Origin of the sequence: Myroides sp. C6-3, from assembly GCF_050522425.1 — a bacterium.
Taxonomy (GTDB): Bacteria; Bacteroidota; Bacteroidia; order Flavobacteriales; family Flavobacteriaceae; genus Flavobacterium.
Genome location: NZ_JBMVQP010000025.1, coordinates 1 through 54,442, shown reverse-complemented (window position 1 = coordinate 54,442; position 54,442 = coordinate 1). Strand labels below are relative to the sequence as shown.

General features: G+C 36.5%; 51 protein-coding genes, 1 tRNA gene and 1 other RNA gene. 36 read left to right on the top strand and 17 right to left on the bottom strand.

What is annotated here, in order from left to right:
- On the top strand, positions 1-1,959 hold a 1,959-nt coding region (locus ACPDG9_RS11350), incomplete at its 5' end, for an OmpA family protein (RefSeq protein WP_430527864.1).
- A 107-nt stretch (positions 1,960-2,066) separates the two neighbouring features.
- On the opposite strand, the gene ygiD is transcribed toward ACPDG9_RS11350, so the two are convergent.
- Positions 2,067-2,900 carry a 4,5-DOPA dioxygenase extradiol gene (gene ygiD / locus ACPDG9_RS11345; RefSeq protein WP_430527863.1) on the bottom strand — a complete coding sequence of 278 codons (834 nt, stop codon included), beginning with the start codon at positions 2,898-2,900 and terminating at the stop codon, positions 2,067-2,069.
- A gap of 458 nt (positions 2,901-3,358) precedes the next feature.
- Here ygiD and ACPDG9_RS11340 point away from each other — a divergent pair, with 458 nt between their 5' ends.
- A complete protein-coding gene (locus ACPDG9_RS11340; protein ID WP_430527862.1) occupies positions 3,359-6,478 on the top strand; it encodes a SusC/RagA family TonB-linked outer membrane protein in 3,120 nt (1,039 codons plus the stop codon).
- A 4-nt stretch (positions 6,479-6,482) separates the two neighbouring features.
- Complete coding sequence (locus tag ACPDG9_RS11335) at positions 6,483-8,150, top strand: SusD/RagB family nutrient-binding outer membrane lipoprotein (RefSeq protein ID WP_430527861.1); 1,668 nt, start codon at positions 6,483-6,485, stop codon at positions 8,148-8,150.
- A 147-nt stretch (positions 8,151-8,297) separates the two neighbouring features.
- On the opposite strand, the gene ACPDG9_RS11330 is transcribed toward ACPDG9_RS11335, so the two are convergent.
- Entirely contained in the window at positions 8,298-8,909 is a 612-nt protein-coding gene (locus ACPDG9_RS11330) for a hypothetical protein (protein ID WP_430527860.1), read from the bottom strand.
- A gap of 302 nt (positions 8,910-9,211) precedes the next feature.
- Here ACPDG9_RS11330 and ACPDG9_RS11325 point away from each other — a divergent pair, with 302 nt between their 5' ends.
- The 3 genes from ACPDG9_RS11325 to ACPDG9_RS11315 all read left to right on the top strand — a co-directional run bounded on the left by ACPDG9_RS11325 (position 9,212) and on the right by ACPDG9_RS11315 (position 10,543).
- Positions 9,212-9,412 carry a hypothetical protein gene (locus ACPDG9_RS11325; protein ID WP_182648345.1) on the top strand — a complete coding sequence of 67 codons (201 nt, stop codon included), beginning with the start codon at positions 9,212-9,214 and terminating at the stop codon, positions 9,410-9,412.
- A gap of 117 nt (positions 9,413-9,529) precedes the next feature.
- Positions 9,530-9,979 carry a GNAT family N-acetyltransferase gene (locus ACPDG9_RS11320; protein WP_430527859.1) on the top strand — a complete coding sequence of 150 codons (450 nt, stop codon included), beginning with the start codon at positions 9,530-9,532 and terminating at the stop codon, positions 9,977-9,979.
- A 3-nt stretch (positions 9,980-9,982) separates the two neighbouring features.
- A complete protein-coding gene (locus ACPDG9_RS11315; RefSeq protein WP_430527858.1) occupies positions 9,983-10,543 on the top strand; it encodes a helix-turn-helix domain-containing protein in 561 nt (186 codons plus the stop codon).
- 20 nt (positions 10,544-10,563) lie between these two features.
- On the opposite strand, the gene ACPDG9_RS11310 is transcribed toward ACPDG9_RS11315, so the two are convergent.
- The 4 genes from ACPDG9_RS11310 to ACPDG9_RS11295 form a co-directional block, all read right to left on the bottom strand.
- The gene (locus tag ACPDG9_RS11310; protein WP_182648338.1) at positions 10,564-10,938 is read right to left on the bottom strand and encodes a DUF4258 domain-containing protein; all 375 of its coding nucleotides are present in this window, start codon (positions 10,936-10,938) and stop codon (positions 10,564-10,566) included.
- A 62-nt stretch (positions 10,939-11,000) separates the two neighbouring features.
- On the bottom strand, positions 11,001-12,197 hold the full coding sequence (locus ACPDG9_RS11305) for an alanine dehydrogenase (RefSeq protein ID WP_430527857.1): 1,197 nt from the start codon (positions 12,195-12,197) through the stop codon (positions 11,001-11,003).
- 10 nt (positions 12,198-12,207) lie between these two features.
- Positions 12,208-12,624: a tRNA (adenosine(37)-N6)-threonylcarbamoyltransferase complex ATPase subunit type 1 TsaE gene (gene tsaE / locus ACPDG9_RS11300; protein WP_430527856.1), complete on the bottom strand. Its 417-nt coding sequence runs from the start codon at positions 12,622-12,624 to the stop codon at positions 12,208-12,210.
- Positions 12,625-14,178, bottom strand: a complete 1,554-nt coding sequence (locus tag ACPDG9_RS11295) for a PglZ domain-containing protein (RefSeq protein ID WP_430527855.1) — start codon at positions 14,176-14,178, stop codon at positions 12,625-12,627.
- A gap of 168 nt (positions 14,179-14,346) precedes the next feature.
- Here ACPDG9_RS11295 and ACPDG9_RS11290 point away from each other — a divergent pair, with 168 nt between their 5' ends.
- The 4 genes from ACPDG9_RS11290 (at position 14,347) to ACPDG9_RS11275 (ending at position 18,330) form a co-directional block, all read left to right on the top strand.
- Entirely contained in the window at positions 14,347-15,342 is a 996-nt protein-coding gene (locus ACPDG9_RS11290; protein ID WP_430527854.1) for a glycosyltransferase, read from the top strand.
- Positions 15,343-15,351: 9 nt separating this feature from the next.
- Complete coding sequence (coaE, locus tag ACPDG9_RS11285; protein WP_430527853.1) at positions 15,352-15,951, top strand: dephospho-CoA kinase; 600 nt, start codon at positions 15,352-15,354, stop codon at positions 15,949-15,951.
- A 97-nt stretch (positions 15,952-16,048) separates the two neighbouring features.
- Complete coding sequence (locus tag ACPDG9_RS11280) at positions 16,049-17,599, top strand: sensor histidine kinase (protein ID WP_430527852.1); 1,551 nt, start codon at positions 16,049-16,051, stop codon at positions 17,597-17,599.
- Between the two features lie 11 nt (positions 17,600-17,610).
- Positions 17,611-18,330 (top strand): response regulator transcription factor, encoded by a 720-nt coding sequence (locus tag ACPDG9_RS11275; protein ID WP_002986137.1) that lies wholly within the window; start codon positions 17,611-17,613, stop codon positions 18,328-18,330.
- Between the two features lie 130 nt (positions 18,331-18,460).
- On the opposite strand, the gene ACPDG9_RS11270 is transcribed toward ACPDG9_RS11275, so the two are convergent.
- From ACPDG9_RS11270 to ACPDG9_RS11260, 3 genes are read right to left on the bottom strand one after another with little or no spacing between them, the layout of a single operon-like run.
- Positions 18,461-19,402 carry a LysR family transcriptional regulator gene (locus ACPDG9_RS11270; RefSeq protein WP_430527851.1) on the bottom strand — a complete coding sequence of 314 codons (942 nt, stop codon included), beginning with the start codon at positions 19,400-19,402 and terminating at the stop codon, positions 18,461-18,463.
- Between the two features lie 43 nt (positions 19,403-19,445).
- Complete coding sequence (locus ACPDG9_RS11265; protein ID WP_430527850.1) at positions 19,446-20,060, bottom strand: hypothetical protein; 615 nt, start codon at positions 20,058-20,060, stop codon at positions 19,446-19,448.
- Positions 20,061-20,074: 14 nt separating this feature from the next.
- Positions 20,075-20,572 carry an RNA polymerase sigma factor gene (locus tag ACPDG9_RS11260; protein ID WP_430527849.1) on the bottom strand — a complete coding sequence of 166 codons (498 nt, stop codon included), beginning with the start codon at positions 20,570-20,572 and terminating at the stop codon, positions 20,075-20,077.
- Between the two features lie 389 nt (positions 20,573-20,961).
- Here ACPDG9_RS11260 and ACPDG9_RS11255 point away from each other — a divergent pair, with 389 nt between their 5' ends.
- The 9 genes from ACPDG9_RS11255 to ACPDG9_RS11215 all read left to right on the top strand — a co-directional run bounded on the left by ACPDG9_RS11255 (position 20,962) and on the right by ACPDG9_RS11215 (position 31,229).
- Positions 20,962-21,612, top strand: coding sequence for a succinate dehydrogenase cytochrome b subunit (locus ACPDG9_RS11255; protein ID WP_430527848.1), 651 nt, complete (start codon positions 20,962-20,964; stop codon positions 21,610-21,612).
- A gap of 11 nt (positions 21,613-21,623) precedes the next feature.
- Entirely contained in the window at positions 21,624-23,543 is a 1,920-nt protein-coding gene (locus ACPDG9_RS11250) for a fumarate reductase/succinate dehydrogenase flavoprotein subunit (RefSeq protein WP_430527847.1), read from the top strand.
- Positions 23,544-23,551: 8 nt separating this feature from the next.
- Entirely contained in the window at positions 23,552-24,307 is a 756-nt protein-coding gene (locus ACPDG9_RS11245) for a succinate dehydrogenase/fumarate reductase iron-sulfur subunit (RefSeq protein ID WP_182648313.1), read from the top strand.
- Position 24,308: 1 nt separating this feature from the next.
- The gene (locus ACPDG9_RS11240) at positions 24,309-25,514 is read left to right on the top strand and encodes a porin (protein WP_430527846.1); all 1,206 of its coding nucleotides are present in this window, start codon (positions 24,309-24,311) and stop codon (positions 25,512-25,514) included.
- A 25-nt stretch (positions 25,515-25,539) separates the two neighbouring features.
- Positions 25,540-26,970 carry an anion permease gene (locus tag ACPDG9_RS11235; RefSeq protein ID WP_430527845.1) on the top strand — a complete coding sequence of 477 codons (1,431 nt, stop codon included), beginning with the start codon at positions 25,540-25,542 and terminating at the stop codon, positions 26,968-26,970.
- 66 nt (positions 26,971-27,036) lie between these two features.
- On the top strand, positions 27,037-28,341 hold the full coding sequence (locus ACPDG9_RS11230; protein WP_430527844.1) for a cryptochrome/photolyase family protein: 1,305 nt from the start codon (positions 27,037-27,039) through the stop codon (positions 28,339-28,341).
- A gap of 22 nt (positions 28,342-28,363) precedes the next feature.
- Complete coding sequence (locus tag ACPDG9_RS11225; protein ID WP_430527843.1) at positions 28,364-29,419, top strand: linear amide C-N hydrolase; 1,056 nt, start codon at positions 28,364-28,366, stop codon at positions 29,417-29,419.
- Positions 29,420-29,543: 124 nt separating this feature from the next.
- A complete protein-coding gene (locus tag ACPDG9_RS11220) occupies positions 29,544-30,524 on the top strand; it encodes a tyrosine-protein phosphatase (protein ID WP_430527842.1) in 981 nt (326 codons plus the stop codon).
- Positions 30,525-30,554: 30 nt separating this feature from the next.
- Positions 30,555-31,229: a DUF2461 domain-containing protein gene (locus ACPDG9_RS11215; protein ID WP_430527841.1), complete on the top strand. Its 675-nt coding sequence runs from the start codon at positions 30,555-30,557 to the stop codon at positions 31,227-31,229.
- A gap of 273 nt (positions 31,230-31,502) precedes the next feature.
- Here ACPDG9_RS11215 and ACPDG9_RS11210 read toward each other — a convergent pair whose 3' ends face one another.
- Positions 31,503-32,579, bottom strand: coding sequence for a glutaminyl-peptide cyclotransferase (locus tag ACPDG9_RS11210; protein WP_430527840.1), 1,077 nt, complete (start codon positions 32,577-32,579; stop codon positions 31,503-31,505).
- 88 nt (positions 32,580-32,667) lie between these two features.
- On the opposite strand from ACPDG9_RS11210, the gene ffs reads away from it, so the two are divergent.
- Positions 32,668-32,766, top strand: an RNA gene (gene ffs, locus ACPDG9_RS11205) — signal recognition particle sRNA small type.
- A 276-nt stretch (positions 32,767-33,042) separates the two neighbouring features.
- On the opposite strand, the gene ACPDG9_RS11200 is transcribed toward ffs, so the two are convergent.
- Together ACPDG9_RS11200 and dinB are read right to left on the bottom strand one after the other, a co-directional pair.
- Complete coding sequence (locus ACPDG9_RS11200; protein ID WP_430527839.1) at positions 33,043-35,985, bottom strand: DNA polymerase III subunit alpha; 2,943 nt, start codon at positions 35,983-35,985, stop codon at positions 33,043-33,045.
- Between the two features lie 2 nt (positions 35,986-35,987).
- Complete coding sequence (dinB, locus tag ACPDG9_RS11195; protein WP_430527838.1) at positions 35,988-37,145, bottom strand: DNA polymerase IV; 1,158 nt, start codon at positions 37,143-37,145, stop codon at positions 35,988-35,990.
- 83 nt (positions 37,146-37,228) lie between these two features.
- On the opposite strand from dinB, the gene ACPDG9_RS11190 reads away from it, so the two are divergent.
- The gene (locus ACPDG9_RS11190) at positions 37,229-37,996 is read left to right on the top strand and encodes an XRE family transcriptional regulator (RefSeq protein WP_430527837.1); all 768 of its coding nucleotides are present in this window, start codon (positions 37,229-37,231) and stop codon (positions 37,994-37,996) included.
- A gap of 69 nt (positions 37,997-38,065) precedes the next feature.
- Here the strand turns inward: ACPDG9_RS11190 and prfB are convergent.
- Positions 38,066-39,161, bottom strand: a protein-coding gene (prfB, locus tag ACPDG9_RS11185) for a peptide chain release factor 2 (protein ID WP_430527836.1) whose coding sequence is annotated in 2 segments (ribosomal slippage) — positions 38,066-39,097 and positions 39,099-39,161 — 1,095 coding nt in all. Because the reading frame shifts where the segments join, the coding sequence is not laid out codon by codon here.
- A 46-nt stretch (positions 39,162-39,207) separates the two neighbouring features.
- Between prfB and ACPDG9_RS11180 the strand changes: the two genes are divergently transcribed.
- The 4 genes from ACPDG9_RS11180 (at position 39,208) to ACPDG9_RS11165 (ending at position 42,170) form a co-directional block, all read left to right on the top strand.
- Positions 39,208-40,233, top strand: coding sequence for a threonine aldolase family protein (locus tag ACPDG9_RS11180; protein WP_430527835.1), 1,026 nt, complete (start codon positions 39,208-39,210; stop codon positions 40,231-40,233).
- Between the two features lie 102 nt (positions 40,234-40,335).
- The gene (locus ACPDG9_RS11175; protein ID WP_430527834.1) at positions 40,336-40,656 is read left to right on the top strand and encodes a DUF6787 family protein; all 321 of its coding nucleotides are present in this window, start codon (positions 40,336-40,338) and stop codon (positions 40,654-40,656) included.
- A 329-nt stretch (positions 40,657-40,985) separates the two neighbouring features.
- Positions 40,986-41,486: a TlpA family protein disulfide reductase gene (locus ACPDG9_RS11170; RefSeq protein WP_430527833.1), complete on the top strand. Its 501-nt coding sequence runs from the start codon at positions 40,986-40,988 to the stop codon at positions 41,484-41,486.
- Between the two features lie 12 nt (positions 41,487-41,498).
- The gene (locus ACPDG9_RS11165; protein ID WP_430527832.1) at positions 41,499-42,170 is read left to right on the top strand and encodes a thioredoxin family protein; all 672 of its coding nucleotides are present in this window, start codon (positions 41,499-41,501) and stop codon (positions 42,168-42,170) included.
- Between the two features lie 35 nt (positions 42,171-42,205).
- Here the strand turns inward: ACPDG9_RS11165 and ACPDG9_RS11160 are convergent, their stop codons facing one another.
- The 3 genes from ACPDG9_RS11160 to dnaA form a co-directional block, all read right to left on the bottom strand.
- A complete protein-coding gene (locus ACPDG9_RS11160) occupies positions 42,206-42,928 on the bottom strand; it encodes an SAM-dependent methyltransferase (RefSeq protein WP_430527831.1) in 723 nt (240 codons plus the stop codon).
- 100 nt (positions 42,929-43,028) lie between these two features.
- On the bottom strand, positions 43,029-43,487 hold the full coding sequence (locus ACPDG9_RS11155) for a low molecular weight protein-tyrosine-phosphatase (RefSeq protein WP_430527830.1): 459 nt from the start codon (positions 43,485-43,487) through the stop codon (positions 43,029-43,031).
- On the bottom strand, positions 43,487-44,926 hold the full coding sequence (dnaA, locus tag ACPDG9_RS11150; protein ID WP_182648276.1) for a chromosomal replication initiator protein DnaA: 1,440 nt from the start codon (positions 44,924-44,926) through the stop codon (positions 43,487-43,489). The genes ACPDG9_RS11155 and dnaA overlap by 1 nt, the downstream gene beginning before the upstream one ends.
- A 187-nt stretch (positions 44,927-45,113) precedes the next feature.
- On the opposite strand from dnaA, the gene ACPDG9_RS11145 reads away from it, so the two are divergent.
- The 9 genes from ACPDG9_RS11145 to ACPDG9_RS11105 all read left to right on the top strand — a co-directional run bounded on the left by ACPDG9_RS11145 (position 45,114) and on the right by ACPDG9_RS11105 (position 52,518).
- Positions 45,114-45,524, top strand: a complete 411-nt coding sequence (locus ACPDG9_RS11145) for an acyl-CoA thioesterase (RefSeq protein ID WP_430527829.1) — start codon at positions 45,114-45,116, stop codon at positions 45,522-45,524.
- A gap of 52 nt (positions 45,525-45,576) precedes the next feature.
- The gene (locus ACPDG9_RS11140; protein ID WP_430527828.1) at positions 45,577-46,308 is read left to right on the top strand and encodes a hypothetical protein; all 732 of its coding nucleotides are present in this window, start codon (positions 45,577-45,579) and stop codon (positions 46,306-46,308) included.
- A gap of 176 nt (positions 46,309-46,484) precedes the next feature.
- The gene (locus tag ACPDG9_RS11135; protein WP_430527827.1) at positions 46,485-46,748 is read left to right on the top strand and encodes a hypothetical protein; all 264 of its coding nucleotides are present in this window, start codon (positions 46,485-46,487) and stop codon (positions 46,746-46,748) included.
- Positions 46,727-47,479 (top strand): zeta toxin family protein, encoded by a 753-nt coding sequence (locus ACPDG9_RS11130; RefSeq protein ID WP_430527826.1) that lies wholly within the window; start codon positions 46,727-46,729, stop codon positions 47,477-47,479. The genes ACPDG9_RS11135 and ACPDG9_RS11130 overlap by 22 nt, the downstream gene beginning before the upstream one ends.
- Before the next feature lie 228 nt (positions 47,480-47,707).
- Positions 47,708-48,517 (top strand): hypothetical protein, encoded by an 810-nt coding sequence (locus ACPDG9_RS11125; protein WP_430527825.1) that lies wholly within the window; start codon positions 47,708-47,710, stop codon positions 48,515-48,517.
- 2 nt (positions 48,518-48,519) lie between these two features.
- Positions 48,520-49,389, top strand: coding sequence for a hypothetical protein (locus ACPDG9_RS11120; protein WP_430527824.1), 870 nt, complete (start codon positions 48,520-48,522; stop codon positions 49,387-49,389).
- Positions 49,390-49,447: 58 nt separating this feature from the next.
- Positions 49,448-50,632: an RHS repeat domain-containing protein gene (locus tag ACPDG9_RS11115; RefSeq protein ID WP_430527823.1), complete on the top strand. Its 1,185-nt coding sequence runs from the start codon at positions 49,448-49,450 to the stop codon at positions 50,630-50,632.
- Positions 50,633-50,639: 7 nt separating this feature from the next.
- Entirely contained in the window at positions 50,640-51,509 is an 870-nt protein-coding gene (locus tag ACPDG9_RS11110) for a hypothetical protein (protein ID WP_430527822.1), read from the top strand.
- A gap of 430 nt (positions 51,510-51,939) precedes the next feature.
- Positions 51,940-52,518 carry a YdeI/OmpD-associated family protein gene (locus ACPDG9_RS11105; protein ID WP_430527821.1) on the top strand — a complete coding sequence of 193 codons (579 nt, stop codon included), beginning with the start codon at positions 51,940-51,942 and terminating at the stop codon, positions 52,516-52,518.
- Positions 52,519-52,571: 53 nt separating this feature from the next.
- On the opposite strand, the gene ACPDG9_RS11100 is transcribed toward ACPDG9_RS11105, so the two are convergent.
- Positions 52,572-52,645, bottom strand: a tRNA-Met gene (locus ACPDG9_RS11100).
- A gap of 148 nt (positions 52,646-52,793) precedes the next feature.
- Between ACPDG9_RS11100 and ACPDG9_RS11095 the strand changes: the two genes are divergently transcribed.
- Positions 52,794-53,180 (top strand): START-like domain-containing protein, encoded by a 387-nt coding sequence (locus ACPDG9_RS11095; protein WP_430527820.1) that lies wholly within the window; start codon positions 52,794-52,796, stop codon positions 53,178-53,180.
- Positions 53,181-53,234: 54 nt separating this feature from the next.
- Entirely contained in the window at positions 53,235-54,080 is an 846-nt protein-coding gene (locus ACPDG9_RS11090) for an aminotransferase class IV (RefSeq protein ID WP_430527819.1), read from the top strand.
- Positions 54,081-54,442: the final 362 nt, after the last annotated feature.

Here is a 54,442-nt window from a genome sequence, read left to right as displayed (position 1 = left end):
GTAAAACAGATCATACAACTGGGTCTTTTAAGTGCAGCATTGAGCTTTAGTCTTGGAGGATACAGCCAGATAAAAAAAGAAAAACAAGGAGATAAAAACTTTGATCGCTTGGCTTATGTCGATGCCATCAAAGTATATGAACGCATCGCTGATAAAGGGTATGTCAATACGTCTATCTTACAAAACTTAGCAGATGCGTATTACTTCAACGGCAAATTAGTAGAGGCAAACAAATGGTATGCTGAACTCTTTGAGGGTTCGTATGAAGATAAAGACACGTCCAAGCTGACTTCAGAATACTACTACCGCTATGCTCAAACGCTCAAAGCAGTAGAGAACTACGACAAGTCGAAAGCGTTGATGAATCAGTTTGCAGCGATGGAAAAGGAGGATTCTCGAACGGAGTTGTACAACAAAAACCGCGATTACCTCGCGCATATCGAAAATCATTCGGATCGCTATGACATTAAGCTGTTGGATTTGAATACGGAGTATTCCGACTATGGGGGAACCATCTTAGGAGATCAGTTTATCTTTACATCTGCTCGTGCTACGGATCATCAAAGTGGCAGTCAAATCCACTCGTGGACCAACGAAAGCTACACCAGTTTATACAGCGCTGTGATTGATGAGAAGGGATTTGGTGAACCAGTGCTCTTTGCTCCAGAAATCGATTCCAAAGTCAATGATGCAACCGCTGTGTTTACGCAAGATGGAAACACCATGTTCTTTACGCGTAACAACTCTAAAACAAGTGGAAGAAGCAAACAAAATAAAGAGAAAACCTCTTTATTAAAATTATACAAGACAGTAAAGCAATCGGATGGGAAGTGGGGACTAGTAGAGGAGTTGCCTTTTAATTCAGACAATTTCAATACAGCCCATCCTGCTTTAACTCCAGATGACAAATGGTTGTACTTTGTTTCCGATCGCAAAGGGACAGTAGGTCAGTCTGATTTATTTCGCGTTGCTTTATATGAAAATGGAGGATATGGCGAAGTAGAAAATTTGGGTAAAACGATCAATACGGAAGGGCGCGAGAGCTTTCCTTTTATCTCTTCGGATAACCAACTTTACTTTTCCTCGGATGGACATCCTGGTTTAGGAGGAATGGATATTTTTGTTTCTAAACTTTATCCCAACGGTAGTTTTGGTCCTGTAGTTAATCTGGGAACCCCAATTAACAGTAGTTTGGATGATTTTGGTTTCTATTTAGACCCAAAACAAGGCAAAGGATTTGTAAGTTCAAACCGCACAGGAGGTAAAGGATCTGATGATATTTACTTTTTAGCGGAGAAACCGTGTAAACAAAGTATCGAAGGAACTGTCTATGATAAAGACACCAATGAACGCCTAGTCAATGCACGAGTTGTAATTTCGGATGCCTTGTATCAAAAATCAGATACTTTATACACCAATGATAAAGGATATTATGTAACTTCGCTTTTAGATTGTGGAAATAAATACCGCATCAAAGCTGAGAAGGAGCTTTACAATACTGTAGAAGTAGCCTTTAATATCAATCGAGAGCCAGGGGTAAAGACCGTGAATATCGGATTAGAAAAAACGGAGAAACCACTAGAGGTTAACGATGACTTATTCAAGAAATTACAGTTGCAACCGATCTACTTTGATTTTGATAAATCGAATATCCGCAGAGATGCTTCGATTGAGCTGATGAAAGTAGTGGAGGTTATGAAAGAATATCCAACGATGAAGATTGATGTTCGTTCCCATACGGACAGTAGAGGAAATGATGCTTATAATATGAGTTTATCAGATCGTCGTGTGAAATCAACAATCAAGTGGATGATTGAACAAGGGATAGATCCAAGTCGTTTAAACGGTCGAGGTTACGGAGAGAGTCAATTGCTCAACAAGTGTAGCAATGGCGTACCGTGTACTGCAGAAGAACACCAATTAAACAGACGCAGTGAGTTTATTATTTTAGAGATGTAGCCAAGCACATAAAAACAACAAAGCAATTTTTTTTCGATGATCCTGCTGTAGGATTTAAAACAAGCAGCACTAAGCCCAGAGAGCGCTCAATTTGAGCGCTCTCTTTTTTATTGATAGTACATAAAAGAAGTCATACTTAACGATCCACCTACATAAGCCTCATTGAAGAAGAACAAGTCGTCTTTAGCCTCTCTAAGGCCTAAATTATACAGCATGGGGATATAGTGCTCCGAGGTGGGGATAGCAAGTTTAATCTGGGGATGTAGTTTTTCATAAGCAATTAAATCCTTGTAATTGTAAGAGGCAATATTCTTTTGAAAAAGAGCATCAATTTCAATAGCCCAATCAAAACCATAGTCTTGCCCCATTTGTTCCCAAGAAAGCAAGCGAAGATTGTGAACTAAATTGCCACTGCCAATGATGAGTACTCCCTTTTTGCGAAGCTCGCGCAGTTGTTGCGCTAATTGATAGTGATAAGCTAAAGGTTTGTAGTAGTCGATACTCAATTGCAAGACAGGAATATCTGCTTTTGGAAATAAGTGTTTCGTAATGGACCAAGTTCCGTGATCTAACCCCCAATCATGATCTAAAAGAAGATCAAAAGGACGAGCTAACGCTTGTGTTTCTAAAGCCAAGCTAGGACTGCCAGGGGCTGGATAAACAACGTCAAATAAAGCTTGGGGAAATCCCCTAAAATCGTGTAGAGTTGCTGGAAAATCCATCGCGGTAAGATAACTGCCTTTGGTTAACCAATGAGCAGAAATAACTAGTATAGCTTTAGGTGTAGGAATCGTTTGACCTAAACTCGACCAATTCTTTGAAAAAACGCTATCCTCTATAGCGTTCATTGGCGATCCATGACCGATGAAGAGTGTTGGCATAATGTGCTCACTATACGTTAACTCTTGAGCAAAGCGATATAAATCTTGAAGTGACTGCATAACAGATAAATTTGAACACCTAAAGTTCTTTAAAATAAATAGCAAAATAGGTTAAGGAAATGAAAATTAATAGAAAAGCGAAATGAGCGCAGTACAAACGCAGAATGGATGCAAATACTTGTTTCCCTTCTGATCTTGTTTTTTGTTTTAGATTATTGATATTGAGTTTTTTAATTGGGCGTTTAGAACTTTCAAAAAAGAAATAAAAAATAAAAACTCGCCTGCGTTTATGCCTAAAAAAGAGACGTCATGATCTTAAAAATAAATTAAAATCAAAGTGTTTTTTATCTCTTTAAAAAATTTTCAATGGACAAAATATTTGATTTCTGTGACAATAATGTCTTATGGTTTGATTTGTTTAATTGTTCTTTTTTATGATAATAATTTATTTGTTTTGTTAAATTTTAATAGTAAATAATAATTTAATTTTGATTGGTAAATTATTCAATAATGTGCTAATGAATTTAAAAGTAAGGTTTATTTATTTGCTTGTGTTTTGTTTGTTTTTCCAACTTGTACAAGCGCAAGAGAAGCAACTTTCAGGAGTTGTTACGGACGAAGGTATTCCATTGCCTGGTGTTACTGTTAGTATTCAAGGAACACAGCAAGGAGTACAAACGGATTTGGATGGAACGTACACCCTTAATGTAAAACAAGGAGCAACTGTAGTGTTTTCTTTCATAGGAATGAAAGAAGTGAAGTATACGGTAGGAAATCAACGTGTATTTAACGTTCAAATGGTTCCTGTAGAGGAAATGTTACAAGAAGTAGTGGTGACTGCATTGGGGATTAAACGAGACAAGAAAAAGTTAGGCTATTCTTCTCAAGAAGTAAAAGGAGAGGAGCTAGCAGGTGCAGGACAAACCAATGCGGTGAATGCGTTATCGGGAAATGTCGCTGGTTTACAAGTAACTGCTCCATCCTCAATGGGAGGATCAGCGCGTATTGTATTGCGCGGTGTGAAATCTGTGGTAGGGAACAATCAACCGTTAATCGTTATTGATGGTGTGCCTCTTGATAATAGCAATTTTGCAGATACCGATATGCAAAGAGGCTCTGGTGGACGCGATTATGGAGATGGGTCAGCTGATATCAATCCCGATGACATAGAAACAGTAACCGTCTTAAAAGGAGGACCCGCTTCTGCTTTATATGGTAATAGAGGGGGAAATGGCGTTATTATTTACACCACAAAATCAGCTAAAAATGGACGAACCGATATTGAATTCAATTCGGGCTTAACGTTTGAATCGGTCAATATCATGCCAAAACTACAAACTAAATACGGCGGAGGAAGTTCGGAAGTTTTTAGAAAACAAGAAATCAACGGCAAAATTTACAATATTCCAGAATACATCTTAGATGAAAGTTGGGGACCTAAACTCGATGGTACACCTTATCTACCTTGGTATGCTTTTGATCCTGAGTTTGAAAGCGACTATATGAAGGAGGTACCTTGGGAAAAATCAAAACACGACGTGCGTTCGTTCTTTAAGACAGGTGTTTCGTATAATCAATCGGTTGCTATTTCTAAATCTTTCAAAGAAAGCAATGTTAGAATGGCTTTTAATAATCAAGTAACTGAAGGAATTGTCCCTAATTCTAAATTACAACGCAATAATTTTACAGTCAATGCGGCAACTCAATTAAGTGATCAGGTAAAAGTTGAAGCTAATGTTAACTACGTTCGCACCAAGGGATTTAACCGCCCAGAGATAGGGTATGGTGATAATTCTGTGGCTGAGCGCTTTTTTCAATGGGGACAGCGCCAACTTGATTTTAATAAACTGAAAGACTATAAATTAGCGAATGGAAATCAGCGATCGTGGAATCGCATTTCTTGGGATGATGGTACACCTGCTTATTCTGATAACCCCTATTGGGTAATTTATGAAAATACAGCTGAAGATGTCCGAAATAGAATATATGGAAACGCAAAAGTGACCTATAATCTTTCGGATAAGGTTTATGCTGTCGGAACCGTCTATGGCGATCGATACGCAATGGAAATCAGCGAACGCGTCGCAGTTGGCTCTAAAAGCACTTCCTCGTATAAACTGATACAGCGAAATGTATCGGAGTATAACTATGAAGGACGTATTCACTATGATGATACGTTTGGCGCTATTGGAATAAATGCTTTTGCTGGGGTAAATAGAAGTGAAAAGAGAAATAATTACCTGCAAGGAGAATCGGTAGGAGGACTGTTTTTACCTAATCTATATAATTTAGATAATAGCGTTTCACCCGCTAAAGCAAGCCACAGAAATATACATACCCGTACAAATTCCGTATTTGCTTCTGCAGGGATTAATTATGAAGAATTCTTGTTTTTAGAAGGAACAATGCGCACAGATTGGTTCTCTACGGTTAAAAAATCGGTTACTTATCCGTCTTTAACGGGAACTTTTATCTTTTCTAATGTAATCGATCAAGCGGATTGGTTGAGCTTCGGAAAAATACGACTCGGATGGGCACAGGTAGGAAATGATACGGAGGCTTATAGAACCGCAGATTACTACACCCTTAATGGTCCTTTCTTAGGGGACCCTACCTATGCATTAAATAATACAGCGAATAACCCCAACCTCAAGCCTGAATTAATGACAACAAAAGAGATTGGTTTAGAGGCAGCTTTCCTCAATAATCGCATCGGTTTTGAAGTGTCTTACTATGAAATTAAAACACAAGACCTAATTACAAGGGTACAATATGATGCAGCTACAGGATTTGCTTACCGATGGATGAATGCAGGTGATATGAAAAATAAAGGGATAGAAGCAACTGTGAATTTAACTCCAATTCGAACGGATGATTTCTCTTGGCAAATCACCTGGAATATAGCGAAAAATAAAAACACATTAACCCGATTGGCAGAAGGCGTTGAATCGGTTGAAATAGCAAGAGCTCCTTTTCGCGTAACACTACAAGGGAAGATAGGGGAAACGTACGGACAAATCTACGGAACGGATTACATGTATGACAACAATGGAAATAAAATCATAGGAGAAGATGGACTTTATAAAGCTTCAGAAGTAAAAGCCTTAGGGTCTTATTTGCCGGATTACAATATGGGAATCCGAAATAATTTTCGCTATAAAAATTTGAATATCGGATTCTTAGTTGATATCCAAAAAGGAGGGAAATACTTCTCAACAACCCATATGTATGGAATGTATTCGGGGATGTTAGAAGAAACAGCCAAAGGAGATATTCGAGAAACAGGATTGATTTTAGATGGCGTAAAAGAAGATGGAACGCAAAACGATCAACTGGTTAGTGCTGTGGATTGGGCTAAAGGTTTTAATGGTACCGTTGATGCACAAAATGTATTTGATGCAGATTATGTCAAACTAAGAGAAGTGACAATTGGATACGACCTGCCTACCAAATGGGTTGGACCTTTTAAAGGGGTAACCATTTCTTTATTTGCTCGTAATCTATTTACGTGGAATCTAGCATGGAAAGGAATGGATCCTGAAATGGCTTCTTATGGAAGTGGAAATATCCAAGCGATCGAAGGGGCTTCGTTGCCTTCAACGCGATCATACGGGATGAATGTAAAATTTAAACTCTAATCGCATGAAAAAATACATCAATCTTTATCTTTTACTTATAGGATTTATTACGCTGAGTAGTTGTGATCATGACTTGGAACAAATTAATGTAAATCCAGATCAACCCTTGGTAGTATCAACTAACGGATTGTTTAACAATACCAACAAAGAATTAATGACAAAAACCCGCGGAGGTATGCCTTCTGGTCGTATGGCTTTGCCTTGGATTCAATATTCTGCACAGCGAAACTATACCGCAGAAGATCGCTATCAGTTTAGAAATGAGGTGAATAATAGTCTGTATATCAATATCTTTTTAGCGGTAAAAGGATATAAACAAATTATTGATATTGTCGAAAATCCCGCTAATGCCTCTAAAGTAGAAACGTATGGAGACCCAGCCAATCAATTGGCCGCCGCACGTATCATGATCGCTTATGCTCAATTGCAATTGGTCGATATGTATGGTGATGTTCCCTATTATTCTTATGGAACGAAAGACAGCGATTTTCAAGCGATGACACTGGGAACGGAAGGAGAAATTTCTACGCCTAAGTTTGCTCCTCAGGAAAAGATCTACGTCGATCTAATGAAGGAATTGAAAGAGGCAGCCCAATCTATCAATATGGAAGCAAATAACTTATTTAATTCAGGAGACTTTCTTTTTCAAACTCCTTTAAAACTGAAAAAGTTCGCTAATTCCCTGCGTTTGAAAATAGCAAATCGCGTAAAAGATGTACTTCCACAAGCAAAAGATCACCTCGCTGAATTAACTGCCAATACGAATCTTCTATTGGAATCTAACGAAGATAATGTTGGACTTCAATTTCAAAATGACAGGATTAATCCTGCTCCTTTCTTTACAACCGCTTTTCTAGATAAGCGAAATGATTTTTCTCCTTCTAATACATTTGTTGAGCTGCTCAAGGGAGAAACGAAAACCTCACATCCCAATCCTTTTTCAGGGGTTGTTGATCCTCGATTGTTTAAAATGGTGGCCCCACTAAGTCAAAAACTTGTGAATGACAAAGGGGAAGAGGTAGAGGTAACACTTGCTTTTTATTACAATGCATCTAATCCAAAGCCGAGTATAGAGAAAGGGGATTACGTAGATCGAACTCCTGATTTCTATCAAGGTATGCCACTCGGAATTGCAGATGCTATCACTGGAAGTCAAGCTGATTATGCTTGTCAGTTTAGCAGTACAATCTATCAAGCGGATTATACGGAAATGCTGATGGAGTATGCTGAAGTAGCTTTTATTTTGGCCGAATTAGGAATCAATTCGCAAGAAAATTTTGTGAAGGGAATTAAAGCTTCTATGCAAAAATGGAAGGTAGCCGAAACTGAGGTCGACCAGTACCTCGCTCAAGTTAATACGGTTACCCCAGAAACAATCTTAACGCAAAAATACATTGCACTGTTTCTACAGCCTTATGAAGCATGGGCTGAATATAGAAGAACGCAATACCCAAAAACGGTCTTACTGCCAGGTCAAACACATGCATTAGTAGCACCTGGACCCCAGCAAGAAAAAGAATACACCTTTACTCCGCTAAATGGATTAAGTGATTTGCCAGCGCGAATTACATATTCAACAGATCTTAATTTAGTGAATAAAACCAATAAAGATGAAGCCGCTGCGCGAATGGGGGGGGATTTGATGAATACTAAACTCATTTGGGCTCATTAATAGAAAATTAGTAGTTGCAAAAAGGATACTCATTTTTGAGTATCCTTTTTGTATTGTACATTGAAGTAAAAGTGATTCAAATTTAGAAAAATCACATTTGATTCCTCAACCTTCTAACGGATTTTAGACTTGATTGTTATAGTAAGTTTAAAAGGAAAGTCGAATAATTCGATCCAATTGTTTTTTGTCTATAGACTCAGGTGCGGCGTTGTATAGCTCTAATTTTAAAAGGGATACAATCGAAAAAAAATCAGTAGCCAATACTTTGTAGTAAACTTCAAAGTCGCGTTCTGTCTTTTCTTCAATATGTTTAATCTTTTTACTTTCGTCCATTAAATTTCCAACACATACCAGAATTTGATTGAATGTTTCTGAAGAAGTATGCATCTGTAAAAAACCAAATTCAAAAAGCAAGTCCTGTAAGCTGTGTACTTCTCGTTCTAAAGTTTTATCGTGACTCAAGTGAAGGGTAAGTTTTTCTTTTTGCAAAATCGTGTTTAACTGCGTCAAAAAGTGAAAGAATACCTCCTGTTTCTTCTCGAAAACCATTAAATTTCGCTCTCTAGATTCTTCGCTTTTTGTCTGTCCTTGTAGCAATAGTACCGTAATGATAGCAGTAATAACAACCCCCAATAAAGTACCAAAAAATTGAGCAGGTAATGAACTCAGTTCAAAAATTTCAAAAGTAACAGCTGTAATCAGAAAAATTATCGTTAAAATGAGTACTGCTGCTCGAGATAAATTTGATTTTATCTTCATTATCAATAGATTAAATGTTAAACAAATGCATAATTCCTTGTGGGGAAAGTACGACTTATTTTGAATTTTAATGCATCTTTTTTACAGTTAACGGAGGATAAAAGATGATAATTTGAGAATTCTCAATTAGAACTGGTTTTTTTTGTACTTCGTATAATAAGTTTAAAAAAAATGCGTTTTAAAGGGGTGTTTAGCCTAAAATACTGAAGTATTAAAATAATATTAAAATATTGGTCGTAAACTTGATTTACTTAAAAAAAGGAGTATGTTTATCCTGTAGTAAGATTTTAAAATATTGAGTTATGAAAACAAGAGTAATGTTGAACTATGCGAAAACTGTTTTAGAAAGCGTTAGTTTTGACTCGAAATTATTTTATAAAGAGTTACAGAAAGCACTAGATCATTTAGTTCCTTATGATGTTGAACAATTAGGGAAATGGGTGAATAGCTTTGTACAAGAGAAACCTGAATTAAGCGATTCATTGCATTTATTAACCGTATAACGAAAAGTCATCTCTGTCGAGATGGCTTTTTTTGTACTTTCTTTTTTCAGCTGAAAGGGGAGGATATTCTATTGTTCGGTTCCTTTTTTTTATCTTTGAAAGTAAATCAAATGTAAAATGAAAATACGCCCTTATATAGAATCAGACAAAGAAGCCTTACTTCAATTGATAGAAAAGAACGTTCCTCTTTATTTCGCTACTGAAGAGATTGAAGAATATAAGCGATATTTAGAAGAAGAAATAGATCAATATTTTGTTGTTGAGGAAAATGGACAGCTCCTGGGGGCTGGTGGAATCAATGTTTTAGTCAAAGAAAAAGAAGGGCGAATTAGCTGGGATGTTATTGCTCCTGCTTCGCAAGGTAAGGGTATAGGACGTGCTTTGCTGTTGTATCGCCTGCGTATCTTGCAAAAGATTCCGGCAATTGATCATATTCGCGTTCGAACTTCACAAGTTGTATATCCTTTTTATGAAAAATACGGCTTTGTTATCAAACAAATACAAAAAGATTTTTGGGCTGAAGGACTCGATTTATACGATATGTATTACGAACCCGTAACGAGTTAGATCATGAAGTTATTTGTTAAAAACATGGTTTGCCATCGTTGTATACTTGCTGTAGAACAGATTCTTACAGCATTAAATCACACGCCTATCGCTATTAAATTAGGAGAGGTAGAGCTAGGAGAACCACTCGATGATCAAGCGCTTCAAAAACTTGCTGAAAGTTTAGAAGCGGTCGGATTTGAATTGCTAAACGATAAAGAAAAACAACTTGTTGCACAGATTAAAGCTCTTTTAGTCGCATTGCTGCAAACCGAGCAATGGACATTAGAGACTCCTCTGTCTTCCTATTTAGCAGGGGAATTAAATAGGGATTATCTCTTTTTAACCCAACTTTTTTCTCAGATTGAATCGACAACGATAGAGCAGTATTTTATTCAACTCAAGATTGAAAAAGTAAAAGAACTACTCTTATACGATGAATTGAGCCTCAAAGAAATTGCTTTTCGTTTAAACTATAGCAGTGTAGCGCATCTTAGTACCCAATTTAAAAAAATAACAGGGATGACTCCCACCGGGTTTAAACAGTTGACAACTCCCCATCGAAGACAATTAGATCAATTATAAAAAAAGCAAAGCCCTAATCATTAGGGCTTTGTTATATCTAAAAGTTTGACTTTATCCGTGTAGTTTACCATTTTAATGGTAATAGGATCATTGTTAGCATTACGTCCTTCAATGATATAGATTTTACCTTCTTCGTAAGCAACGTTACTCTTGTCAAAATCTACTTTCCCGTATTGTAAAGACTTTCGAATATCCTCTTCAACAACCCAACCTTCTTTAAATTTAAGTTCAGCATCAGGACCATATTGAACAGGCTTGCTTCTCAAATCTTTTAAAACTCTACAATTGGGTAAATAACAAAACTCTGTTTTCTTTTCTCCAAAAAAGTAAAATAAAAACATGCAGCCAATTAAAAGGCCAAACAAATAATACGCAAGTCTTTGTATAAAACTCATTTTTTTAAAATTTATACAAAAGTAGCAATATAGCGTTGTAAAACTAAATAATTAGCAAAAAATTAGAAGGCGAAAAGTCGAATGTCTTTATAGTCTAAGTTAAACCAATCAGCAACAATTTTATTTGTAATTAATCCCTTGTAAGTATAAATACCCGATTTAAGTATATTGTCTGTAAAAACGGTACCTTCTAGATTGCCATTATCGGCAAATTCCAATAAAAAAGGAGTAATGACATTGCTAATAGCCATGGAGGCTGTTTTACAGTATCTCGACGTAATATTAGGCACACCATAGTGAATAACCTCATATTTTCGCTTGGTTGGTTGCTCGTGGGTTGTTAGTTCCGAAGTTTCAAAACACCCTCCATTATCTATGGCAACATCAATGATCACTGCATCTTTTTTCATGCTTTCGACCATGGTTTGCGTAACAACAATAGGTGCTCTATTTTGACCGCGTATCGCACCAATAACAACATCACAACGCATCAAGGCTTTCAAGAGAATCTTATCTTGAATCGTAGAAGTCGAAACAGGGAAGGGCAGGTTGTTTTGTAAACGGCGGAGCTTTTGAATTGAATTGTCGAAAATTCGAACATTTGCTCCCATACTAATTGCCGTTTTTGCGGCGTATTCCGCCACAATTCCCGCACCGAGAATAACTACTTCCGTAGGAACAACACCTGTGATATTGCCCATCAATAAACCCTTGCCGTTATTAGTGGTTGTCATCAATTCCGAAGCAATTTGAATCGAGGCAATTCCCGCTATTTCACTTAAAATACTCGTCGCAGGAAAAGAACCATTTTTGTCTTGGATAAACTCAAAGCCAATGGCGGAAATTTTTTTCTTGGCTAAAGCTTTAAAGTAGGAGGGATCGAGTGTCTTTAACTGAATCGTAGACCACAGTACACTGTGTGGGGTCATGAGCTTGATCTCTTCTAACGTCGGGGGAACGACCTTGACAACAATAGGGCATCCCAATACCTTCTTTGTGTCTGTCGTAATTTCAGCACCTGCTTTGCTGTATTCTAAATCGCTATAGCTAGATGCTTCTCCAGCACCTTTTTCTATTAAAACGCGATGTCCATAAGCATGCAAAGTCTGAACTGCCTCTGGCGTAATACATATTCTTTTCTCAACTGTGAAATTCTCCTTGGGTACACCAATAAATAATTCCCCTTTACGCGGCTCTACAAGCAAACATTCTTCTTGCGGAATCAGCGTTTTTCTTGAAAAAGGATATAATTTAGCCATACGTTAAACTTTAAGCATTTGTAATCATTAAATGTCTCTCTTCTGTATCTAAGATACTAATTTTGATTGTGCTGTGTTCATCAGGAATTAAATTGGGCGTCTTTTCTGGCCATTCGATGAAACACCACTGTCCACTGTCCAAGTATTCTTCGAATCCAAAATCATAAGCCTCTTCTTCCTCTTCTAAACGATACAAATCAAAGTGATAAAGCGATTCATTTGAATTGGGAATTTGATAGGCATTGACAATAGAAAACGTCGGACTGCTCGTCATCGCAGTAAGGTTTAATTGTTTCGCCAACGCTTTGATAAAGGTCGTTTTTCCTGCTCCCATCGGGGCTTGAAATAAAACAATTTTATGGGATAACAAAGGCAAAACCTTTGCTGCTATGGTGTCTATCTCGTCAAGTTGATAAATAAATTCCATCTATTTTGGATTTAAAATTACAAAAGGCACAATCATTTCCTCAAGCGAAATACCCCCATGTTGATAGGTGTTTCTAAAATAAGATACATAATAGTTGTAGTTATTTTGATACGCTAAGAAACAATCATTTTTTGCAAAAATAAAGGAACTACTGAGATTTATAGCGGGAAGCTGAATCTTTTTTGGATCCTTAACCACGTACACATCCTTTTTTTCGAATGTTAAACTCTTTCCTGTTTTGTAGCGGAGATTTAAACTAGTATTCTTATCCCCAATCACTTTGGAAGGAGTGTTACAGTTAATTGTACCGTGATCCGTTGTTATAATTAGTTTAAATCCAGCTTGTTGTGCTTGTTGAATAACATCTAATAACGTAGAATTCTTAAACCAACTCGTAGTCAAAGAACGGTACGCTTTGTCGTTAGAAGCTAATTCTTTGATGACCTCCATTTCTGTCTTGGCGTGAGAAAGCATATCAACAAAATTATAAACGATCGTAATTAATTGATTGTGCTTAATTGCATTGAAATTGTCTACTAATTTTCGACCGTCTTTTTGCCCAACAATTTTAAAGTATTCATTGGGAATCGTTAAACGCAAACGCTGTAATTGTGCCTGTAGAAAATCATTTTCATGCAGGTTTTTCCCTCCTTCTTCGACGTCGTTTTTCCACCATTCAGGATGCATTTGCTCCATCTGTAGAGGAGTTAATCCAGAGAAAATAGCATTTCTTGCATACTGCGTGGTCGTAGGTAAGATCGAGAAAAAAGTATGCTCACTTTCTATTTTATAGTGATTGGAGACAAGCGGTTCAAAAGATCTCCATTGATCGTAACGCATATTGTCAATCACTAGAAATAGAATCTTATTGTTCTCTTTTTTGAGCTCAGGAACTACCCATTTCTTGAAGATTTCATGTGAAAAAGTTGGACGATCCACAGTTGTGTTTATCCAAGTTTCGTATTTCTTTTCAATAAATTTACCAAATAGACTATTTGCCTCGCTTTTCTGACCTTCCAAGATATTGATTAAATTCTGATCCTCAATATCTTCGAGCTTACTCTCCCAAAACAAAAGTTTTCTGTAGAGTGAAATCCAGTCCTCATAGGTGTCAATAGCCATTAAATCCATAGCTATATTGCGAAATTCTTTCTGGTAGCTTAGGGAGGATTTCTCCGATACAATACGAGAATCGTCTAAATTCTTTTTTAAACACAAAAGAATCTGATTGGGATTGACCGGCTTAATGAGATAATCCGCAATTTTTGCTCCAATCGCCTCTTCCATAATATATTCTTCCTCACTTTTGGTGATCATTACCACAGGAAGACTATTTTTTATACTCTTGATTTCGTTTAGCGTTTCTAAACCTGTTAAGCCAGGCATGTTTTCATCGAGAAAAACAATGTCATAATGCTGCTGTTGCACTAAATCGATCGCATCAGCTCCATTAGTAGCCGTTGTAACAGCGTAATTTTTTTTTTCTAAAAAGATAATATGAGGTTTTAATAAATCAATTTCATCGTCAACCCAAAGTATATTAATTGCATTCATATAATAAAAGTTCAAATATTTAAAATCAATTACAGTAGACTGTATTGCTTTTTTTAAAAAGTTTACAGTTTATAACGTAAAAAATATAAATAATGTATATAAATATAAGGAGTAAATTTTGTATTCCAATTTAGGAAGCAATATTTTTGTTGATATTTTAAGAAGATCATGTATTACTCGTTTATTATACCTGTTTACAATCGACCAGATGAAACGGATGAATTGTTGGCTAGTTTAGCAAAGCAAACGTTTCAGCAACCTTTCGAAGTCGTTATTGTAGAAGATGGATCGGCAATTGATTCTCGATTTGTCGTGGAAAGTTACCAAGACCAATTGGATATTGCGTACTATTACAAAACTAACTCAGGACCAGGTGATTCTAGAAATTACGGGATGCAAAAAGCCAAAGGAGACTACTTTATTATCTTGGATTCTGACTGTATTATACCTGAAAATTATTTGTCCCTTGTTGATCAATACTTGAAGGAGTCTTATGTCGATTGCTTTGGCGGACCGGATGAGGCGCTGTCGACTTTTACTCCCGTACAAAAGGCGATCAACTTTTCGATGACATCTTTCTTAACAACAGGTGGAATTCGAGGAGGTTCCGAGCGATTAAGCAAATTTCAACCGAGAAGTTTTAATATGGGAATTTCAAAAAAGGCTTTCTTAGCTTCGAATGGATTTGGCAAAATACATCCTGGCGAAGATCCAGATTTAACTATTCGCCTTTGGAATTTGGGATTTGATACACAACTTTTTCCCGAAGCATACGTTTATCACAAAAGACGAATTGACTGGAAGAAATTTTACATTCAAGTAAATAAATTCGGAAAGGCAAGACCCATTCTCAATCAAAGGTATCCTGAATATGTCAAAATGACGTATTGGTTCCCCAGTTTGTTTACAATAGGATTACTAGTAAGTCTTTTACTCCTATTTATAGGTTTTTATTCACTTTTTTCTGTTTATTTGTTTTATTTTTTCTTGATTTTTATGATATCTTTGTTAAAAGAGAAGAGTTTTAAGGTTTCTGTTCTGTCAATTTGTGCAGTTTTTGTACAGTTTTATGGTTATGGTACAGGATTTGTAAAATCTAATTACATCTTGTATGTATTGAGAAAAAAACCAGAAGTAGGAATGCCAGAAATGTTTTTTAAATAGGAAAGGAGAATGAGTATTATTGTTGGTTTAACAGGGGGGATTGGCAGTGGTAAAACAACCGTTGCTAAGTTGTTTGAGAAACACGGTATACCTATTTATATTGCCGATGAACGCGCTCGTGCTATTATGGATCAATCTGCTGTTGTAAATGCGGTACAACAAATTTTTACAACCTCCGTTATAACAGAACATGGCACACTCGATCGATTGAAAATAAAACAACTTGTGTTTGATCACAAAGAACAATTGGACAAGTTGAATCAAATCGTTCATCCTCGAGTAAAAGAGGACTTCGATCAATGGCTTAAAAAACACGAAAATGAGCCTATTGTAATGAAAGAAAGTGCTATTTTATTTGAAAGTGGATTGGAGAAAAGTTGCGATGTTGTAGTTCTAGTTGTTGCGCCTGAACAAGTTAGAATTGAAAGAGTTATGAATCGCGATGGAATTTCAAAAGAACAAGTAATGAAAATTATAAATAATCAAATGAAAGACGAAGAAAAGATGGGAAGAAGTCAGTATATAATTGAAAATAATAACAAAATATCACTTGAAAGTGATATTATTTCGATAATACGTGACATTAATTTGAAAAATCATTTAATTTAATCGGTTAATTTTATGTTAACTACTAGGGAATATATATTATTAATCATAATTTTGAATTGCGATGAATAAATTACGATTTAAGATACTTGTCGGTATAATGAGTTTTTCATTGATTGGAATCATCATCGTACAATTATATTGGATTGTTAGTTCGTATAACAACAACGAAGAACAATTCAAATACCATGTTCAACAAGTAATTGGAAATGTGTCAAATGCCATTGAGCAGAATGAAGCAATGGAATTTTACAAGTTGTACAATAATTTGAAGGATAGTATTGGCGAACCGCCAAAGCAAAGTGAATTAAAAGAGATCGTTTTTTACGAGCGGGATCCGTTGACGAATGAATCCGTATTTTATTCTAATACGTTGATTCTAGAGGATTTTAATTTACGAAGTTCGTTCTTTGATAAGAGGGCTGATAGTGCAAACATTAAAAGTTTTGTGGCTAGGCGAAAAACAGATATTCACAAAGGAAATTCCTTTGATCGAGGAGGTGATAACTTACATCAAAATTACCCTGACGAAGTGATTGAGAAATCAGGGAATTTAGACGTGTTAGACAAGGCGCAATTTGAGATATACTTTAAGGATATCGTTGCTTTAAAACGCGTGGATGAGCGAATTTCAAAAGAGAAGCTCAAGGAGTTATTGCAAAATGAGTTGTACCAATACGGAGTGAATGCCAAATTTGAATTTGGAGTTTACAACAAAGGATTGGCTACAAAAATTAAGTCTGAAGATTTTGAATATAGTGAGGGATCAACCTATGGGGTTCCAATTTTAAAGAATAACGATGGGAAAAGCAAGTATCATTTGTACGTTACTTTTCCTGAAAAGAGTAAATATCTCTTTTCTTCGTTGATTGGAATTACATTTTTATCTATCTTGTTTACTATTGTTATTATTGCAGCTTATTTAAATGCGATTAACCAGTTGATTAAACAGAAGCAAATTTCAGAAATGAAAACAGACTTCATCAACAACATGACGCATGAGTTTAAGACGCCAATAGCAACGATTAACTTAGCTTTGGACGCGATTAAAAATCCAAAAGTGATAGGAAACCCTGAAATGGTAGAACGCTACCTCAATATGATTCGGGAAGAAAATAAGCGCATGCATGCACAAGTAGAAAATGTGTTGCGCATCTCAAAACTTGAAAAGAAAGAGTTTGAAGCCGATAAAGAAGCCGTGGATATTCACGAAGTTATCGAATCTGCAGTGGATCACGTGAGTTTGATCATACAAGATAGAGGAGGAGAAATCAACCTCCATCTCGATGCAAGAAGATCCGATATTTTAGGAAATGAATTCCATTTGACCAGCGTGATGGTTAACATGTTAGATAATGCAATTAAATACTCAAAGGAAAGGCCTATCATTGATGTGTTTACAGAAAATATCAAAGATTTTATCTTGATAAAAGTTGTCGATCAAGGGGTGGGAATGAGTAAAAATGCACAAAAGAGAATTTTTGATAAATTCTATCGTGAACATACAGGAGATTTACACGATGTGAAAGGACATGGATTGGGGTTGGCTTACGTTCAACAAATTGTTGAAGACCACAATGCACAAGTATATGTTGAGAGTGAAAAAGGTAAAGGAAGTACGTTCATTATAAAAATGCCATTAATAAATTAATCAATATATATATGGAAACAACAAACAACAAAAAGATTTTATTAGTAGAGGACGACCCTAATTTTGGTGCGATCTTGAAAGATTACTTAGCTATTAATGACTTTGAAGTTACTTTAGCTAAAAACGGAATGGAAGGATTCGAAAAGTTCAAACGCGATACTTTTGATCTTTGTATTCTAGATGTGATGATGCCTTACAAAGACGGATTTACTTTAGCCAAGGAAATTCGCGACAAAAACAAAGAAGTGCCTATCATTTTCTTAACTGCAAAATCAATGAAAGAGGATGTGTTAAGAGGATATAAAGTAGGAGCGGATGATTACTTAAACAAACCCTTCGATTCTGAAGTTTTGTTGATGAAAATCAAGGCAATTATTCACAGAAAAACATCTGAAGTAAAAACAGATAACACTAAATTCGAATTCCAAATTGGTAAGTTTCATTTGAATTCTAAATTGAGATTCTTGACATTCCAAGATCAAGAACCAATTAAGTTGTCCCCAAAAGAAAATGAACTACTAAAATTATTGGCAATTTACGAAAACGATTTAATGCCAAGAGAAGTTGCATTAACGAAAATTTGGAGAGATGATAACTATTTCACCTCTCGTAGTATGGACGTTTATATTGCAAAATTGAGAAAGTATTTAAAATTAGACGAAGCTGTTGAAATTTTAAATATCCACGGAGAAGGATTCCGTTTGGTAGTAAAAGGTGAAGGAGAAGAGTAATCTTTTCAATAAAATAAAAAGGAGTGAGATTTTTTTATCTTGCTCCTTTTTTTTATGGTTTCATCAGAAGGTATTGTTCTCTCATCCTCTAATCACCTCATTCTCTCACTCTCTCATCCAATAAAAGCACTTAATTCTTCTTTTTAGGGCTAATAATTTTCACATCTTGAAACGCAATAGCTCCACGAATAACACTCAAAATTGTGTCGTATAGCGCTTGAATAATTTGTAGTTTTAAATCGTTGTTGGTGTGAATTAAACTGATTTCTCTTGCAGGTTGAGGTGCTTCAAATGGCAGTAGATTTTTTTGATCCTCACCATGGAGTTGAAGTGTGTGTAAATAGGGAAGTAAGGTATAGCCTAATCCTTCTTTAGACAATTGGATTAGCGTTTCAAAACTTCCGCTTTCTAATGAAAATGGGCGATCGCTTTCTGAATTTTTATTTTTACAGATATTGATAATTCCATCTCTAAAGCAATGGCCGTCTTGTAAGAGTAATAGTTTTTTTAGGTCAAGTTGATCTGTTCGAATCTTATCGGTAAACTCACCCTGTAAGTTTTTTGGGATATAGCCAATAAAAGGCTCGTAGTACAATACTTTTTCGCGTAAATCTTCTAATTCTAGAGGTGTTGCTACAATAGCAGCATCTAAGTAACCTCCTCTTAATCGCGTGATAATTTCTTCAGTGGTATATTCCTCAATAATTAGGTGAACCTTTGGGTATTTAGAAACAAAGGTCTTAATAAACATAGGTAGTAGGGTAGGGGTCACCGTAGGAATAATCCCCAAGTTAAATTCTCCTCCTATAAATCCTTTTTCTTGGTCAATGATATCTTTAATTCGATTCGATTCATTGACAATTTTTTGTGCTTGTTGAATAATAACTTCACCAAGCGTAGTTAACTGTATAGGTTTGGTTGTACGATCAAAAATTTGTACCCCTAATTCTTCTTCTAGCTTTTGAATTTGCATACTCAACGTAGGTTGAGTAACAAATGATTTTTCTGCTGCTAGGGTAAAATTTCGATGTTCAGCAACTGCTAAGGCATATAATAATTGTGTAATAGTCATGTCTTGATCAATAAAAGATAAAAGGAGTATCCAAGATACAACATTAATCTTCTATCTTTTCAAGTTCCTTGTAATTTTTCATTAATCGCTTGATTAAAATACCGTAAACTACGCGGTAATAAAGCCACATAAAACCAAAGAATAGTAGAAATACTAAGGTGAATAATCCCGTAACAAAAGCGTAAAAAGTCCAACCATGGGAAGGATCTGCATCCATACTCAGTATGCTGATAATTGCAAAAATAGAAAGTACAGAAATCAATGAAATATTGATAGCAATGTAGTAATTAACTGTTTTCTTGGTTTGAAGAATTTGTTTCATCAAATTCTTGGTATTGTCTGCGACGCAAATTTTGCGGTATTTCGTATAGAATAAGAGAATGAAAACTAATGAGATAACGCCACTGACATAGTCGATGTTATTGACAATAAACACGAACAAGGCGCTGTTGTTCTCCTCTTCTAGATTACTGTCTTCTGTAAATACAAAGAAGCTAGCTAAATTGAGAAGTAAAAATTCAATGACACTGATGATAAAGATCCACATGACGATAGAAGACGATTTTTTGTGAATCATCTTCATGATTTCGTCTTTTGAAATCTTTGGAAAGTTATGGTTGGCGTTCCAATGCTTTTTTAATAAATCAAGTTCATTCATAGTATTGGGAATCCTTACGGATTTAGTGTTTTTTTTAGTTTACTTTTAATTCGATTCATTTTCACTCGGGCATTAACTTCACTTATCCCTAGTGTTTCTGCTATCTCTTCGTATGTTTTACTTTCGAGATACATAAAAACCAACGCTTTGTCAATATCGTTGAGCTGATGAAGTGCCCGATACATGAGTTTTAGCTGCTGTTCTTCTTCTTCGTTGTATTCTTGGTACTGAAAATGATGGATAACAGGATCGTAAGTGGTGGTGTTAATCTGTCTATTCTTTTTTCTAAATAAAGAAATAGCGGTGTTTAATCCAATTCTATAGGCCCAAGTTGTGAATTTGGACTCTCCTCTAAAACCGGGATATGCCTTCCATAGCTGAATGGAAATCTCTTGAAACAAATCTTTATGAGCTGATTCCTCATCTGTGTATAAGCGACAGATCTTATGGATGAGATTTTGATGCTCTTCCAATAAGGTAACAAACTCTAATTCAAGACTCTTTTGTTTCATAATTTAATTAGATGCCTAAATATGATATTTGTTACATTTTTAGGAAAACTTTTTTTTTAATTTCATATTCAAGATAATCATTTTATAGGAAAAAGAGTCGTTTTATATCGCAGTTATTCTTTTGTAATTTATATTCATTCTGTATTATTTTTTTAAGCAATGAAATAGTTGTGTTTTTTCATAAATGTTTTAAATAATTATTAATTTTAGTACAAATTAAATATAATTAAAGGTTTAAATTGTAAAATATTGTCTATTTGGCTTTTGGGTAAGGCCTAAGAAAAAAGAAGAGAAAAAGAGTTTTGGTATTGTTTGTGTGGTTTTCTTAGCGCCTTCTAAAAAAAGCAGTTGTGCAATTCTGTAGGAATTAATTATTAAACAAAAATAAGATGAATACACTCTCAAGAAAGATTGTAATGGCAGGGACTGGACTTTTTCTGTGTTTCTTTTTACTGATTCACTTTTTAGGAAACACACAGTTATTTCTAGAACCCGAACACGCAAGAGAAAGCTTTAATGCTTATTCTCATTTTCTAACGGGTAATCCGTTGGTAAAAGGTGTGTCTTATGTACTTTACTTGTCCATCCTCGGACATGCTATTTACGCACTGATTATTACTTCAAAAAATCAAAAAGCGGGCGGTAACTACAAACGAGACAGAAGAGGTAGGGCTAGCAAGTGGTACAGTCGCAACATGGGGGTTTTAGGTGTCATCATCTTGATCTTTCTCGTGCTGCACTTCCAAAACTTCTGGTACGTTTATAAATTCGGTTCGATTGGATTGGATGCCAATGGAAATAAAGATTTGTACACAGTAGTTGTTACTGCTTTTCAAGAGTTATGGCTAGTGGTCGTTTATGTTATTGCGATGATTGCTTTAGCTTATCACTTGATTCACGGTATTACTAGCGGAGTTAGAACCTTGGGGTTATTTCATCCTAAATACGTACGCTGGATTAACGTATTCGGTGTTGCTTATGCCGTTATCTTATGTGTAGGATTTGCCTTAATGCCTATTTATATTTATATCACCCATTAATACAACTTGTTATGAAATTAGATGCAAAAATTCCAAGTGGACCATTAGAAGAAAAATGGTTGAACTATAAAAAGAATGCTCGTTTGGTCAATCCAGCGAACAGAAAAAAGTTGGATGTAATCGTTATAGGAACGGGACTAGCAGGTAGTTCTGTAGCTGCTTCTTTGGGTGAGATGGGATATAATGTAAAATCGTTTTGCTTTCAAGATACGCCTCGTCGTGCACACTCTGTAGCGGCTCAAGGAGGGGTTAACGCAGCAAAAAATTATAAAAATGATGGGGATAGTGTTTACAGAATGTTCGTAGATACTTTAAAAGGTGGGGATTTTAGAGCTAGAGAAGCCAACGTGTATCGTTTGGCAGAATGTTCTGTTAATTTAATTGATCAAGCTGTTGCTCAGGGAGTTCCTTTTGGTAGAGAATATGGTGGGTACCTGAATAATAGATCTTTTGGAGGAGTTCAAGTTAGTCGTACTTTTTACGCACGTGGACAAACGGGACAGCAATTGCTGTTGGGAACGTATCAGGCACTTATGCGTCAGGTGAATAAAAAAACAGTGGCGCTGTACTCTTCTCATGAAATGTTGGATTTGGTGGTGATTGATGGTAAAGCAAGAGGAGTTATCGTTCGAAATTTAGAAACAGGTGAAATCGAAAGACATGCAGCACATGCTGTGGTCTTGGCAACTGGAGGATTTGGTAAAATCTACTATTTATCAACACTTGCGATGGGTTGTAATGGCTCAGCAATCTGGAGAGCACATAAGAAAGGTGCGTTTTTTGCTTCGCCAAGTTGGACGCAAATTCATCCAACCTCTCTTCCTCAATCCGGTGATTATCAGTCTAAATTGACCTTAATGTCCGAATCACTTCGAAATGATGGACGTATTTGGGTGCCAAAAAATCTAAACGAAACAAGAGTAGCTAATGATATTCCAGAGGAAGATAGAGATTACTATTTAGAACGTCGCTATCCTGCGTTTGGAAACTTAGCTCCTCGTGATATCTCCTCTCGTGCAGCCAAAGAACGCATCGATGCAGGGTATGGAGTAGGTCCTTTAAAAAATGCAGTTTACCTTGATTTTTCGAAAGCAATTAGAGAACAAGGGCAAGCGAAGATTGCAGAAAAATACGGCAACTTGTTTACCATGTACGAGAAAATTACGGGTACAAATGCCTATAAGGAACCTATGATGATTTCGCCTGCAGCTCACTTCTCTATGGGGGGATTGTGGGTAGATTATGAATTGATGACTACTATTCCTGGACTTTTCGCCTTGGGTGAAGCAAATTTTGCTGATCACGGAGCTAATCGATTGGGAGCTAACTCACTTCTTCAAGCATCTGTAGATGGATACTTTATCGCGCCTTATACTATAGCAAATTATTTAGCTGACCAAATCAGAGTGGGTAAAATCACAACAGATCATCCTGAATTTGAAAAAGCAGAGCAAGAAGTGAAGGACAAATTAGAAGGGCTGTTGAAAATCAATGGCGATAAAACGGTTGATTACTACCATAAAAAATTAGGTAAACTACTCTATGACTATTGTGGTTTGGCACGGACAAAAGAAGGTTTAGAGTTTGCTATTGAAGAAATTAAAAAACTGAGAGCAGAATTCTATCAAAATGTTCACGTTCCAGGTAGCAATGCAACAATTAATTCAGAATTGGAAAAAGCAGGTCGTGTTGCAGATTATTTAGAAATCGGTACCCTGATGTGTTATGATGCCTTAACACGTGATGAATCTTGTGGGGCGCATTTTAGAGAGGAATACCAAACAGAAGAAGGAGAAGCTGCTCGTAACGATGAGCAATTTCAATTTATTTCTGCATGGGAATGGCCAGGATCATTAGATCAAGAGCCAATTTTGAACAAAGAAGAATTAACATTTGAATACGTAAAACCAACTATCCGTAGTTATAAATAATAGGGGCTATGAAATTGAATCTTAAAATATGGAGACAAAGAGATCGTAAATCAGAAGGTAAACTGGTAGATTATACGATAGATAATGTGAATACACATATGTCTTTTTTAGAAATGTTGGACACCTTAAATGAACAGTTAATTTCCAAAAAAGAAGACCCAATTGAATTTGACCACGATTGTAGGGAAGGTATTTGTGGGCAATGTGGTGTTGTGATAAACGGCAATGCACATGGTCCTTTAGAAAATACAACGACATGTCAATTGCACATGAGAGAGTTTAAAGACGGTGAAACGATTTTAATAGAGCCTTTTAAAGCAGCTGGTTTTCCGGTTAAGAAAGACTTGAAAGTTGACCGAAGTGCATTTGATCGCATCATATCTGCAGGGGGGTATGTATCTGTTAATACGGGGCAAGCTCCTGAAGCTAACACGATTCCTGTATCTCATGAAACGGCAGAAGCTGCTTTTGACTCTGCTGCTTGTATTGGATGTGGAGCTTGTGTTGCTACTTGTAAGAATGGTAGTGCGGCTTTGTTTACTTCAGCGAAAATTACCCAGCTTGCACTCTTGCCTCAATCTCAGCAAGAACGCAAAGAACGCGCATTGAATATGATTTTTCAAATGGATGAAGAAGGGTTTGGACACTGTTCAAACACAGAGGCATGTGAGGTAGAATGTCCGCAAGGTATTTCTGTTTTAAACATTGCTCGAATGAACTATGAGTACAATCGCGCTAGCTTTCTCAAGTTTAAAAAGAAGTAAAATGAAACAATTAAAAGGGATGATAACAAGTCTATTTCTCAGTGGAATAGGCTTGTTTACTACAAATAGCTGGGCGCAAGAAGCGAGTATGGCAACAGAAATGACCATTCCGCAAGATACAATTCGAATATTCGAAGACAAAGTTGTTTTGAATGACGTTACGCAAAACTACCCTCAGTTTAAAGTAGGGGGTGTCTTTCAAGCGCGTTATTTAGATAATTTTAAACGAGGTGTGGATATTAATGGGATGCACTATGGAGATGGAGAAGGAACGAATAACTCTTTTGAAATTAAACGTATGCGCGTTTCTATGAATGCCAAAGTAACAGAAAACTTAGAAGTGGTAGCGTTGGTTAATTTAGCAGATTTTAAATCGGATCCCAAAAATAAAGTACTCGAAAATGCCTATGCAAAGTACACGGTAAATCGCTATTTACAGTTTACTGTTGGGCAATTTAGACCTCTGTTTGGAATGGAGGAAACGTATCCTGTGGATGTAGTAAAATCAATTGATTACTCTAACTCCTACTATATGTTTGGAGATAATGGATGGACGAGCTTTCAAATTGGTGCTGCTGTAACAGGTAGTGTTGATCTAGGCCGTATACCCATGAGTTACGGGGTTTCGGTAACCAACGGAAATGGAAAAAACAAAACGGATAACGACGATGGGAAGCATTATTCCAGCCGTTTGTTGTTTAATGTAGATCCTAAGCGCAAAATAAACTTGGGTATAAGTGGAGGTGTTGGTGAGGTTCAACGTCAAACGATTTATGCCGTTGGGGCGGAAGCTTCTGCTTTTTTTTCGCTGAGTAATCGTTGGAGTATTGATTTTCAACTAGAGGCAAAACAAGGGGTAAATCATCAAATGTATTTTACTCAACCCGTTGACCAACGTATTGGCGATATAGATGATTACCTGATGAAGAGTTTCTATATCGTTCCTAATATTCGCTATGAATTGGGTATGAATCGACTACAGGCTATTGAATTTGCTTGCCGCTATGAATATTTAGAGGGTAGTGCACACATAAACTCCAATGCTAGACAAACGTGGGTGCCAATGGTGAGTATTGAATTCTTAAAGAACTATGGTGCTCGTTTGCAATTAGGCATGCAGATCGACAATTTTAAAACAAACGTTGAACATACGAAGTCTTACAACTCTAATTTAGCTTTTTTACAATTCCAATGTAGATTACAATAAACAAACAACAAATAAAACTCCTTCTATGAAAGAAGTCAATTTAAAAAATTTCGGAATAACCGTACTAATAGGGATATTATTGTGGTTTTGTCCTGTCCCAGAAGGAGTGACTTCTGAGGCATGGCATCTGTTTGCTATTTTTGTCAGTACTATTTTGGGAATTATTCTCAAAGCTGCTCCTATGGGAACAATGTGTATGATCGCGGTTGGACTAACTGCTTTTTTTCAACTGTTAGCGCCTGGGAATGCAGGACAATCGATAACGCTTAGCTTAAAGGGTTTTGGCGATAAAGTCATCTGGCTAATCGGTATTTCCTTTTTTATCGCAAGAGGTTTTATTAAAACGGGATTGGGAAATCGAATTGCGTATTTATTTATCCGTGCTTTCGGAAAAAGTACGTTGGGCTTAGCGTATGGATTAGGTTTAGCGGATCTAGTTTTAGCGCCTGCAATTCCGAGTAATACAGCTCGTGGAGGTGGAATTATTTACCCCATCATGAAATCGATGGCGATGAATTTTGGTTCTGATCCGAGTAAAGAGGAAACCAAGAAAAAAGTAGGTTCTTTTCTGACTTTGAACTGTTATTATCTCAATTTGATTACTTCGGCTATGTTCTTAACGGGTACTGCGAGTAATCCTATGTGTCAGAAATTTGCTGCCGATATTGGAATTAATATCAGCTGGATGAATTGGGCTATTGGTGGTTTTGTTCCTGGTGTGGTCGCCTTTGTTCTTACTCCTTTAGTATTGTATAAAATCTATCCTCCTGAATTAAAGAAAACAGGAGATGCTCCTAAGATTGCTGCTGAGAAATTAAGAGAAATGGGTAAATTAACACTACCTGAAAAGTTGATGTTATTGACTTTCTTTATATTGCTTTTCTTGTGGATTACAGGTGATTTATTTACAATTGACGCAACAACTACTGCTTTTATCGGGCTATCTATTCTTTTGTTAACCTCTGTGTTGACATGGGATGATGTCAAATCTGAAAAAGGAGCTTGGGATACGATTGTATGGTTTGCTGTATTAGTTATGATGGCGAGTTCTCTCAATACGTTGGGCTTTATTGGCTGGTTTAGTGATTTGGTAAAAACGCAAATGGGAGGAATTGACTGGCATTACGCCTACCCTCTAATTGTGGTTGTTTACTTTTTGAGTCACTACATCTTTGCTAGTGCTACCGCTCACGTTGCAGCCATGTATGCAGCCTTGTTAGGTGTAGGAGTTTCACTTGGAGTACCTCCTATGTTACTCGCTTTAACGCTTGGATATATGGGGTCAATCTATGGTACATTAACCCATTATGGACATGGTCCTGCACCCGTATTTTTCGGAAGTGGTTATGTCGAATTGAAGTCTTGGTGGATGTACGGATTGATTATTGGTGTGTTTTTGCTGGCTATTTATTTGGTTATTGGAACAACTTGGCTAAGTATTATTGGTTATTTCTAAATAAAAAAAACTATCTTTAAAGACCCTTTGTTAAGTAGAATAAAGGGTCTTTTTAGTAGGGTTACTATGGGAGATATTGTACTTTTTTGGTTTCGAAGAGATATGCGTTTGCACGATAACGTTGGATTGTATCATGCTATTCGAACAGGGAAAAAAGTTTTGCCCGTGTTTATCTTTGATCCTGCTATTTTAGATCAATTTCCCTCCAAAGACGATCGACGTATACCGTATATTTATCGAGCTTTAGAGCAAATGAATGAAGTGTTGTACCCACTGAATAGTCAAGTATTTGTCTATCATAACCAAGTGATCCCTACCTTTGAGTATTTGCTGCAAAAGTATCCCATTTCAGCAGTTTATACCAACACCGATTATGAGCCCCAAGCAAGGAAGAGGGATAGCGCTGTACAAAACTTGTTAGCACAAAAGAATATTGCTTTTTATAGCTTTAAGGATCAAGTGATCTTTGAGGCAAATGAATTGCTGAAAAGTGATCATACTCCATATAAAGTTTATACACCCTATGCAAAGTTATGGAGGAGTAGGTTAACAGAACAACACGTAAGCGATTGGACAACAGTGTTAAAAGAAGTGAGTTTTATGCCTAAAGATAAAGAAGCCGCTCTACCAAGTTTGTCCAAGATAGGATATTGTACTGCTAAAATAATAGACGCCCAACCGCCCGTATTGGATCGTTCAATTATTCAAAATTATACCGAAAAACGCGACTATCCTGCTTTAGATGCTACGACCCATTTGGGAATAGCCCTTCGATTCGGAACGGTGTCGATTCGCGCTTGTGTTAAACAAGCGTTACGTGACAATGAAACTTGGTTGAGCCAGCTGATTTGGCGCGAGTTCTTCATGGCTATTTTATATCATTATCCCTCTTCTGCAAGAATGTGTTTCAAAAGTGAATATGAAAAAATTCAATGGAGAAATGATGAGACAGAGTTTAATGCTTGGTGTAAAGGAGAAACCGGGTATCCTTTTGTTGATGCCGGTATGCGAGAATTGAATCAAACGGGCTATATGCACAATCGCGTGCGTATGATTGTGGCAAGCTTTTTGGTAAAACACCTTTTGATTGATTGGCGTTGGGGAGAAGCCTATTTTGCACAACAACTAAACGATTATGATTTAGCACTGAACGTCGGTAATTGGCAATGGGCAGCAGGGTGTGGGTGTGATGCTGCTCCGTATTTTAGGGTTTTTAATCCATCCGAACAGCAAAAGAAGTTCGATAAAGATGAGCAATATATCAAACGATGGATACCTGAATATGGGACTGAAGACTATGTACCTCCTCTTGTAGAACACAAATTTGCTCGGGAAAGAGCTTTAACAGCTTTTAAACAAGCACTGAAATAAAAACATAAATAATTCTATAACTATGAAAAAATGGAGAATTTGGGTAGCTAATTTAGCCTTAGCAGCCTTTTTACTACCCCTTGCATCAGATGCTTATGCGTGTACCCGTGTGGTATACAAAGGACCTAATAATACTATTATCACAGCGCGTTCAATGGATTGGAAAGATGAGATCGATCCCAATATTTGGGTTTTTCCCAGAGGAATGGAACGCACAGGTGAAGTAGGAAAGGCTTCTGCCAAATGGAAGTCAAAATACGGAAGTGTTATCGTATCAGCTTTTGATATTGCTACAACAGATGGAATGAATGAAAAAGGATTAGTTGCTAATATCTTGTGGTTGGTGGAATCTCAATATCCTGATTATGATCCGAATGGAAAGCAAAAGGGAATGAGTTTAGCAATATGGGCTCAGTATGTATTGGATAATTATGCTACTGTAGCAGAAGCTGTTGCTGATTTGCAAAAAAATCCAGTTGCAGTTGTTACAGCGAATACACCAGGAAGAACTACGCTAGCAACAGTGCATTTAACGATGTCTGATGCTAAAGGAGACAATGCAGTTCTAGAATATATCGATGGGAAATTAAAAATCTACCACGATCCCTCTTATACGGTAGTGACCAATTCACCAACGTATGACAAGCAATTAGCCATTAGAGATTATTGGGCATTCTTACCAGGCAATCAAGTATTACCTGGAACGGGTCGATCAGAAGACCGCTTTGCTCGTGCATCGTACTACGCTACAGCCGTAGATCAAAGTGATGATACTATGGTAGCTGTCGGATCTGCGTTTAGTGTAATTCGCAATTGCTCTGTCCCTTATGGTGTTCATATTGAGGGATATCCCAATTTATCTTCCACAAAATGGAGAGCTGTTTCCGATCAGAAGAATTTAGTGTACTATTATGAAGATCCATTGACGTTATCACCTTTGTGGTTAGATCTGAAAACGCTGGATTTTGGTGAGAAAAACAAAGTGAAAAAATTAGATGTTTCCAAGAGACAACAGTATTTCGGTTTATCAAATGATAAACTCGTAGAAAGTAAACCCTTCCAATTTATGGGAGTTTAATAGGTTCTTATGAAAGAATATAGAAAGCAATGCTGTACAGCATTGCTTTTTTTGTAGAAACGAGTTGAAAGTGAAAATAGGTTAGAATTGCTTAACTTTGAGAAAGGTTAATATAAAGTATGTTATGAAAAAGTATAGATTGCTGTTGGTTGTTGGTGGCGTATTATTGTTAGGAAGTTGCTCCTATAAAAGCGCCTATCAGCCCATTGTGTTTTCAAAGTTAGATACAACCGAAAATTATCAAGCATTAGCCCAACAATATGCCAAGGGAAAAACTAGTACATATACCCCAGAAGAAAAGCAAAGAGAAGTATATCAAAAAGCCAATGCCGGTGTGGGAATTAAAAATGTAGCTAATGTGCGTGAATTAGGGGGTATTATAACTCAAGATCAACGTGTGATTAAAACGAGGCATTTTTATCGCAGTGGACATTTAGGAAAGCTCAAGAAGAGGGATTTTAAAACCTTGGAAGCATACGATATTACGCAAGTTATTGATCTAAGAACAGATCGAGAAATAAAAAAACACCCAGATCGACTACCAACTACAGTTCAGTATTACAATGAGCAAGCGTTTGAAGATTCAGAAGATATGTTTAGCAAAGCTAAAAAAGAAGTGATAAAAGGGAGAGTCACGGTGGAAGAGTCAAACCAAGCAGTAGAAGAATTTTATGGTGTTTACGTGTTGGATAATCCACAAAAAATACGAGATATCGTAGTGCGTATGTTAGATTCCAATCATGCAACACTGTTTCACTGTTCGGCGGGAAAGGATCGTACAGGTATGATTGGTGCAATTATGTTGAGTATTTTGAACGTAGACCGTCAAACGATTATGGAGGAATACTTATTGTCAAATAACGGAAGAGTAGAGGATGTTTCTAGTAGAATGAAATTAGCTAAGTTTGGCAAGTTTTTATTTCCAAAGATTGATTATGAGGTAATTGAGAATTTCTCTTGGATTAAACCCAATTATCTTGATGCGATGTTCGCAGCAATTGAAGCTGAGTATGGTTCGATGGATCATTACATCAAGGAGGGATTGAAGATCTCTGAAGAACAACGTCAAGCCTATATTGTCAAGCATACAGATATTTTAAAGTAAATTTGTCATATAACCGCAGAGAGAACACCTATGAACCACTTAAAGAGAGAACACCTAGTCCTTTTAGAAACAATAGCCAAGAACAATAATAGACCTTGGTTTACAGAAAATAAACCGCAAATTGACGCTGTTTTTACAGCAGTAAAAGTGTTTTTTAAATCGGTTTTTGATCAGATGGCTGTTGTGGATGAGGTAGAGTTATTTCACGTCCACCGGTTATATCGAGACGTGCGTTTTTCAAAAGATAAAACCCCCTATAAGACCTATTTCGGCTTGCATATTGGAAGAAAGAAACCGCTATTGCGAGGAGGTTATTACCTCAATATAGAACCTGGAAAGAGTTTTGTTGGAGGAGGCTTTTGGGAACCTAATAAAGATGATCTGTTGCGCATTCGTAAAGAAATTGCCCTAGATGATTCCGAATTACGCGAAATTATAAATAACCCGCTATTTGTGCAAACCTTTGGCGAATTAAAGGGGGAGGAGCTCAAAACAGCACCTAAGGGATTTGACAGAGAACATCCTGCCATAGATTTATTGCGCAAAAAACAATTTTTAGTGATGCGTTCCTTTACAGATGAAGAAATAGTAAAGCCAGAATTCATTTTACAAGTGGTTCAAACTTTTGAAACCATGAAACCCTTCTTTGATTATATGTCTGAAGTATTGACAACAGATGTCAATGGAGTGAGTTTGTATGAGTAATGGAAAGAGGAAATCGCAGCGCAGCGTAGACTCATCGAACACAAAAAACAATATAAAATAGATGAGATAAAGAGGAATTCCTTTTAATTGAAAATTCACCCTGTTTCGCTTTCTTCTTCCTCTACTTAGATATATTCATCGAATACCAAAACAGAAAGATAAACCTAAAAAAAGAGGATCCTCATTCATGAGGATCCTCTTTTTTATTAGTGAAATAGGTGATTGAAAGAATGAAGTGTTTTCATTTGAGAAAATTCTCCCTTTTCCTCTTTTCTATTTAATAATTTTGATTTCAAACATTTTGTTCCAGTTTTTTCCTGTAACAAAAAACGTATTAGTTTTTGCGTTATAAGCAATACCGTTCAAGACGTCTAAGTCTGGGTGGTGTTCTACTAAATCATACAGCTGCGAAAGATCGATGATTCCCTCTACAGATCCAGTTGTAGGATCGATGACAGCCACACCGCTTTTACCATAGAAATTGGCGTATATCTTACCGTTTACCCATTCAAGTTCATTGATATTGACTAAGATTTCACGTTGAGCAGCAACGGTAATTTCATCTACTTTTTCAAAAGTATCGGGATTGAGTTTGTAGATTTTTTCAGAGCCATCTGTCATATACAAGTATTGGCCATCGTTACATAAGCCCCAACCTTCCATTTTTTTGAAGTAGGGAATCGTAGCGATTTTTTCCAAGGTTTCGGGGTTGTATACATAGGCTTCGTTGTTTTTATAGGTCAATTGATAGAGCTTATCATTTAGGATAGTACAACCTTCACCAAAAATCTCCATCGGAAGCTCTTTGATTTTAATCACCTCACCCGTTTTTGGGTTGATTTGGCGAACACTAGATATTCCTTTAGTTCTTGTTCCTATACCTTCTCCATTTCCTGTACTTTCAAATAGTATTCCATTGTGAAATTCCAAGCCTTGCGTATACGCTTTGATGTCATGAGGAATGGTATTGACGATAGTGTAGTTGATCAGTTGAGGAGCTACAGAAGACAAAATAACAATACGAGAAGAAACGTCTATGCTTTCTTTGTTTGCATAGGCTGTTCCTGTAAGGGTATATTGTCCAAATTTTTGTCCTTTTAATGGAGCATGAAGTATTTCATTTCCTTTTACAGCTCCTAAGCGAATGTCATTTAGGTGATAGACAACAGAGTCTAATTCGGCATTTTCAGCCAAGTTTAAGCTTAATTTTATAGCCTCTTTATCGTTGTAAACTTGCTTTAATTCGGATGTATTCAAAGAAATTACATTTTTTTCTAAATTATTTTTCTCAGAACAGCTGAAAATAGCAAAAGATAAGGCTAAGGGTATAAGCATGTTAGATCTTTTCATTGGTCATTTTAATTTTATTACAATATACAAAAGTTATTATAATAGTTGTAAACACTTGGAAAAATATAAAATGGTTGTATATTTGCAACGGCAAGTCCTACACGACCAGCTCCTGCAGAATCCTCCAGGGTGGGAACGCAGCAAAGGTATGTGGTTGTAGCGGTGCGATGTAGGTAGCTTGCCATTTTTTTTCTTATATGATCTCCTTTATAGGGGATTTTTTTTTGGTTATCAGTTATAGATGATCAGGGATCAGTTACAAAAGGAAGATCAGGGATCAGGTGCAAAAGTTGGGGAGAGTAACAATATTTTCTTACAGTCAAGTCTTCGGTTCGTATGTCACCTCGACGTAGGAAAAATCGGAGCGTAGCGTAGATTCATCGAATACTAAAATAAAATATAAACCTAATGAGATAGGTTGCATCCTCTAAATTCCACACCCAACGATAAACAACGAACACCATCACCCATTCACGTATCTTGGATCTTGCATAAACGGCAGTTTAGCCATTTTTAAAATATGAAGGGTTGGTACTTCATAATCGATTTGAATCGTTCCCAGTAGTAAATAGCAACCACTACCTTGAAAAGGATATTGTTGTAAGCTATGGGGAAAGTGTACGCTGTCAAAGTAATCCCCATTGGAGTCGATCCACGTGCCAAAATACATGAGACCGCTTTTGATTTGAATTGGTTTTAAAGCTACTAAATAGCCTACTAGACGCGTGTTTTGATCTTTGTGGAAGAGAAAGTCTTTGGTTGTGATTTCTCCTCTAAATTTCGTCTGTAAGAGGTTAAATGGCGTTGTCGATACCGGAAATCCTAGATATTCCAATTCATCAAAGGCATCTTCTTCAACTGTGCGTTTTAATTTGGGAAAATGGAAGGCTTTCAAGGGTTCTTGTAGTAATTGCCAAGTTGATTTTGATTTGTTTTTGTTATATAGCAATTTGGCTTGAATGAGCAATTCATTCTTTTGTAAGCCAGTAAATTGAAAAGCGCCAATAAAAATTAGTGTTTCTAGTGCTTCAAGATTGATACTTATGCGTTGAATAAAGTTTTCAAGTGAGGTGAAAGTGCCGTTTTTTTGACGTTCTTTCAAGATAGCGTTAATTAAGGCATTATTTAGGTTTTTAACCAATTGAAATCCCAAAAAAATATCTCGTTTTCTCAAGGTCGCCCCTTGCATACTGCGGTTGATACAAGGCGGGAAGACACGAGCTCCTGACATTTTTGCTTCATGTACATAAACTTCTGTACGGTAAAACCCTCCTTGATTATTGATTACAGCAACAATAAACTCTAAAGGATAATGTGCTTTGAGGTATAAACTTTGATAGCTCTCAATCGCATAGGAAGCAGAATGAGCCTTGCAAAAGGAATAACCTGCAAAAGATTCAATTTGACGGTAAATCTCTTCACTGAGTGCTTGAGGATGTCCCTTTTCCTCACATAGTGAAAGAAAACGTTGACGAACCGCTTGTAAACCTTCTTTGGAACGACTTTTACCGCTCATTGCACGACGGAGGATATCACCATCTTCTGCAGGTAAACCCCCATAGTGAAGCGCAATTTTAATCACGTCTTCTTGATACACCATGATTCCATAAGTTTCCCCTAGCTGATCTTTAAATACATCGTGAAAATAGTCGAATTGGTTGGGGTTGTTGTGTCTAAAAATATATTCTTGCATCATACCGCTTTGTGCAACTCCCGGTCTAATAATAGAAGAGGCAGCTACTAATGTTTTGTAATTGTTACACTTTAATTTTCTCAATAAGCCTCGCATGGCGGGACTTTCAATATAGAAACAGCCGATGGTGTTTCCCGTTTGTAAATACACATTGGATTTTGTTTCGTTTTTCGAAAGGGAGATGTCTCGAATATCGATATCCACGTGTTGATTCTCTCGAATTAGTTCTACTGTTTCATTGATATGACCAATTCCCCGTTGACTGAGTATGTCAAATTTTTCAAATCCCATATCTTCCGCTAGGTGCATGTCAAACTGAGCAACAGCATAGCCTTTAGGTGGGTAATCTAAGGCGGTACAATGAGATAAAGGTTCTTCCGAAATGATGATCCCACAGGCGTGCATGGTGCGTTGATTAGGGAAACCTTCTAGCATTTGACCATAGTGATGAATGAGCTGTACAATGGAATTTGTCTCGTTTTGTTCAGGGGAGTACCGGCGATTGAGTTGGTCAAGTTCTTCTTTAGGTAAGCCGTATACTTTGCCAATTTCTCTTGTAATAGAACGAGATTTGAACGTAGACATAGCGCCGCAAAAGGCAACGTATTCTTCTCCATAGGTTTCAAAAATATAATCGATAATGGCGTCTCGATCCGTCCAAGACCAATCAATATCAAAGTCGGGAGGAGATTTGCGATTGACATTCAAGAAGCGTTCAAAGTACAAATCGAGCTCTAAGGGGCAAACATTGGTAATGCCTATACAATAACCAACCAAACTGTTCGCACCACTTCCTCGACCGATGTGCATAAATCCTTGTCGAGTACTATAGGTAATAATATCCCAAATAATGAGAAAATAGCTGGCAAATGATAGCTGCTCAATAACATCGAGTTCTTTCTGTAAGCGTTTGTTAGCTTGTTCGTTAGTAGCTCCATATCGGCGTTCTACTCCTTCCTTAGCAAGTGTAGTGAGTAACTGCATGTCATTGGTTTTGCTATCTGTATAGCACAGCTTATTTCTACTTTTTTTGGCAGCAAAAGAAAAGTTAGCTTCTTCCACTATTTTTTGCGTATTGGTCAGTAAAAGAGGGAAAGATTCGAAATGCTGATAAAGGTCTTCTTCACTCAAGAGAATTTCATCCGGTGACGCATAAGTTTTGGGGTCCAACTTACTCAATAGTGTATTTTGATCAATGGCTTGTAGAATGCGGTGTAATTCATATTCCTCTGGACATTGAATCGTTACTGGGTGTAAAATAACCATTTTGTGTAGTTGTTTTTTCCACTGCTCTTGGTATAACAGGTTGCGTTGGTTTAGTTTAACGCCAATATATTCGTGATCGGCAAGGGTAGGAGGACAATTTTCTAACGGATATATCACAAACGTATCCGCAAAAGCTGGTGCTTTTGGAGGAAAAGGTTGTTTGGTTTTGTTGTGTAATGTAATATACTGATTGAGCTCTTGAAACCCTTTGTTGTTTTTAGCTAGGCCAATGTATTGCAACTGGTGATTGAAGCGAAATTCAGCACCAATGAGCGGTTTGATATGGGCCTTTTGACAAAGTTGAATAAAGTCGTACATCCCATAAAAAGTATGAATGTCTGTTAGAGCTAAAGTCTTAATTTTTAACTGTTGAGCTTTGGAAACCAATTGCGCTAGTGGAATCGTGCCAAAGCGCAGACTATAGTAAGAATGACAATTTAACAACATTTTTATTTCTTTTTAGATTTGAGTATAGCACTAGAACAACGGTGAACCGCATATAGACCATATTGTTTTTTAATTCGATCCATCGCTTCGTATAACGCCATGATTTCTTGGGAATCTTCAAATAAATTAATTTGATAGTTTCCCCTTACCAAGCCACTTAGGTTGATACCTATTAATCGCAGTCGCATGCGTCGTTGATAGTGCTTTTCAAACAAGTCTAATACATAAGCATTGAGTATGTGATCCGCTGAGGTATAGGCAATTTTGCATTGTTTGGTTTCTGTATCGAAATTGGTATAGCGAATCTTAATAGATACGACGGAAGTAAGCCAACCTTCAGCTCTCAATTGAAAGGCTAAGCGTTCAACCATTCCCAGTAACGTTGTTTTCAATAACGTCAAATCGATGGTATCTTGAGAAAAGGTATGCTCGACAGAAATAGACTTGCGTTCGCGATAGGGTTCAACAGGAGTAGAATCAATCCCGTTTGCTTTCCGCCAAAGATCTAAGCCATTTTTGCCCAAGAGTTGAAACAGGATTTCGGAGGGCATGGTTGCTAGGGTCTCGATCGTTCGAATTCCCAGTCGAGCTAAGGAATCATACGTGGCTTGACCGAGCATGGGAATTTTGCGAATCGACAAGGGATTGAGAAAAGGTTGTACCTCTTTTTCAGGAATAACTAAAGCCCCAGCTGGTTTAGCCTCATTGGTTCCCATTTTAGAAACGGTTTTATTAATTGACAATGCATAACTCAAAGGGAGATGCGTTTCTTTTTGAATCGTTGCTGCCAATTCTGAAGTCCATTGATTAGCACTAAAGAAGCGATCCATTCCCGTTAAATCGAGATAGAATTCATCAATACTAGCCTTTTCCATTACAGGTGCTTTTTCGGCGATGATTTCCGTTACTTCTGCTGACATCTTACTGTAAAGCTCCATGTCTCCTTTGATAATTTTAGCTTGTGGACACAAACGCATGGCCATGCGAATCGGCATCGCTGAACGAACGCCAAAGGCACGTGCTTCATAGGAACAGCTCGAAACCACACCGCGATCACCGCCTCCTATAATAAGGGGGATACCAGTGAGTTGACGATTGGTTAATCGCTCACAAGAGACAAAAAAACTGTCCAAATCTAAATGTACAATTGCGCGTTCCATGAATCTAGCATTAAATTATTTTAAACAAACTTACTACGTATGTTAGCAATTATTGTTATATTTGATGCTATAAATAATAGCAAATGTCATACTTATCCGATAACATTAGGTATTTGCGAGCACAAAAAGAATTGTCTCAGCAAAAAGTAGCCGATTCGCTACTCATTACGCGTGCCCGGTATTCAAAATACGAAGAAGGGGCTTCGGAACCTCCTTTGGAAGTTCTGTTGAAAATCTCACGTTATTTTCACGTGAGTGTGGATTTACTGATCTCTGTTGATTTGAGAAAGGTGCCGATGCAAGATTTATTAAAATTGGAAGATAACCGCATTTTATTGCCTATTATGGTTGATCCTAATGGCAATAATTTTATTGAAATAATTCCGCATAAAGCAAGAGCAGGGTACTTATCAGGCTATGCTGATCCTGAATTTATTCAAAATCTAGATCAAATTTCTCTTCCCTTTTTGAGAGAAGGAAAGTATCGAGCCTTTCCCATCGAAGGAGACTCTATGCCTCCACATCAAGAAGGCTCATTTATTATTGGTAGCTATATTGAACAGTTAGAATACATCCGCAACGGACGTACTTATATTATTATGACAGCCAATGAAGGTGTGGTATATAAGAGAGTATATCGCCTCGATCAAGAAACGTATGAATTACACTCCGATAATACCTTTTATGAGCCTTATCGCATTAAAGCACACGACATCCTAGAAATTTGGGAATATGCTTGTAGTATTGCTACAGAAGAATTTAAACCTGAAGATCTAGGAGAAGCAGATACGAAAGCGATGTTTCAAGAAATCCGCCATATGCTGAAAGATGTGATGAAGAAGGTGAATTGAGATGTTGTTGGTTGGGAGACAACAAACAAAAAAAAGGTGTTAACCGAAGCGGTTAACACCTTTTTTACATTATTCTTCTTGTTGTCCCATCATCATCAAATAAGCTTTTAAGAAAGCGTCGATTTCTCCATCCATAACGGAATCAACATCTGTTGTTTCCTGGCCGGTTCTGACGTCTTTGACTAACTTATACGGGTGCATCACATAGTTTCGAATCTGTGATCCCCATTCAATTTTTTTCTTATTTGCTTCAATTTCATCGCGCATGGCTTGTTTTTTCTTCAACTCAATTTCGTAAAGTTGAGACTTCAAGAGCTGCATGGCTTTGATTTTATTGTCTAACTGAGAACGCGTTTCGGAGTTTTCAATAATAATGCCTGTAGGATGGTGTCTTAAGCGAACGGCGGTTTCTACCTTGTTCACGTTCTGACCACCTGCACCACTGGAACGCATAGTCTCCCATGAAATATCCGATGGGCTAATGTCAATTTCGATGGTGTCATCTGCCAATGGATAGACGTAAACAGAAGCAAACGACGTATGGCGTTTGGCATTGCTGTCAAAAGGAGATATGCGAACTAAACGATGTACGCCATTTTCCCCTTTTAAATAACCAAAAGCAAATTCACCTTCAATTTCTAAGGTAACTGTTTTTACTCCTGCAACCTCTCCTTCTTGATAGTTTAGTTCTTTTACTTTATACCCGCTGTTTTCAGACCACATGATATACATTCGCATCAACATAGAAGCCCAATCACAACTTTCTGTACCTCCAGCACCAGCAGTAATCTGTAATACAGCACTCATATTATCACCCTCGTCGGATAACATATTCTTGAATTCTAGATTTTCAATGAGTTCAAGGGTAGTTTTGTATTGGTCAACAACTTCTTCTTCCGTTGCTTCTTTGGCATTGTAAAATTCGATTAGAACTTGAAGTTCTTCTAAATGATTTTTTGCTTGCTCGTAATCTTCAATCCATTTCTTTTTGGATTTTAGATTCTTAACAATAATTTCCGCTTCTTTGGAGTTGTTCCAAAAGTCCGGAGCAAACGTTTTTTCTTCTTCGTTTGCGATTTCGATTAACTTCTTGTCGACGTCAAAGATACCTCCTTAACGCACCAAGGCGATCAATAATGTCCTTCTGTTGTTCTGTGGTTACCATAATTTTTAATACTTTTACAAGCAAAAATACTTATTCCTGTGGATTTATGGAAATTAATTTAATTAGCGATACAATTACGAAACCTACTCCAGAAATGTTGAACTATATGCTAAAAGCAAGAGTAGGAGATGATGTTTATAAACAGGATGGAAGCACAAATGAACTAGAGGCTGCTGTTGCAGAGTTGTTTGGAATGGAAGCTGCCTTGTTTTTTCCTTCAGGAACTATGGCTAATCAAGTTGCGATTAAACTACATACACAGCCAGGTGATCAATTAATTTGCGATAGAAGTTCTCATATTTATCAATTCGAAGGAGGAGGAGCTGCGGTCAATCACGGAGTGAGTTGTGCAGTAGTAGATGGTGACCGCGGGCGAATTACAGCAGAAGATGTCGCCTATCACTATACGGATCCTACGAATATTCATTTGCCTTTGACTAAATTAGTGTGTTTAGAAAACACAACCAATATGGGAGGCGGTGCTTGTTATGAGCTAAGTGAAATCGAACGCATCAAAGAAGTATGTGATGCTTATGGAATAAAAATGCACTTAGATGGTGCTCGTTTATGGAATGCTTTAGTGGCCAAGTCTCAACACCCAACGCAGTTTGGTGCTTTGTTTGACACGATTTCGGTTTGTTTCTCTAAAAGTTTAGGTGCCCCTGTGGGATCCGTGTTGTTAGGATCTAAGGAATTAATACACCGTGCAATACGTCTTAGAAAAGTTATGGGGGGTGGAATGAGACAAACAGGGTATTTAACCGCTGCTGCTTTGTACGCACTGAAAAATAACGTGAGTCGCTTGCAACGCGATCACTACAGAGCCAAGCAAATTGAGATGTTGTTAAACAAGAAAACATGGGTGAAAGAAATCCTTCCAGTACAAACCAATATCTTGGTCTTTCGCTTAGAAGACGATGCAAGCATCAAACCGTTTTTAGATAAACTCAAACAAAAAAATATTCTCATTAGCGAAATTGGAAAAGGATGGCTACGTCTGGTTACCCATTTAGATTATCGAGAAGTTATGCATGAATATGTGTTGGAAACACTGAATCAGATTGAATTATAATGTATAAAAGCTATTCTTTGGAGTGGCTTTTATATTTAAGTAAAAATTAGTTTTTTACTACTCAAAAAAAGCACTACTTTTGTTTAGATTTAAAATAAATAAATGGAAAAGTTAAAGCAACGTTGGGGACTTACTTCTAATTTTCAAGTTGTAATAATATTAGTTGTATTTGCAATTACGGGTTCAACAGCAGCATTTATTTCGAAACCTATTTTGACATATTTAGGGATAGAAAGAGGGTTGACCCATCCTGTACTGTATTGGGTACTTTATGTTTTAATTATCTTTCCCATGTATAAAGTAATTCTGATTTGTATCGGAACTTTATTTGGTCAACGCGAGTTCTTCTGGAACTTTGTCAAAAAAATGTTGACTCGAGTGGGATTAGGATTTATTTATCCCAAAGAAAAAACGAAAGAATAGATTGGTTGACAGTTAACGCTTAACAGAAGATCATCAAGTATAGAAAACCATTCCTTTGTAGGAGTGGTTTTTTTTTTGGGGTGAGTTGTTCGTTTTTCGTCGTTCGTTGAGAGTCTCTCACAACGCACAAAGAGCAAACCTCACAAAGAGCAAACCTCACAAAGAGCAAACCTCACAAAGAGCAAACCTCACAAAGAGCAAACCTCACAAAAAGGTAGTGGGTTGTTGAGAACCACCTCAGCGTCTCACCACCTCACCGAACAACAAACAACAAACAACCCCTTCTAGCTTCCAAAAAAAAATTATATTTGTTTAAACAAGTATATCCTATGAGTAAAAATCTAGTAGCAGTTCTACTCTTCGTATTAACGGTGAGTTGTAAAAATGGGGAGTCTCAAACGGAACCCTTTGCTCTAGAAGGGGTGGTAGAAGATTATCACGTACTTTTAGAAGCGGTAAACCAGGAAGATGATAAAGTATATGTCGTTAATTTTTGGGCGACTTGGTGTGTTCCTTGTGTAAAAGAATTGCCTGATTTCGTACGGGTGTACGAGGAATATAAAGAACGACCTGATTTTGAAATGGTCTTGGTTAGTTTAGATCGATCTGCTGTTTACGAAACGAAAGTAAAACCTTTTATTGAAGAGCATCAATTAACGCCACCAGTGGTTTTGTTAGCTGATGTAAAGCGCATGAATGAATGGATTCCCGCCATTGATAAATCTTGGAGTGGTGCTATTCCTGCTACGGCTATCTATAAAAATGGCAAACAAATCTATTTTCACGAAGGGGTATTATCTTATGCAGAACTCAAACAAATAATCCAATAAAAACTAGAAATTATGCTTAAAAAATTAGCTTTAGCTGTACTGTGTGGTATAGCTCTTATCAGTTGCAAGAAGGATGCAAAAAAAATTGAGGCTATTGATCCTGTAGAAGAGGTGATCGAGCCGGTAAACGACTTTAAGGAGGTATTGGGCTATAAGGTAGGGGATTCGGCCATAGACTTTAGCCTGATTGGTACAGATGATCAAAAACACAGCTTATCTACTTTTGTTGATGCAAAAGGGTTTATTGTGATTTTTACCTGTAATCACTGTCCGTATGCACAAGCTTATGAAGAGCGCATTATTGAGCTAGATAAAAAATACAAAGCTTTAGGGTATCCTGTTGTAGCAATTAACCCTAATGATCCTGTTGTTCAACCGGAAGATGGATTGGAATTGATGAAGATCAGAGCCAAGGACAAAGGATTTACTTTTCCGTATTTGTTAGATGAAGGGCAAAAAGTATATCCTCAATATGGAGCAACAAAAACACCTCATGTATTTATCTTACAAAAAGAAAATGGTAAAAATAACGTGAAATACATCGGAGCTATTGATGACAATTATGAAGATGCTAGTCAAGTAACTGAAAAATATGTAGAAAAGGCCGTAGATGCTTTGTTAGCAGGAAAAGCAATTGAACAAACCACAACCGTGGCAATTGGCTGTTCGATTAAAGTTAAATAGAAAGAGGAAAGAGGAAATCTCTTTCCTCTTTTCAATTAATTTTTATGCAAAATAAAAATACACGGTTTCTTGTGTAAATCAATTGTTATTCGCTTCCAAGCCGAAATTGGTTTGGTTTGTATAAATTCACTTTCTAGTGTGATATCACAAGCGATACACAGGAGTGTATTAGGATGTAAGGTCTGGATTAGATCTTGTAATAGTTGGTTGTTTCTATACGGAGTTTCGATGAAAATTTGCGATTGACTCTTTTCAAATGACAAGCGTTCAAAGGTTTTTAAGGCTGCTTTTTTTTCGTTTTTATCGATGGGTAAATAACCGTTAAAAGCAAAACTCTGTCCATTCATTCCGGAAGCCATTAAAGCGAGTAGAATAGAAGAAGGACCAACTAAAGGCAGTACACGAATATTTTGCTTGTGTGCTAGTTCTACAATGGCGGCCCCTGGATCTGCAATCCCAGGACAACCTGCTTCACTAATGACTCCTACGTCTTTTCCTTCTATTAACGGTTGAATATACTGCTTATATGTAGCGGAATCCGTGTGTTTATTTAAGGGAAATAAGATTAATTCTGACTGTTTTTTGTCTGGAGCGATTCGCTTGATAAATTTGCGAACCGTTTTTTCGTTTTCAACAATAAAGATGTTTAATCGATCAATGGTGTCTTTTACGGTTTGAGGAAGAACTTGCATGGGTTCGTTATCACCTAATGTAGTAGGAATCATATACAAAGTTCCGTGTTGAGTTGCTTTATCCATATATTTTATAGACTGTGTTTTTACTTGCAAAGGTAAGTAAAGCAGTTTAGAAAAAACAAAAGGAAGAAATACAATTTCTTCCTTGTTTATAGTGTAGTTACTAAGATTTTAAATCGCTAGCGATAAGGGTACATGCTTGATCGATTAATTGATATACTTGTTCGAAGCCATCAGGTCCTCCGTAGTACGGATCGGGAACTTCAGCTTTTTTTGTTGCATCAACTACTTCTAAAAGCAAGCGTACTTTCGCTTTGTCTTCTGCTGTTTCGGCTAATTGGATTACGTTGTTGTAATTAGATTGATCCATAACGAAAATATGATCAAATGTACTGAAATCACTCTTCTGAAATTGTCTGGCTCGTTGCGCAGTCAAATCAATACCGTATTTTTTTGCCACGTCAATTGAACGTGAGTCCGGTTGTTCACCAGCATGCCAATTTCCTGTTCCTGCTGAATCAACTAAAAAGTGTTCTTGAGGAAGCTTAGCCTGTAAAATGCCTTCCGCTAAAGGAGATCTACATATATTGCCTAAACAAACCATCAGTACTTTTACTTTCATTACATCGAAAACTTTTGGTTAATATCGTCGTGAAACTTCTTGAATTCTTTATCTGTTTCCAGTAAGTTATCCACTGTTTTACAAGCGTGTAATACTGTTGCGTGATCGCGCTTTCCAATTTGAGATCCAATATTAGCTAAAGAAGCTTTGGTGTATTTCTTTGCAAAGAACATCGCCAATTGTCTCGCCTGAACAATGTTGCGCTTACGCGTTTTTGACTTTAATGTTTCAATATCCATGTCGAAATAGTCAGAAACTACTTTTTGGATATAGTCAATAGAAATTTCTTTCTGCGTGTGCTTAATGAATTTCTCAATGACTTGACGGGCTAAATCAATTGTTACTTCTTGTTTGTTGAAAGAAGATTGCGCAATTAAAGAAATAATAGCTCCTTCTAATTCACGAACGTTTGTCGAAACATTTTTAGCCATATACTCGATGATGTTTTCAGGCATTGTAACCCCATCACGGTATAAAATATGTTTTACAATCTTAACTCTAGTTTCAAAATCAGGTGTTTGAATTTCAGCCGATAATCCCCATTTGAAACGAGATAACAAGCGTTGCTCGATATCTTGCATGTCAACAGGTGCCTTATCAGAAGTTAAGATTACTTGTTTTCCATTTTGGTGTAAGTGGTTGAAGATGTGGAAAAATACATCTTGCGTTCCAGATTTACCTGATAAGAATTGAATATCATCGACAATTAATACGTCAATTAATTGGTAAAAATAGATGAAGTCATTTCTCGTTTGCTTGCGAACAGAATCCACATACTGTTGTGTAAACACCTCCGCAGAGATGTAAAGGACAGTTTTATCGGGAAAATATTCTTTAATTTCAACACCAATAGCATGCGCTAAGTGTGTTTTTCCTAGTCCAACACCACCAAAAATCAATAAAGGGTTGAATGAAGTTCCTCCTGGTTTTTTAGAAACCGCCATACCTGCAGAACGCGCTAAACGGTTTGCATCGCCTTCTAAGAAATTGTCAAATGAATAATTGGCGTTTAATTGTGACTCAATTTTTACATTTCGAATTCCCGGTATAATGAAAGGATTCTTAAGTTCAGGATTTTTATTCTGAACGGGAACATCCAATTCTTGTGGTTTGACAGGACCGCGTTGAGAACTAGGTAACTGCTCTGTAAATGGCTGCTTGTTGCCAGATACATTTTCCATCTGTATTTTATATAGTAACTTTGCATTGCCACCTAACACTTTTGTCAACGCAACTTTCAATATACTTACGTAGTGCTCTTCTAGCCATTCATAGAAGAATTTGCTAGGCACTTGTATATATAACTTGTCTTCTGTTAATTCAATGGCTTTAATAGGCATGAACCAAGTCTTAAACGCTTGTTCCCCTATGTTATCCTTTATGAATTCAAGACAAGCATTCCAAGCAGATTGCGCTGTCATGTCTTTGTATTCGTGCATTTTTGGTTAGATTTTTAAAAAAACAGTTACTATTTTTGAATGTTTTTTGGATTGATGTCGGTGTCGAATCAGATGGCAAATATGTGAACAATTTTTGGGATAAAAAAACGATTAAGTCATTGTAATTTTCAAAAAAAAATGGTAAGTACATTTATAATTCAATTAGTCAAATAAAATTAAAAAGAATATGAAAGAATTTGATTACACAGTACGTGTGCGTTATGCTGAAACAGATCAGATGGGTGTGGTGTATCACGGAAATTATGCGCAATACTTTGAAATAGGGAGAGTTGAATGGCTCCGCAATTTAGGGATATCCTATAAACGAATGGAAGAATTGGGAATCATGCTTCCTGTAGTTTCTTTAACTATGAACTATAAGAAACCTGCAAAATACGATGAAGATCTTTGTATACGTACAATTTTTAAACAATGTAGTGGAGTGAAAATAGAATTTGACTACGAATTGTACAATCAACAAGGGGAGTTATTAACAACGGGCTATTCGATGTTGGTATTTGTGGATATGAAAACGGGAAGACCAACTGTTCCACCTGCTTATGTACTAGAAAGAATTGATGGATTAGGAAAAGAATAATTTTTTTTATTCTTTGAAGTAATTATATTTATCAAACAAAATAAAACAAACTATGAAATATGTATTTGCTCTAGTGAGTATCCTTTGTCTTGGATTAAACTCCTATGAGCAGCGCCCTACGTTAATAGATGGACGTGTTCGATTGTACAATGGCCAGATTATTCCTGTGAAAATTGAAAACAAGAATACAAAAGAACAAACACAAGCGGATCAAACGGGCTATTTTTTAATCCAAACGAGTTTAGGTGATACGTTGCGTTTTACAAGTGAGTACAGTGCAACCATGCTATATGTAATTGACGAAGGTGATTTGCAAACGAAGCGCATTACTCCTGTTTTAATCAAACCAGGGCAAAATCTAGAGGAAATTGTCATTGTGAAAAAAGAATTTGGTCAAGGTGAAATGGAATTTGGCGGCAAAAAAATGACAGCAGCAGAAAAGCGATACAATAGAAATAATCGTATATTCAGTGCTACAAATGACCTGAAAATGGGAATTAGTATTGAAGGTATTATCAATCGATTGAATGGAAGAAGAAAACGCGATTTGAAACTGTTGGAATATGAAAGGATTGAAATGAATATGACGTCTTTTTACAAACAGTATCCAAGAGAAGAGTTAATGAAAGATCTTGGTATTCCTGAATATCACGTAGATGCTTTTGTGATCTATTTCGTTAGTCAACCTGAAACAGAAAAAATAAAAGTAGACCAAAGTGAAGGATATCAAATTCTTTTAGCGCAGTACTACGATGAGTTTTTGACCTTTATGAAAGGAGAATAAGCAAGTGATCGCGATTAACATATCAAGAGATGTATGCAGTAATACATCTCTTTTTTTATTTTTTGTATCTTGTACGTGTCGGGTGAAGGGATTCTTCACTTGCATAGGGTTTAAAATCTTTTAGGAAAGCAACCCGAAGTTTTGTAACTTTATCACTTCTAATTAAAGGAATTACAATGCAAAGACAAGTAAGAAAAAATACATCGACAACTAAGTTGCGTGAGGAGCGAAAATTAATAGTGAGAGCTGCTAAAAAAGCTTCATCTACTGCTGTGCGAATTTCTACTGCATTAGAATTACCTATACAGATGGTGAAGGGCAATACCGTGATCTTGCAAGAACCTGATGGTTCAATAAGAGAACTAAAGAAAATAAAGCAAGTAAAAAGCAACATCAGTTTAGCCAAAGGAGTTAAAATATGTCTGCAATCAAAAGACTAAGAGTATTTGGTGGACCTAACGGTTCTGGTAAATCAACTTTGTTTGCTTCGATCAAAGAACAGTTTAATGTGGGACACTTTATTAACTCGGATGAAGTGGAAAAAGAAATTTCATCTAAAGGATTTATTAATATCGAATCTTTTGGTTTGACACTGACGCAAGAAGACTTAGATGCTTTTAAAGACGAACCCCATACGCATACACTGATTGAGAAAGCTGCATTTGAGAGACATACAATTGACGTTGAAATACGAGAAAATGTACTTGTCGATAAATCAAAACAAACCCACAGTTATGAAGCATCTTTAATCACTTCTTTTTTGCGTAAGCACCTTTTGAAAAAAGGATCAAATTACGCTTTCGAATCTGTTATGAGTCATCCTTCTAAGCTAGATGAAATTCGTCACGCAAAAGAATTGGGATATAAAACCTATTTATACTTTGTGTGTCTACAAGATGCTGACATTAACGTTTCTAGAGTTTTAAACCGCGTGGAAAAAGGAGGGCATAATGTAGATGAAAATCGCGTAAAAAGAAGATATGCAGAAACATTAAGTAATTTACTTCCTGCACTTTTACTAGTGGATAGAGCGTATGTTTTTGATAATTCAACAGATAAAATGGAGTTAATTGCTGAGCTAGAAAATGGAGCAATTGAAATTTTAGTATCTAAAAATAAAGTTCCAAACTGGTTCATCGAACATGTAATTAATAAATTGGCAATAAAATAAAGGATATCAAAGCGAAGGGCATCAAATTTTATGATGTGCTTTTGACTTTTATCAATGGAGAATAAGCAAGTGATTGCGTTTAAAATACCAAGGGATACAGATTAATGTATCCCTTTTTTTGTGTCTATGGCAAAAGTATAAACGCTATGTTTTATTAATGTAGTATCTTGCAGAAAGGAACAAAATATTTTTTGATTCCGATGCGAAAGAAAAAGAAAAACAATTGTTATGAGTAGATCAAAAGGAAAAACGGCAAGTTGGTTGCCTTTTATTTTTATACTTGTCTTTATGTCTTATGGGAGTTCACAGCTACTTTCCTTGGCGACTATTCCCTTAGAAATGGCTAGTGCGTTAGTTATGGGAGAACCCTATACCGGAAAGTTAGAACAGGTTAGGGATGAATATGAAGCGGTGTATACGGGTATTATATACGACAAGGAAGATGGAACACAAGGATTCATTCCTGCGGAGCGATTAAGCGATTTAACCGTAGATTACTTTGGTGCTACTGAGCAAGTGGTACTTCTCGATGAAATGGGGGGAACGTTTTGGTTGACTTATGAGGATCTTGGAATTGCATATGCCATCCTCTTAGTTGCTTTTTTTGCACTTCGACTTGTTCTTTCACTTGTATTGATTTTCTGGTCTGTACTGTCTGGTAAAAAGGTGATGCAACAAGGGAAAATAGGAATAAAACTACTGTTGAAACCCCTTCGATTGCTCTTGTTTGGCTGCGTACTTATTATTTTTTACCAAAATAGAATTTTTGCCTATGAGGAGGAAATCGATTTTTTCTCCCTCTTTCTAGGTATTTATGCGCTGTACTTCTCAATTGTTGTTCTCCTACGCGTGCGAAGTGCAAAGCAATATTGGACGGTTCATTCAACGAACGAAACATCCAATCATCCACTTGTACCTCCTACTGCAACGGTAGCTGATGCTACTTCTGTGTTTACTACCCCTACAACCAAACACGAGAATGATTTAATACAACGCGAAAAACGAACGTTTAAACACCAAACATCGCGTTATAACTAAGTATGGGAATCATGTTGTTTACCGGTATTCCCCTTGGTTTAACTACCTATGGATGGAGTGGAGCTTTAGCTGTGGTTTTTAGCTTGTATCTAACGTATAGTATAGGACAACGGCGAGCGAAAAACGGAAAAGGCAACTTAGGTTGCTTGGGTTTTGGCTATGTTTTTCTTGTGGTAACTATTTTGATGGTTTTGACTATATCTGTTACTATAGGAATAGCGTCTTCTCTACGTAAAACAACGAAACAATTGATGGATAGCGAGCGGTATACGGCTCAAATTGTATCGTATTCTTCCTACGAAAGTCACGATGCAGAGGCGAGAACCACAACAACCATGTTCACACCCACTGTTGCGTTTTTTACCACCTCTGGTGAACGGGTTGAACATACCCTATTTTATTCGTCTAGTCATCAACCTGCCGTAGGAGATACGGTTATTGTATACTACAACGAATTAACAGGTGATAGTTTGACTTTAGGGTTTAATACGTATATGCTGTTCTTCGGTACCTTGGTCACGATCATCGTTTTGATATTTGCCTTTTGGGGGGTGTTGCTATATGGCTTGAACTACAACATGGATTACTATTTGAAGGTTGTTAAGACTGTAGCGGTAAATTTCTTTATTCCACTCGTGATGATCCTTTTTGATGCTTTGTTGATTTACGCTTTCTTTTATGGGAACGAAATTCCGCTCTTTGCTACAGGTCTTCTTGTCTTTTTTATTGTAATTCTAACATTGGGGATTTGGGGGTATATCAAAATGATCCTCACTCATGATATGGTTTGGACAAAAACAGGTTCTAGTAGCTGGGGAGCTAACCCTGTGTCTAAAAAGAAAAGGGAAAGTAGTTGGGTGAAGCGGGATTAGAGAAAGGGAGGTTGTTTATAAGTGTTTAACTTGTTCTAATTGTGTTAATTGTTATAATTTGGGAGGAGTCTATATACCAGGAAAACACCCAATTGGAGAAGGTTGGATAAAAACAGAAAATGAATTTTATATTAGATTTTGTGATTTAGATATTCCAGAAGTTCCCAAAGGTAGCGGAGGAGGCACATCAGATAAGGATCCTGTTTTTCCACCAATTGTTCTGCCTCCTGCTGTTGGTGATACTTGGGTGGATAATCCTCCTGCAAATGACGTTATTGTAGCTAATCCGGTAACACAAATAGGTCCTGTTTGGTGGTATCATAGCGACCATTTGGGAAGTACTTCGTATATTACAGACGTATTCGGTAAACCAGTACAGTATATAGAATATTTACCGTTCGGTGAGGTTATGGTGGAGCAAAGTACCAACAATATATTGGAAAATACGTATAAGTTTAATGCGAAAGAGTTGGATCAAAGTACAGGTTACTATTACTATGGAGCAAGGTATTATGACCCGGGAACAAGTATGTTTTTGAGTGTGGACCCGTTGGCGGAACAGTTCCCGGGATGGAATCCGTACCATTATGTACATAATAACCCGATTAATTTGGTTGACCCGACTGGGATGAGTGCGGAGCAAACAGGAGAAGGAGATCCAGTGAAACAACCCCAGAGTAATTATACTTTTGATAGATTTAAATCTGATTCAAAAAAGAATTATGAGAAAAGTGGAGTTAAAGATATTGTTACTTGGGTTTCTTCATTTTTTAAAGATGTTAGCAAAACTGATGAAGATGGAGCTGTTGACTTTTATAGTAAGCAGGGAGGTAATCAGGGACAAAAAACTACAGGCAAAGTCAGAGAAAGTGTAGAAGGAGATGTGTTTTTGCGTGTTGGTGGATTTGCAGGTGCTCCAACTTCAGGATTAAAGGGTAACAATGCTCCTGCAACAATTTTGAGTGAAGCTAAGCGAATTGGTGAATATTTTAAATCAGGAATGGATACTGCTCAATCAATTGAGAAAGCGGGTAATGAGGTTATTGATTTAATTTCAAAAGCAAGCCAACCTAGAGACACAATATTTTCTGTTACAGGTTATTCTAAATCAGATACAAATTATCAGGCTCATCCTAGTTTAAATCCAGTAGGAATGAAAAATGCAAAATCTATGTCAAATGATTTGTTACAACTTGATGGGATAGATTCAATCAGTATTAAAGTAAAAGAAATAAAAAGATAATAGGTTTATGAAAAATAATATTTGTTTGTTATTGATCCTTTTTTTCGTTATATCGTGTAATAAGAAAAAAGAATATTATGAGAATGGAGGTTTATATAAAGTTTATTATCAAAAAAGTAATTTTTTACATGGGAAATATGAAGAATATTATCCAACTCAAAATTTAAAAATATTGAGTTATTATGTTAATGGAAAAATAGGAGATTCAATAGTTGAATTTTATGATACACCTAAGTTGATAGTGAAAAGCATTCAATATAATTTAAAAGAAGATTCAATAAAAAAGGTTTTTTATTCCAAAGAAGGAAAGAAACTAGAAGAAGGGATATTGTATAAACATAAAAGAATTGGTGAATGGAATTTTTATGATGATGATCAAGTATCAAAAAAACTAGAATATTTAATTGTTAATGGAGAACAATATGTTAATCAAGGATGGTATTATGATAAGGAAGGAAAGATTCGCAAAAATATTGGTAATCATATTAAAATTGAAATGAAAAGCGATACAGTTAATGTAAATGAAATAGTCAAAGTTTTAATTACTTTAGAAATGCCTCTTTTTTCATTTGATTCTGACGTAGTTGTATATATCCCTAAAGATTATACTCATGAATTAAAAAGTGATTATTCTAATTTTTATGAAATTGAAATGGATACCTTGTTAAGTTTGAAAAATGAAAAGCGACAAAAAGAATATAACTCCTATAATTTACAAGTTTTAACTGCTTTAAAATTTTCAAAAAGAGGTCAATATAACTTTAGGGGAGTCTTACAAGAAATTCATCCTAACTATGAAAATAGTGGGATTGATTTGAATTTGAATGATTCAATAGCGAGGAAAATTTATTTTAATAAAACAATATATGTGAAATAATTTTATTTTACCGTTAACGGTTGACAGAAAGTATTCAATACAAAAGAGAGTTATAAACACCCCGATCGCGCGGATTTAACTTCGTTCAATTCGGCTAAAGCCTCGGGTGCAAACCCCGATCGCGCGGACTTGCAGTCCGTGCGTCTAAATTATAAAAGAAGCAAAAACCCGTTAGTCATTAGATCAGCGGGTTTTGTCATTTAGTGAGGATTCTGTTAGTAAAAAAAGGTGTAGATTAAGAATCCCCAGCATTCGGTTCTGCTGTTAATCAAACCCTACAAGAATTAAAACCACATCCATTAGTTATCTCGAAAAGATCACATCCATTTTTTACTCTTGACATACTCTTGTCATCAGGCAGTTTTAAGTTTGCCTAACCTTTGATCAGATAAAACAAGATCAGCGGAGAATAATCCAAATAAGGAGTAATATGACGAAAGAAATAGAAACATTTTATCCACAAAGCAGAGCAGCCTGGAGGCAATGGTTAGAGGAGAATCACGAAACGAAGCAGTCTATCTGGTTAGTGTATTACACCAAAAAGTCAAATATTCCCTCACTCAGTTGGCGAGAAGCAGTAGATGAAGCCCTTTGTTTTGGGTGGATTGACAGTACAAGAAAAAAAGTAGATGATTCATCGTCTATCCAATACTTTAGCAAGCGTAAACCCAAGAGTGTTTGGTCTAAAATCAATAAAGAGATCGTTCAGTTGCTCATTGACAACAACCAAATGACAAAAGCGGGATTTGAAAGCATCGCAATTGCCAAACAAAACGGCTCGTGGGCTATTTTGGATGAGGTAGAAGCATTGATCATCCCAGAAGAGTTAGAATTAGCGTTTGCTCAACACAGCGGTTCAAAAGAGTATTACCTCAGCTTGAGTAAGTCCACAAGGAAAATAATATTGAGTTGGATTGTCCTTGCTAAGCGAGAAGAAACCAAACAGAAACGCATCAGTCAACTTGTTGAAAGTATGAGGCAAAAGCAACTTCCGCCACAAATCAGATGATTTTAAGTGCAAAAAAAAAAGACCTAATCTCTCGATTAAGTCTTGTGTTTCTGTAGCGAAGACGGGAGTTGAACCCGTGACCTCAGGGTTATGAATCCTGCGCTCTAACCGACTGAGCTACCTCGCCAAATGTCGATTTTTATCCTGTTTCTAGGATTGCGAGTGCAAAGTTACTATTATTTCGATATAAAGCAAATAGTAGCCTTCTTAAAAAATATTTTTTTATTACCAAAATATGATTATATTCGAGGAATTATAACTTTTTAAGTATAGCTATGAAAGAAAAATATGAATTAGAATTTTCAATAAATTCATCCCCTCAACTGTTATATCAATACGTGTCAGATCCCTCAGGATTAAGCGAATGGTTTGCTGACAATGTTAACTCTAGAGGAGAAGTTTATTCTTTTATATGGGGAGATTCGGAGGAAAAAGCAAGAGTTGTTACAAGAAAAACAGACGAAAGAGTACGTTATAGATGGTTAGATGAGGACGGTGAGGATACGGAATACTATTTTGAGATAAAAATTATCCGCGATGAATTGACGAAAGATGTCACTATTATTGTAACAGACTTCGCAGAAGCAGACGAAGTGAATGAATCAAAACAATTGTGGGAAAATCAAATTATGGATTTAAAACAAGTCCTAGGATCTGCTTAAATTCCATAAAATATAACTTATATTTGCCGTTAATAGTAATCACAAATTAGAACTATGATTAATGTTAACGGCAAACTTGTTTCTACTACTGACCTTGCAATAGAAAACAACCGTGGATTTTTATACGGAGACGCTGTTTTTGAAACAGTTAGAGTCTTAGATCAAAAAGTTTTATTCGCTGAAGACCACTACTTTAGATTGATGTCATCCATGAGAATCATGAGAATGGAAATTCCCATGCATTTTACTTTAGAAAATTTTCAAGAAGAAATTATAAAAACAGTAGACGCTTGTTCAGGCAATGCAAAAGCTTATCGCGTGCGTTTAACCGTTTATCGCGATGCAGTAGGGAAGTACCTGCCGCAAGAAAATAAAAGTATCGGATTTGTCGCTACTGCAGAAGCTTTAGATCAAACCGTTTATGCTTTTCAAGACCAAGCATATGAAGTTGAATTGTACAAAGACTTTTACGTTGCAGCCAATTTGTTGTCTACTGTAAAAACAACCAATAGAGCTGTAAATGTGTTGGCAAGTATCTTTGCTTCAGAAAATGACTACCAAAACTGTTTGTTGGTCAATGATAAAAAGAATATCATCGAAGCCGTAAATGGAAATTTATTTGTGGTGAGTCAAAATACAATTAAAACGCCTCCTTTGGACGAAGGTTGTATAAAAGGTGTAATGCGCAAGCAAATCATAGAGCTTATCGGAAAACACCCTAATTTGACCTTAGAAGAAGGCGCTATATCACCATTTGAGTTACAAAAAGCAGATGAGATTTTTATCACCAATGTTATTACGGGGATTCAACCGGTAACCAAATACAGAAAAAAAACATTTACCACGCATATCGCTAAAGACTTAGTCGATCGCTTAAACGCTAAAATTCGATTGATGTAGGTGGAGAGTTAACTGTTAACAGTTAACAGAAGATTATCAATAATAGAAAAGCCATTCCTTTGTAGGGGTGGTTTTTTTGTTTGTTGTTTTTTGTTCGTTGTTCGTTGTTTTTTGTTTGTTGTTTTTTGTTTGTTGTTTTTTGTTCGTTGTTTTTTGTTCGTTGTTTTTTGTTCGTTGTTTTTTGTTTGTTGTTTTTTGTTTGTTGTTTTTTGTTTGTTGTTTTTTGTTTGTTGTTTTTTGTTTGTTGTTTTTTGTTCGTTGTTTTTTGTTTGTTGTTTTTTGTTCGTTGTTTTTTGTTCGTTGTTTTTTGTTCGTTGTTTTTTGTTCGTTGTTTTTTGTTCGTTGTTTTTTGTTCGTTGTTT

Excerpts from the sequence above, each read along its gene's own strand:
- ACPDG9_RS11105 (WP_430527821.1), top strand. The coding sequence starts at position 51,940 with ATGACGAAAGAAATAGAAACATTTTATCCACAAAGCAGAGCAGCCTGG.
- ACPDG9_RS11255 (WP_430527848.1), top strand. The coding sequence starts at position 20,962 with ATGAATACACTCTCAAGAAAGATTGTAATGGCAGGGACTGGACTTTTT.
- ACPDG9_RS11250 (WP_430527847.1), top strand. The coding sequence starts at position 21,624 with ATGAAATTAGATGCAAAAATTCCAAGTGGACCATTAGAAGAAAAATGG.
- ygiD (WP_430527863.1), bottom strand. The coding sequence starts at position 2,900 with ATGCAGTCACTTCAAGATTTATATCGCTTTGCTCAAGAGTTAACGTAT.
- ACPDG9_RS11295 (WP_430527855.1), bottom strand. The coding sequence starts at position 14,178 with ATGAATGCAATTAATATACTTTGGGTTGACGATGAAATTGATTTATTA.
- ACPDG9_RS11155 (WP_430527830.1), bottom strand. The coding sequence starts at position 43,487 with ATGAAAGTAAAAGTACTGATGGTTTGTTTAGGCAATATATGTAGATCT.
- ACPDG9_RS11090 (WP_430527819.1), top strand. The coding sequence starts at position 53,235 with ATGATTAATGTTAACGGCAAACTTGTTTCTACTACTGACCTTGCAATA.
- ACPDG9_RS11290 (WP_430527854.1), top strand. The coding sequence starts at position 14,347 with ATGTATTACTCGTTTATTATACCTGTTTACAATCGACCAGATGAAACG.
- ACPDG9_RS11220 (WP_430527842.1), top strand. The coding sequence starts at position 29,544 with ATGAAAAAGTATAGATTGCTGTTGGTTGTTGGTGGCGTATTATTGTTA.
- ACPDG9_RS11240 (WP_430527846.1), top strand. The coding sequence starts at position 24,309 with ATGAAACAATTAAAAGGGATGATAACAAGTCTATTTCTCAGTGGAATA.
- ACPDG9_RS11320 (WP_430527859.1), top strand. The coding sequence starts at position 9,530 with ATGAAAATACGCCCTTATATAGAATCAGACAAAGAAGCCTTACTTCAA.
- ACPDG9_RS11110 (WP_430527822.1), top strand. The coding sequence starts at position 50,640 with ATGAAAAATAATATTTGTTTGTTATTGATCCTTTTTTTCGTTATATCG.
- coaE (WP_430527853.1), top strand. The coding sequence starts at position 15,352 with ATGAGTATTATTGTTGGTTTAACAGGGGGGATTGGCAGTGGTAAAACA.
- ACPDG9_RS11230 (WP_430527844.1), top strand. The coding sequence starts at position 27,037 with ATGGGAGATATTGTACTTTTTTGGTTTCGAAGAGATATGCGTTTGCAC.
- ACPDG9_RS11190 (WP_430527837.1), top strand. The coding sequence starts at position 37,229 with ATGTCATACTTATCCGATAACATTAGGTATTTGCGAGCACAAAAAGAA.
- ACPDG9_RS11275 (WP_002986137.1), top strand. The coding sequence starts at position 17,611 with ATGGAAACAACAAACAACAAAAAGATTTTATTAGTAGAGGACGACCCT.
- ACPDG9_RS11160 (WP_430527831.1), bottom strand. The coding sequence starts at position 42,928 with ATGGATAAAGCAACTCAACACGGAACTTTGTATATGATTCCTACTACA.
- ACPDG9_RS11340 (WP_430527862.1), top strand. The coding sequence starts at position 3,359 with ATGAATTTAAAAGTAAGGTTTATTTATTTGCTTGTGTTTTGTTTGTTT.
- ACPDG9_RS11305 (WP_430527857.1), bottom strand. The coding sequence starts at position 12,197 with ATGGCTAAATTATATCCTTTTTCAAGAAAAACGCTGATTCCGCAAGAA.
- ACPDG9_RS11225 (WP_430527843.1), top strand. The coding sequence starts at position 28,364 with ATGAAAAAATGGAGAATTTGGGTAGCTAATTTAGCCTTAGCAGCCTTT.
- ACPDG9_RS11175 (WP_430527834.1), top strand. The coding sequence starts at position 40,336 with ATGGAAAAGTTAAAGCAACGTTGGGGACTTACTTCTAATTTTCAAGTT.
- ACPDG9_RS11135 (WP_430527827.1), top strand. The coding sequence starts at position 46,485 with ATGCAAAGACAAGTAAGAAAAAATACATCGACAACTAAGTTGCGTGAG.
- ACPDG9_RS11140 (WP_430527828.1), top strand. The coding sequence starts at position 45,577 with ATGAAATATGTATTTGCTCTAGTGAGTATCCTTTGTCTTGGATTAAAC.
- ACPDG9_RS11200 (WP_430527839.1), bottom strand. The coding sequence starts at position 35,985 with ATGTTGTTAAATTGTCATTCTTACTATAGTCTGCGCTTTGGCACGATT.
- ACPDG9_RS11270 (WP_430527851.1), bottom strand. The coding sequence starts at position 19,402 with ATGACTATTACACAATTATTATATGCCTTAGCAGTTGCTGAACATCGA.
- ACPDG9_RS11145 (WP_430527829.1), top strand. The coding sequence starts at position 45,114 with ATGAAAGAATTTGATTACACAGTACGTGTGCGTTATGCTGAAACAGAT.
- dinB (WP_430527838.1), bottom strand. The coding sequence starts at position 37,145 with ATGGAACGCGCAATTGTACATTTAGATTTGGACAGTTTTTTTGTCTCT.
- ACPDG9_RS11120 (WP_430527824.1), top strand. The coding sequence starts at position 48,520 with ATGGGAATCATGTTGTTTACCGGTATTCCCCTTGGTTTAACTACCTAT.
- dnaA (WP_182648276.1), bottom strand. The coding sequence starts at position 44,926 with ATGCACGAATACAAAGACATGACAGCGCAATCTGCTTGGAATGCTTGT.
- ACPDG9_RS11330 (WP_430527860.1), bottom strand. The coding sequence starts at position 8,909 with ATGAAGATAAAATCAAATTTATCTCGAGCAGCAGTACTCATTTTAACG.
- tsaE (WP_430527856.1), bottom strand. The coding sequence starts at position 12,624 with ATGGAATTTATTTATCAACTTGACGAGATAGACACCATAGCAGCAAAG.
- ACPDG9_RS11180 (WP_430527835.1), top strand. The coding sequence starts at position 39,208 with ATGGAAATTAATTTAATTAGCGATACAATTACGAAACCTACTCCAGAA.
- ACPDG9_RS11235 (WP_430527845.1), top strand. The coding sequence starts at position 25,540 with ATGAAAGAAGTCAATTTAAAAAATTTCGGAATAACCGTACTAATAGGG.
- ACPDG9_RS11170 (WP_430527833.1), top strand. The coding sequence starts at position 40,986 with ATGAGTAAAAATCTAGTAGCAGTTCTACTCTTCGTATTAACGGTGAGT.
- ACPDG9_RS11325 (WP_182648345.1), top strand. The coding sequence starts at position 9,212 with ATGAAAACAAGAGTAATGTTGAACTATGCGAAAACTGTTTTAGAAAGC.
- ACPDG9_RS11280 (WP_430527852.1), top strand. The coding sequence starts at position 16,049 with ATGAGTTTTTCATTGATTGGAATCATCATCGTACAATTATATTGGATT.
- ACPDG9_RS11335 (WP_430527861.1), top strand. The coding sequence starts at position 6,483 with ATGAAAAAATACATCAATCTTTATCTTTTACTTATAGGATTTATTACG.
- ACPDG9_RS11310 (WP_182648338.1), bottom strand. The coding sequence starts at position 10,938 with ATGAGTTTTATACAAAGACTTGCGTATTATTTGTTTGGCCTTTTAATT.
- ACPDG9_RS11315 (WP_430527858.1), top strand. The coding sequence starts at position 9,983 with ATGAAGTTATTTGTTAAAAACATGGTTTGCCATCGTTGTATACTTGCT.
- ACPDG9_RS11215 (WP_430527841.1), top strand. The coding sequence starts at position 30,555 with ATGAACCACTTAAAGAGAGAACACCTAGTCCTTTTAGAAACAATAGCC.
- ACPDG9_RS11130 (WP_430527826.1), top strand. The coding sequence starts at position 46,727 with ATGTCTGCAATCAAAAGACTAAGAGTATTTGGTGGACCTAACGGTTCT.
- ACPDG9_RS11125 (WP_430527825.1), top strand. The coding sequence starts at position 47,708 with ATGAGTAGATCAAAAGGAAAAACGGCAAGTTGGTTGCCTTTTATTTTT.
- ACPDG9_RS11095 (WP_430527820.1), top strand. The coding sequence starts at position 52,794 with ATGAAAGAAAAATATGAATTAGAATTTTCAATAAATTCATCCCCTCAA.
- ACPDG9_RS11265 (WP_430527850.1), bottom strand. The coding sequence starts at position 20,060 with ATGAATGAACTTGATTTATTAAAAAAGCATTGGAACGCCAACCATAAC.
- ACPDG9_RS11260 (WP_430527849.1), bottom strand. The coding sequence starts at position 20,572 with ATGAAACAAAAGAGTCTTGAATTAGAGTTTGTTACCTTATTGGAAGAG.
- ACPDG9_RS11165 (WP_430527832.1), top strand. The coding sequence starts at position 41,499 with ATGCTTAAAAAATTAGCTTTAGCTGTACTGTGTGGTATAGCTCTTATC.
- ACPDG9_RS11245 (WP_182648313.1), top strand. The coding sequence starts at position 23,552 with ATGAAATTGAATCTTAAAATATGGAGACAAAGAGATCGTAAATCAGAA.
- ACPDG9_RS11210 (WP_430527840.1), bottom strand. The coding sequence starts at position 32,579 with ATGAAAAGATCTAACATGCTTATACCCTTAGCCTTATCTTTTGCTATT.